Annotated in this window: 48 protein-coding genes, 2 tRNA genes and 2 pseudogenes (1 of these 52 running past the window's edge); 28 read left to right on the forward strand and 24 right to left on the reverse strand. The window is 68.6% G+C overall.

Annotated features, from left to right (window positions below; genetic code table 11):
* From E3N86_RS08110 to E3N86_RS08120, 3 genes and pseudogenes are all read left to right on the forward strand, one after another.
* Positions 1–699: HNH endonuclease signature motif containing protein (locus E3N86_RS08110; protein WP_134511732.1), on the forward strand; the 699-nt coding region annotated here is incomplete at its 5' end.
* A gap of 540 nt (positions 700–1,239) precedes the next feature.
* A pseudogene (locus E3N86_RS08115) lies at positions 1,240–1,655 on the forward strand (hypothetical protein); the annotation flags it as partial.
* A gap of 60 nt (positions 1,656–1,715) precedes the next feature.
* Positions 1,716–3,455 (forward strand): FAD-binding protein, encoded by a 1,740-nt coding sequence (locus tag E3N86_RS08120; RefSeq protein WP_134375147.1) that lies wholly within the window; start codon positions 1,716–1,718, stop codon positions 3,453–3,455.
* 566 nt (positions 3,456–4,021) lie between these two features.
* Here the strand turns inward: E3N86_RS08120 and E3N86_RS08125 are convergent.
* The 5 genes from E3N86_RS08125 to serS all read right to left on the reverse strand — a co-directional run bounded on the left by E3N86_RS08125 (position 4,022) and on the right by serS (position 7,771).
* Positions 4,022–4,112 (reverse strand) — tRNA-Ser (locus tag E3N86_RS08125).
* An 89-nt stretch (positions 4,113–4,201) separates the two neighbouring features.
* Positions 4,202–5,446, reverse strand: a complete 1,245-nt coding sequence (locus tag E3N86_RS08130; RefSeq protein WP_134511733.1) for an LCP family protein — start codon at positions 5,444–5,446, stop codon at positions 4,202–4,204.
* A gap of 41 nt (positions 5,447–5,487) precedes the next feature.
* Positions 5,488–5,572, reverse strand: a tRNA-Ser gene (locus E3N86_RS08135).
* A 121-nt stretch (positions 5,573–5,693) separates the two neighbouring features.
* A complete protein-coding gene (locus E3N86_RS08140; RefSeq protein ID WP_134375151.1) occupies positions 5,694–6,506 on the reverse strand; it encodes an HAD family hydrolase in 813 nt (270 codons plus the stop codon).
* A complete protein-coding gene (gene serS / locus E3N86_RS08145) occupies positions 6,503–7,771 on the reverse strand; it encodes a serine--tRNA ligase (RefSeq protein ID WP_134511734.1) in 1,269 nt (422 codons plus the stop codon). The genes E3N86_RS08140 and serS overlap by 4 nt, the downstream gene beginning before the upstream one ends.
* Positions 7,772–7,819: 48 nt before the next feature.
* On the opposite strand from serS, the gene E3N86_RS08150 reads away from it, so the two are divergent.
* On the forward strand, positions 7,820–8,815 hold the full coding sequence (locus E3N86_RS08150; RefSeq protein ID WP_134511735.1) for a diacylglycerol kinase family protein: 996 nt from the start codon (positions 7,820–7,822) through the stop codon (positions 8,813–8,815).
* A gap of 25 nt (positions 8,816–8,840) precedes the next feature.
* On the opposite strand, the gene pheA is transcribed toward E3N86_RS08150, so the two are convergent.
* Positions 8,841–9,782: a prephenate dehydratase gene (gene pheA / locus E3N86_RS08155; protein WP_104099898.1), complete on the reverse strand. Its 942-nt coding sequence runs from the start codon at positions 9,780–9,782 to the stop codon at positions 8,841–8,843.
* 36 nt (positions 9,783–9,818) lie between these two features.
* On the opposite strand from pheA, the gene pgm reads away from it, so the two are divergent.
* Positions 9,819–11,435 carry a phosphoglucomutase (alpha-D-glucose-1,6-bisphosphate-dependent) gene (pgm, locus tag E3N86_RS08160; RefSeq protein ID WP_134511736.1) on the forward strand — a complete coding sequence of 539 codons (1,617 nt, stop codon included), beginning with the start codon at positions 9,819–9,821 and terminating at the stop codon, positions 11,433–11,435.
* Between the two features lie 83 nt (positions 11,436–11,518).
* Here the strand turns inward: pgm and E3N86_RS08165 are convergent, their stop codons facing one another.
* Together E3N86_RS08165 and E3N86_RS08170 are read right to left on the reverse strand one after the other, a co-directional pair.
* Complete coding sequence (locus E3N86_RS08165) at positions 11,519–12,229, reverse strand: amidase domain-containing protein (protein WP_134511737.1); 711 nt, start codon at positions 12,227–12,229, stop codon at positions 11,519–11,521.
* 154 nt (positions 12,230–12,383) lie between these two features.
* Positions 12,384–13,184, reverse strand: coding sequence for a M15 family metallopeptidase (locus tag E3N86_RS08170; RefSeq protein WP_241985990.1), 801 nt, complete (start codon positions 13,182–13,184; stop codon positions 12,384–12,386).
* Positions 13,185–13,333: 149 nt separating this feature from the next.
* On the opposite strand from E3N86_RS08170, the gene E3N86_RS08175 reads away from it, so the two are divergent.
* From E3N86_RS08175 to E3N86_RS08210, 8 genes are all read left to right on the forward strand, one after another.
* Positions 13,334–15,112 (forward strand): MDR family MFS transporter, encoded by a 1,779-nt coding sequence (locus tag E3N86_RS08175; RefSeq protein WP_241985991.1) that lies wholly within the window; start codon positions 13,334–13,336, stop codon positions 15,110–15,112.
* A gap of 165 nt (positions 15,113–15,277) precedes the next feature.
* Positions 15,278–15,958, forward strand: a complete 681-nt coding sequence (locus tag E3N86_RS08180; protein WP_134375157.1) for an NAD(P)H-binding protein — start codon at positions 15,278–15,280, stop codon at positions 15,956–15,958.
* Between the two features lie 205 nt (positions 15,959–16,163).
* Positions 16,164–19,679, forward strand: a complete 3,516-nt coding sequence (locus E3N86_RS08185) for a hypothetical protein (RefSeq protein WP_134511738.1) — start codon at positions 16,164–16,166, stop codon at positions 19,677–19,679.
* A 140-nt stretch (positions 19,680–19,819) separates the two neighbouring features.
* Complete coding sequence (locus E3N86_RS08190) at positions 19,820–21,097, forward strand: ABC transporter substrate-binding protein (RefSeq protein ID WP_104099954.1); 1,278 nt, start codon at positions 19,820–19,822, stop codon at positions 21,095–21,097.
* 113 nt (positions 21,098–21,210) lie between these two features.
* Positions 21,211–22,197, forward strand: a complete 987-nt coding sequence (locus E3N86_RS08195) for a carbohydrate ABC transporter permease (protein ID WP_104099904.1) — start codon at positions 21,211–21,213, stop codon at positions 22,195–22,197.
* On the forward strand, positions 22,194–23,036 hold the full coding sequence (locus E3N86_RS08200) for a carbohydrate ABC transporter permease (RefSeq protein ID WP_104099905.1): 843 nt from the start codon (positions 22,194–22,196) through the stop codon (positions 23,034–23,036). The genes E3N86_RS08195 and E3N86_RS08200 overlap by 4 nt, the downstream gene beginning before the upstream one ends.
* Positions 23,037–23,077: 41 nt before the next feature.
* The gene (locus tag E3N86_RS08205) at positions 23,078–24,490 is read left to right on the forward strand and encodes a GH1 family beta-glucosidase (protein ID WP_104099955.1); all 1,413 of its coding nucleotides are present in this window, start codon (positions 23,078–23,080) and stop codon (positions 24,488–24,490) included.
* Between the two features lie 40 nt (positions 24,491–24,530).
* On the forward strand, positions 24,531–25,559 hold the full coding sequence (locus E3N86_RS08210; RefSeq protein ID WP_134375161.1) for a LacI family DNA-binding transcriptional regulator: 1,029 nt from the start codon (positions 24,531–24,533) through the stop codon (positions 25,557–25,559).
* A 128-nt stretch (positions 25,560–25,687) separates the two neighbouring features.
* On the opposite strand, the gene E3N86_RS08215 is transcribed toward E3N86_RS08210, so the two are convergent.
* Positions 25,688–26,614: an LLM class F420-dependent oxidoreductase gene (locus tag E3N86_RS08215; RefSeq protein ID WP_134342540.1), complete on the reverse strand. Its 927-nt coding sequence runs from the start codon at positions 26,612–26,614 to the stop codon at positions 25,688–25,690.
* Entirely contained in the window at positions 26,611–27,606 is a 996-nt protein-coding gene (locus tag E3N86_RS08220; protein ID WP_134375165.1) for a site-specific DNA-methyltransferase, read from the reverse strand. Before E3N86_RS08220 ends, E3N86_RS08215 begins: the two co-directional genes overlap by 4 nt.
* Positions 27,607–27,640: 34 nt before the next feature.
* Here E3N86_RS08220 and E3N86_RS08225 point away from each other — a divergent pair, with 34 nt between their 5' ends.
* Positions 27,641–27,973, forward strand: a complete 333-nt coding sequence (locus tag E3N86_RS08225) for a GNAT family N-acetyltransferase (RefSeq protein WP_104099909.1) — start codon at positions 27,641–27,643, stop codon at positions 27,971–27,973.
* A gap of 24 nt (positions 27,974–27,997) precedes the next feature.
* Here E3N86_RS08225 and E3N86_RS08230 read toward each other — a convergent pair whose 3' ends face one another.
* Together E3N86_RS08230 and E3N86_RS08235 are read right to left on the reverse strand one after the other, a co-directional pair.
* The gene (locus E3N86_RS08230; protein ID WP_104099910.1) at positions 27,998–29,047 is read right to left on the reverse strand and encodes a biotin/lipoate A/B protein ligase family protein; all 1,050 of its coding nucleotides are present in this window, start codon (positions 29,045–29,047) and stop codon (positions 27,998–28,000) included.
* Positions 29,048–29,056: 9 nt separating this feature from the next.
* A complete protein-coding gene (locus tag E3N86_RS08235) occupies positions 29,057–29,908 on the reverse strand; it encodes an alpha/beta fold hydrolase (protein ID WP_134511739.1) in 852 nt (283 codons plus the stop codon).
* Between the two features lie 192 nt (positions 29,909–30,100).
* Here E3N86_RS08235 and E3N86_RS08240 point away from each other — a divergent pair, with 192 nt between their 5' ends.
* Both E3N86_RS08240 and E3N86_RS08245 read left to right on the forward strand, forming a co-directional pair.
* Positions 30,101–30,505, forward strand: a complete 405-nt coding sequence (locus tag E3N86_RS08240) for a MarR family winged helix-turn-helix transcriptional regulator (protein WP_233191233.1) — start codon at positions 30,101–30,103, stop codon at positions 30,503–30,505.
* A gap of 5 nt (positions 30,506–30,510) precedes the next feature.
* Complete coding sequence (locus tag E3N86_RS08245) at positions 30,511–31,824, forward strand: MFS transporter (protein ID WP_134342539.1); 1,314 nt, start codon at positions 30,511–30,513, stop codon at positions 31,822–31,824.
* 243 nt (positions 31,825–32,067) lie between these two features.
* Here the strand turns inward: E3N86_RS08245 and E3N86_RS08250 are convergent, their stop codons facing one another.
* Entirely contained in the window at positions 32,068–33,534 is a 1,467-nt protein-coding gene (locus tag E3N86_RS08250; RefSeq protein WP_134375169.1) for a peptide MFS transporter, read from the reverse strand.
* A gap of 116 nt (positions 33,535–33,650) precedes the next feature.
* Between E3N86_RS08250 and E3N86_RS08255 the strand changes: the two genes are divergently transcribed.
* The 4 genes from E3N86_RS08255 (at position 33,651) to E3N86_RS08270 (ending at position 36,956) form a co-directional block, all read left to right on the forward strand.
* Positions 33,651–34,046 carry a sortase gene (locus E3N86_RS08255; RefSeq protein WP_104099914.1) on the forward strand — a complete coding sequence of 132 codons (396 nt, stop codon included), beginning with the start codon at positions 33,651–33,653 and terminating at the stop codon, positions 34,044–34,046.
* Between the two features lie 151 nt (positions 34,047–34,197).
* Complete coding sequence (locus E3N86_RS17355) at positions 34,198–34,557, forward strand: glycerophosphodiester phosphodiesterase family protein (protein WP_233191235.1); 360 nt, start codon at positions 34,198–34,200, stop codon at positions 34,555–34,557.
* Positions 34,558–34,879: 322 nt separating this feature from the next.
* On the forward strand, positions 34,880–35,680 hold the full coding sequence (locus E3N86_RS08265; RefSeq protein ID WP_134511740.1) for a FadR/GntR family transcriptional regulator: 801 nt from the start codon (positions 34,880–34,882) through the stop codon (positions 35,678–35,680).
* A gap of 16 nt (positions 35,681–35,696) precedes the next feature.
* On the forward strand, positions 35,697–36,956 hold the full coding sequence (locus E3N86_RS08270; protein ID WP_134342538.1) for an alpha-hydroxy acid oxidase: 1,260 nt from the start codon (positions 35,697–35,699) through the stop codon (positions 36,954–36,956).
* Positions 36,957–37,064: 108 nt separating this feature from the next.
* On the opposite strand, the gene rocD is transcribed toward E3N86_RS08270, so the two are convergent.
* On the reverse strand, positions 37,065–38,321 hold the full coding sequence (gene rocD / locus E3N86_RS08275; protein WP_134375185.1) for an ornithine--oxo-acid transaminase: 1,257 nt from the start codon (positions 38,319–38,321) through the stop codon (positions 37,065–37,067).
* Positions 38,322–38,329: 8 nt separating this feature from the next.
* Positions 38,330–39,208, reverse strand: coding sequence for a dimethylargininase (gene ddaH / locus E3N86_RS08280; RefSeq protein ID WP_134375171.1), 879 nt, complete (start codon positions 39,206–39,208; stop codon positions 38,330–38,332).
* Positions 39,209–39,555: 347 nt separating this feature from the next.
* Here ddaH and E3N86_RS08285 point away from each other — a divergent pair, with 347 nt between their 5' ends.
* Entirely contained in the window at positions 39,556–39,993 is a 438-nt protein-coding gene (locus E3N86_RS08285; RefSeq protein ID WP_104099917.1) for an Lrp/AsnC family transcriptional regulator, read from the forward strand.
* Positions 39,994–40,055: 62 nt separating this feature from the next.
* Here E3N86_RS08285 and E3N86_RS08290 read toward each other — a convergent pair whose 3' ends face one another.
* The 5 genes from E3N86_RS08290 to E3N86_RS08310 form a co-directional block, all read right to left on the reverse strand.
* On the reverse strand, positions 40,056–40,829 hold the full coding sequence (locus E3N86_RS08290; protein ID WP_174843003.1) for an ABC transporter permease: 774 nt from the start codon (positions 40,827–40,829) through the stop codon (positions 40,056–40,058).
* 146 nt (positions 40,830–40,975) lie between these two features.
* Positions 40,976–41,944 (reverse strand): NAD(P)-dependent oxidoreductase, encoded by a 969-nt coding sequence (locus E3N86_RS08295; RefSeq protein WP_134415332.1) that lies wholly within the window; start codon positions 41,942–41,944, stop codon positions 40,976–40,978.
* 103 nt (positions 41,945–42,047) lie between these two features.
* A complete protein-coding gene (locus tag E3N86_RS08300; protein WP_241985992.1) occupies positions 42,048–44,861 on the reverse strand; it encodes an alpha/beta fold hydrolase in 2,814 nt (937 codons plus the stop codon).
* Positions 44,858–45,880: a 3-oxoacyl-ACP synthase III gene (locus tag E3N86_RS08305; RefSeq protein ID WP_134511741.1), complete on the reverse strand. Its 1,023-nt coding sequence runs from the start codon at positions 45,878–45,880 to the stop codon at positions 44,858–44,860. The genes E3N86_RS08300 and E3N86_RS08305 overlap by 4 nt, the downstream gene beginning before the upstream one ends.
* A gap of 173 nt (positions 45,881–46,053) precedes the next feature.
* A complete protein-coding gene (locus E3N86_RS08310; RefSeq protein WP_134511742.1) occupies positions 46,054–49,674 on the reverse strand; it encodes a bifunctional proline dehydrogenase/L-glutamate gamma-semialdehyde dehydrogenase in 3,621 nt (1,206 codons plus the stop codon).
* A 141-nt stretch (positions 49,675–49,815) separates the two neighbouring features.
* Between E3N86_RS08310 and E3N86_RS08315 the strand changes: the two genes are divergently transcribed.
* From E3N86_RS08315 to E3N86_RS08325, 4 genes are all read left to right on the forward strand, one after another.
* Positions 49,816–50,730 (forward strand): LysR family transcriptional regulator, encoded by a 915-nt coding sequence (locus E3N86_RS08315; protein WP_104099920.1) that lies wholly within the window; start codon positions 49,816–49,818, stop codon positions 50,728–50,730.
* A gap of 72 nt (positions 50,731–50,802) precedes the next feature.
* Positions 50,803–50,976, forward strand: coding sequence for a hypothetical protein (locus E3N86_RS16815; RefSeq protein WP_166785052.1), 174 nt, complete (start codon positions 50,803–50,805; stop codon positions 50,974–50,976).
* A 71-nt stretch (positions 50,977–51,047) separates the two neighbouring features.
* Positions 51,048–52,670, forward strand: a complete 1,623-nt coding sequence (locus E3N86_RS08320; RefSeq protein ID WP_134400984.1) for an NAD(P)/FAD-dependent oxidoreductase — start codon at positions 51,048–51,050, stop codon at positions 52,668–52,670.
* Positions 52,671–52,769: 99 nt separating this feature from the next.
* A complete protein-coding gene (locus E3N86_RS08325) occupies positions 52,770–53,282 on the forward strand; it encodes a hypothetical protein (protein ID WP_104099922.1) in 513 nt (170 codons plus the stop codon).
* A gap of 253 nt (positions 53,283–53,535) precedes the next feature.
* Here the strand turns inward: E3N86_RS08325 and E3N86_RS08330 are convergent, their stop codons facing one another.
* Complete coding sequence (locus E3N86_RS08330; RefSeq protein ID WP_134511743.1) at positions 53,536–54,099, reverse strand: thioesterase family protein; 564 nt, start codon at positions 54,097–54,099, stop codon at positions 53,536–53,538.
* A gap of 202 nt (positions 54,100–54,301) precedes the next feature.
* On the opposite strand from E3N86_RS08330, the gene E3N86_RS08335 reads away from it, so the two are divergent.
* The gene (locus E3N86_RS08335; protein WP_134511744.1) at positions 54,302–54,940 is read left to right on the forward strand and encodes a LysE family translocator; all 639 of its coding nucleotides are present in this window, start codon (positions 54,302–54,304) and stop codon (positions 54,938–54,940) included.
* Positions 54,941–55,117: 177 nt separating this feature from the next.
* On the opposite strand, the gene E3N86_RS08340 is transcribed toward E3N86_RS08335, so the two are convergent.
* The 3 genes and pseudogenes from E3N86_RS08340 to E3N86_RS08345 all read right to left on the reverse strand — a co-directional run bounded on the left by E3N86_RS08340 (position 55,118) and on the right by E3N86_RS08345 (position 56,332).
* Positions 55,118–55,549 carry an alpha/beta hydrolase gene (locus E3N86_RS08340; RefSeq protein ID WP_241985994.1) on the reverse strand — a complete coding sequence of 144 codons (432 nt, stop codon included), beginning with the start codon at positions 55,547–55,549 and terminating at the stop codon, positions 55,118–55,120.
* Between the two features lie 82 nt (positions 55,550–55,631).
* Positions 55,632–55,709: pseudogene (locus E3N86_RS17840) on the reverse strand (hypothetical protein); the annotation flags it as partial.
* Positions 55,710–55,786: 77 nt separating this feature from the next.
* Entirely contained in the window at positions 55,787–56,332 is a 546-nt protein-coding gene (locus E3N86_RS08345; RefSeq protein WP_104099926.1) for a YbhB/YbcL family Raf kinase inhibitor-like protein, read from the reverse strand.
* Positions 56,333–56,451: 119 nt separating this feature from the next.
* Here E3N86_RS08345 and E3N86_RS08350 point away from each other — a divergent pair, with 119 nt between their 5' ends.
* Entirely contained in the window at positions 56,452–57,378 is a 927-nt protein-coding gene (locus tag E3N86_RS08350) for a rhodanese-related sulfurtransferase (protein WP_134342531.1), read from the forward strand.
* 79 nt (positions 57,379–57,457) lie between these two features.
* Positions 57,458–57,671, forward strand: partial view of a cysteine desulfurase-like protein gene (locus tag E3N86_RS08355; protein WP_104099928.1) — the beginning only. The gene runs 1,001 nt beyond the window's last position; only the first 214 of its 1,215 coding nucleotides appear in the window; its start codon is at positions 57,458–57,460; its stop codon lies off the right edge, out of view.

Below are 57,671 nucleotides of genomic sequence, written 5' to 3' on the forward strand. Positions count from 1 at the left end.
CTCTCCGCCCACGCGGCGCCCAAGTTTCCGACCGAAGAAGAACAGGCGCGCATGGCGGCCGGGCAGCTGATCCCGGGGGCGGAGGCCGCGGCCCTCAGCGACGACCGTAACGGGAGTCAGAAACGCGCCGACATCCTCCGCGGTGTGTTCGAAGCCGCCACCCGTGACGCGGGGACCCCGACCATGGGCGGCGCCGCCCCCACCGTCATGATCCACGTCAACCAGGCCGACCTTACCGCGGGCCGCGGGGTGGGTTGGATCGACGGCGTCGAAGCGCCGATCTCGCTGACAAGTGTGAAGCAGGCGCTCTGCGCCGGCGGATTTCAGGAGATCCGGTTCGGGCCGCACAACGAGGTGCTCAGCCTCAGCACCGAGAATCGTTTCTTCAACCGGGCCCAACGCCGCGCCATCGCCGCCCGCGACGGCGGCTGCGTCATCCCCGGCTGCACCGTGCCCGCCGCCTGGTGCGAAGTACACCACGTCATCCCCTGGCACCGCGGCGGAAAAACCGAGATCGACAACGGGGTCCTCCTGTGCTGGTACCACCACCACAGCATTGACACGTCCGGCTGGAACATCCGCATGATCCGGGGCACACCCCAAATCCGGGCACCCTACTGCTACGACCCCACCCGCACCTGGCGGCCTGGGGGAGGGAACCGGTTGGGGGCTCGACAGGCTCCACCAACGTTGGCGTGATTTTTCGGGATCGGGTCACCAAATGGCCCAGACACGGACGTTGGTTAGAGCCTCCGGAATCAAGTCACAGGTGCGTTCCGGGACAGAAAAACCCCCGCACCCAGTGAGAAAAACCGGGATGCGGAGGAACGAGAAGCGCGGGTAGTTTACGTAATTCCCACAGGCCACTCATAGAGCTAAAGGGAGCTGCGACGAATAGTTTCGATTCCATCACATCGCCGAATTAATTCCATCTCAGTGCCCGACCGGTCGCCGTCCTAGCGATGCCGGCCCTCCATGTAGCGAACGGTGGGTTGCGCCGAGGAAGAAGCAGCGGATTGCAAGGCATACGCAGCCGCAGATTCCGCAGGCGTTGCCGGTAATGATCCTGTCTTACGGGCACAGGTAAAGCAGTCTCATTTCAGCTGGCTCGTCTGAGCATCGTCGAAGGATGGAGCGTTTCGTCAGCCGCGAAGATGTTCCGGGTCTCGTAGCCGAACGCGAAACGGTGGGCCGACCGATTCGCCCAGCACTGCGTACTAAGGATGCAGGATCGCTCCGCCCGACGGTGGCGGCCACCGCTACGTCGGACGCCAACAGGGCGGCGCGAACCGGGCGGCGACTTCCCGGCGCGCCGGACTTCGGGCAGCTAACCGCACGGCCCGGCTGGGCACCTCGTTCATGCATACCGTCATCGATGACAACTCCAGCGTCGCCTACGCGGAGATCTGCGCTGACGAGAAAGCCGACACCGCCATCGGGGTGTTGCGACGGGCGGCGGCTGGGCCTACCGACGCTTCTACACCTCAGACACCGAACGCCGCGCAGCCTTGGAGCCCTGGCTGCACTACTACAGTCACCACAGACTCCACTCAGCAACCGGAAACGAACCATCCCACAGCCGCATAACCAACCTCCCTGGGCATTGCACCTATGTCGTCCTCAAATTAGAGCAAAAGTCCAGCAACGCGAGCTAGCTTGACCGTGGGAGCTGCACTCGGTGCGTCTCCGTCTTCGTGCCCGGAAAGGCCGTTCTCATGCCAGACAACACCGTCACTGGTCGCCGCATTTCTACCTCCGTCCTCGTCATCGGGACCGGGGGTTCCGGCCTGCGCGCCGCAATCGAACTCTCCGAACGCGGAGTCGACGTTCTCGCCGTCGGCAAACGCCCCAAGAACGACGCACACACCTCGTTGGCGGCTGGCGGAATCAATGCGGCTTTGGCCACGATGGATGCCGAAGACAGTTGGCAACAGCACGCAGCCGATACCATTCAGGAGAGCTACTTTCTCGCCAACCCACACACGGCCGAGATTGTGACGAAGAACGCTGGCCGAGGCATCCAGGATCTCGAGCGCTGGGGTATGCCGTTCGCGCGCGAGGCTGATGGTCGTATCAGCCAGCGATATTTTGGAGCCCATAAGTACCGTCGGACCGCGTTCGCCGGCGACTACACGGGACTCGAGATTCAGCGCACCCTGGTCGCCCGAGCCGCCCAGCTCGAGGTTCCCATCCTGGATTCGGTGTACATAACCCGCATCTTGGTGCGCGACAACGTGGTGTTCGGTGCGTACGGCTTTGATCTACGCGACGGCAGCCGGGTGACGATCATCGCAGACGCGGTCATCATCGCCGCTGGCGGACATAACCGCATCTGGCGTCGCACCTCCAGCCGGCGGGACGAGAACACGGGCGACTCCTTCAAGCTGGCGGTGGATGCCGGCGGTCGACTGCGCGACGCAGAGCTGGTCCAGTTCCACCCGAGTGGCATCCTCGAGCCGGAAAATGCCGCGGGCACCCTGATCAGCGAGGCCGCCAGGGGCGAGGGCGGGGTGCTGCGAAACGTACTCGGCGAGCGGTTCATGGCCAACTACGACCCTGAGCGAATGGAGCTGTCGACCCGCGACAGGGTCGCGCTGGCCGCATACACCGAGATCAAGGAGGGACGCGGCACTGCGAAGGGCGGCGTGCTGCTCGACATCTCCCACCTGCCCCGCGAGACGATCATGACGCGCCTGCCCCGCGTCTACCAGACCATGCTGGAACTGCAGGTGCTGGATGTCACCACCACTGCCATCGAGATCGCCCCGACCGCGCACTATTCCATGGGCGGCGTGTGGGTGCGACCGGACGACCACTCCACCGATGTCGTGGGGATGTACGCGATCGGCGAGGCCTCCAGCGGGCTGCACGGAGCAAATCGACTGGGCGGAAACTCGCTCATCGAGCTCCTCGTCTTCGGCCGGATCGTCGGTCAGGCTGCAGCGGAATACAGCGCAGGCATCACCTCCCAGAACCGCTCACAAGAAGCAATCGACGCCGCGGAACGCGAGGTGACCGACACTCTTGCCTCGGACGGAGAAGAGAATGTGCGAGCCCTGCAGCGAGACATCCGCAACACCATGACCGACTTCGGTGGGGTCGTACGCGACGAGGCGGGGCTGCTCGAGGGCCTACGCGAGCTGGACGAACTCGACGATCGCCAGAAACGAATCGGCGTGCATCCGGATGTCGCCGGCTTCTCCGGCCTCGCGCATGCCTTCGACCTGCGCGCCTCCCTCATGGCCGCCCGAGCAACCCTGGCCTGCGCTCTGGAGCGCCGGGAGAGCCGCGGTGCTCACAACAGAAGCGATTACCCGGACATGGACCCCGCCTTGCAGGTGAACCTGGTGTGGTCAGCCGATGGCTCGATCGCCCATGAGCAGATCCCGCCGGTTCCCGCCGAGATCGCGGCACTGATGGAAAACGTCAGCCAGACCGGCAAATTGCTCGAATAACGGCAGGGCCAGCGCAACTAGGTGTACTGCCCAGAGAGGTTGGTTGGGGTTGTGTGGTGACACGCCCTGAGCTTCGGGCGTGAGGAAGGCCTCCGGTTGTGAAGTGAAGATCTTCAAGTGCTCGCTTCACAAGACCGGAGGCCTTTGCGTCGCTGGCCGTGACACTCGCACTCGTCTCGGCCAATATCCGAAAGATTTTGACGTTCATCCAGAGCGAGCTCGCCCGAGTGCCCCTCACCACGAAGAACAAATCCTTCGCGAGCACATACTATTCCAGCGCTGAAATCACTGCGGCGACGCCACCCACCGACACAGCGCCGTCACCACCCAGCTAAGCCGTCCGGTCGTCAACAATTCCGTTACCTGCATTAAAAGCCGATTCGCCCTGCCAAAAACAGGGCGAAGCGGTGTTTAACCGCCGACCACGCCCAGATCGCAGCGTGTCTTGGGACGAGCACTCTCAGAATCGGCGCCTTAATGCAGAAAACCGGCGATGCGATCGCCGGTTTTTTGTTGCCGCAGGAATTTCGTAAACTAATCGCCGGAATTACGTAAACTCCTCAGCGCGGAGACGGTGGGATTTGAACCCACGGTACCCCGTGAAGGGTACTCCACCTTAGCAGGGTGGTGCACTAAGCCGTACTATGCGACGTCTCCTTGGGGTCTGCAGCGCAAACCCACGTAGGCAAGCATAACGGTACTGACGGCATCCGCACGAACCGAGGACTGCGGGCGCCGCCCGGAGACTACTGGTCCTCGAGCGACCGGCCTGCAGAGCAGGTGACGTCTCCGGCGGTCTGGCCCTGGACTGAATCGGAAAGCACTGCGGTCGGGGGCGTCGCGGCCGGATCCGGGACCGGTGCGGCCGGATCGGTCGTGGCATCGGGATCCGGGATCGCAGCCGGGTCCTCCGCAGCCGGGTCTCCGGCCAGTTGGAGCGAGTCGTCATCTTCGACGGCGGTGAACAGGTCGTCGAAGTCCGGCTGGATCGGTTCCACGCCGCCGTCAACATTGCCGGTCGGGGCCTGCACGAAGACCACCTTGCTGAGGTCGATGTCCTTCAGGGCCACGGCGATCGACGCCAGGGTGGAGACGTCGTTGAGACTCGTGGACAGGTTCATGTTGGCCGTGACGGCCTTGGCCAGCGAGTACACCTTGACGGGATCGGAGAGTGTGGACGCACTCTTCACGGTTCGTACGAGGGAGGACAGGAACACCTGCTGGTTGCTGATCCGCGTCAGGTCGCTGCCGTCGCCGACGCCGTGGCGGGTGCGCAGGAACTGCAGCGCCTCCAGACCCTCGAGCGTGTGCATTCCGGCCGGAAGGTAGGTGTTCGTGTACTCGTCTTCGATGTCTTCGGCGACACAGACCGGCACGCCGCCGACGGCCGTCGACATGGCCATGACGCCGTCGAACTGTACCTCTGCCGCATAGGGGATGCTCAAACCGGTGAGCTTCTCGACCGTGAGCACGGTGCAAGCCAAGCCACCGTAGGTGAGCGTTGTGTTGATTTTCTGGCTGCTCATCGCGTCGAAGGTGCCGCCGTCAGGGTCCGGGCACTCGGGGATGGGAACATACATGTCCCGGGGGAAGCTGATCACGGAGGCGTTGGTGTGGTCTTCGGAGATGTGCAGCAGCATGGTGACATCGTTGAGGTCGCCGGTGGAATCCTCCGGCCCGAACGAGGCATCCTGACCCTTTCGGCTGTCACTGCCGACCACCAGCAGGTTCACGCCGCCCGGGATCGCATCGATCTTGGGGGCGGGACCCTCGGTCTCGTTGGCCAGGGGCACGCTCTCCTGCACACTCGACGCGACATCGTAGGTCGCGATCGCGGCGACGGATGCGCCACTCACGAGCAGCACGGCCAGTGACGCGGCGAGCACCTTGGCCACGGTCACGAACGGGTTGGAGCGGTGCAGCCGGCCGTGGCGGGCGATGGTACTGAGTTTTTTCGATCGTGTCGAGCGGGGGCGTAATTCGTCGCTCACTCAGGTCCCTTCGTTTGTGCAGGCCGTGGAGAATTGAGGTGCGGAGGGCGTGGGATTCGAACCCACGAGACATCTCTGCCCACCAGTTTTCAAGACTGGCTCCATCGGCCGCTCGGACAGCCCTCCCGGTTCGCTGCCCGCGGCGCTGGTATAACACGCGGTCGCGGACTAACGAATACCGACCGATTCTAGCCGCTTGCAGGCTCACCACAGTGCCAGAGGATGCTGGCAGCGGGCTGGGCACCGCCTACAGGCTGCTCAGAACGAGCGCGAGCCCATCTTCGTGAACGGCGCCGGTGATCTCGCCGGCCGCCGCGAGCACCTCGTGCGGAGCCTGCCCCATGGCCACTCCCCGACCCTGGACCGACGCCCACTGCAGCATCTCGATGTCGTTGCGCCCGTCGCCGACGGCCATCACGCGGCTCCGCGGAATCCCGAACTCGGCGCGCACCCGCTCCATGGCGGTGGCCTTGTTCACGCCGTCGGGGGCGATATCGAGCCAGGCAGTCCAGCCGATCGCGTAGCTCACCCGGTTCAGCCCCATCCGGTCGACGATCTGAAGAAAATCCTCCATGTCGTGGTCAGGCGAGATGACGACCACCCGGGTGGCGTCCTGGCGCAGCAGATCGTCGAACTCGACGTGCTCGCTATCCAGCCCGATCGTGGCATCCGGGAACGGCTCCGTGTAGCGGTAGAAGCCGCGCTCGTCTTCGACGGCGTACCTGGCACCGACCAGGTGCGAGCGGATCTGCATCAACACATCGGTCGGATCGAAGGTCTCGACCCATTCGCGCCGGTACCCGGTGGGGGAAGCCGGGTCGCGGTGCAGGGTGATCGCACCGTTCGAGCAGACCACGAAGCGCGGGGTGATGTCCAGGCGCTCGAGCACGGGGAGCGTGGCGGCGGACGAGCGCCCGGTGGCGAGCATGACCTCATGACCGGCCGCGGCGAGCCGCCGCACCTGGTCGAGGACGCCGTCGCTGATCGTGCCGTTCTCGTGCATGGTGGTGCCGTCGATGTCGAGGGCCACCAGCCAGGGGGCATCCGTCGGCGTCGTCATGCGCCCACCGGCCGAATGACGTCGAGGCCGCCCAGCCATGGGCGCAGCGCCTCGGGTATGAGTACCGAGCCATCCGCCTGTTGGTGCGTTTCGAGCAGGGCCACAATCCAGCGGGTCGTCGCCAGGGTGCCGTTGAGGGTTGCGACCGGCGTGGTCTTGCCCGACTCGGTGCGGTAACGGATATCGAGCCGGCGCGCCTGGTAGGTCGTGCAGTTGCTCGTGCTGGTCAGTTCGCGGTAGGCGTTCTGGGTGGGGACCCACGCCTCGATGTCGAACTTGCGGGCGGCGCTGGAGCCGAGGTCGCCGGCGGCCACGTCGATGACGCGGTAGCTGAGGCCGAGCGCCTGGAGCATGTCCTCCTGCAGGGCGACGAGGCGGTCGTGCTCGGCCTCGGCATTCTCCGGCAGCACGTAGGTGAACATCTCCAGCTTGTTGAACTGGTGCACCCGGATGATGCCGCGGGTGTCCTTGCCGCCCGAACCGGCCTCGCGCCGATAGCAGGTGGACCAGCCGGCGTAGCGGAGCGGTCCGCCGGACAGGTCCAGGATCTCGTCCGAGTGGTAGCCGGCGAGCGCGACCTCGCTGGTGCCGGTGAGGTAGAAGTCGTCGGCGGGGAGGAAGTAGACCTCGTCGGCGTGCTCGCCGAGGAACCCGGTGCCGTCCATGATCTCGGGCCGCACCAGGGTGGGCGTGATCAGGGGGATGAAGCCGGCCGCCAGCGCCCGGTCGAGCGCCATGTTCATCAGCGCGATCTCGAGGCGGGCGCCGATGCCGCGCAGGAAGTAGAACCGGGCGCCGGACACTTTGGCCCCTCGGGCCATGTCGATGGCACCGAGCAGTTCGCCCAGCTCGAGGTGGTCGCGCGGCTCGAAGTCGAAGGCGGGCACGGCGCCATGGGTGCGGAGGGTGACGAAGTTCTCTTCACCGCCGGCCGGTACGCCGTCGATGACGGGGTTCGCGAGGGTGCGCACGACCGCGGTGAACAGCGCCTCGGCCTCGCTCGAGGCGGCCGCGGCGGACTTGACGTCGGCAGCGAGGCTCTGTGCCTGGGCGACGAGGACCTTCTTCTCCGCGGGAGGCGCGGAGGCCACTTGCTTGCCGAACTGGTTCTGGGCGGCACGCAGCGCCTCGAACGCCCGGATAGTGGCGCGACGCTCCGCGTCGGCGGCGAGCGCGTCGTCGACCGCCTCGACCGACGCACCGCGCGCTTTCTGCGAACGCTTGATGAGGTCAGGATTCTCTCGCAGCAGCACAGGATCAATCACCGAATTAGTCTACAAGCGCATGGTCCGGCACCTTGCTAGCCTTACCGCGTGGATACTCCCAATCAACCGACAGTTGTTCGGCGGGCGGCAATCATCTACAACCCCACCAAAGTCGACCTGGACCGCCTGCGGGCGAGCGTGGCCCGCGCGGAGACCGCGTCGGACTGGGCCGGCTCGCTCTGGCTCCCGACCGCCGCGGACGACGCCGGCAGGCAGGCCGCCCGGCTCGCCCTGGCGAAGGGTGCGTCCCTGGTGCTCGTGGCGGGCGGCGACGGCACGATTCGCGCGATCGCCGACGTGCTCCGTGGCTCCGGTGTGCCCCTGGCCATCGTGCCCCTCGGCACCGGCAATCTGCTGGCCCGCAACCTGGGCCTGCCGCTGTCGAACCTTGACGAGGCCACCATGGTTGCCTTCACGGGCGGAAACAAGCCGATCGACGTGGGTGTGGCATCCGTGCGCACCGACGACGGCGCCCTGGCCGACCACGTCTTCCTCGTGATGGCGGGCATCGGCATCGACGCCCAGATGGTCGTGAGCACGCGGCCCGAACTGAAGCGGGCGGTGGGCTGGCTGGCCTACGTCGACGCCGTGGCGCGCGTGCTCCCCCGGGTCAAGCCGTTCCAGATCCGGTACAGCCTGAACGGGCGCCCGCACCGGCCGGCGCACGTGAGCACCATCCTGATCGGCAATTGCGGCCTGCTGCCGGGAAATATCCAGATTCTGCCGGATGCCCGCCTCGACGACGGCATCCTCGACATCGCCATGCTGCAGCCCAAGGGTGTGCTCGGCTGGCTCACAATCTGGCGCCGGGTGACGTGGGAGAACGGCGTTCTGCGCCGCTCGGCGGCCGGGCGTCGCATCATCGAGCGAACCGAATCGACCACTGCACGGGTGCTGACGACGCTGCACGCCGCCGATATCCGGATCGTGCTGGTCGAGGCGCAGGAGTTCGAGGTGGACGGCGACGCGCTCGGCCCGGTGCGCTCGGTGTCCCTGCGCACCGACCCTGCCGCCCTCGTCCTGCGGGTTCCCGTCGCGGCCTGAGGGCCGGGCCGGGCTGGTGGGACCGTCAGACCGCGGGCTCGCCGAGCAGGCCGCGCAGCCAGGCGCGCGCACCGATGAAAACGTTGTCGTTGTAGCGCGAGGTGAACTCGATCGGCTGCTTGTCGGCCCGCGGGTACGAGCCGAGGAAGATCACCTGGGGGCTGAACCGGCGCAGGCCGAGCAGCGCGTCGGCCACGCGTTCGTCGTGGATATGACCGTCGGCATCGATCACGAACCGGTAGCGCCCCAGGGCGTCGCCGATGGGGCGCGACTGGATCAGGCTGAGGTTGACGCCCCGGGTGGCGAACTGCTCGAGCATCTCGAGCAGGGCGCCTGAGCGGTCTTCGGGCAGCTCCACGATCAGGCTGGTCTTGTCGGCGCCAGTGCGGGGCGGCACGGTGGTGGTTCGGCTGACGAGCACGAAGCGGGTGACCGCGTTGGCGTTGTCGCCGATACTGCGGGCGAGCACGACCACATCGTGGTGCTTCTCGATGCCGGGCGGGGCGATGGCAGCATCCGCCTGCCCTGATTCGACCAGCGACGCGGCGGCGGCCACGTTGCTCGACGCCGGAAGGTGGCCGTGGTGCGGCAGATTGGATTCCAGCCAGCGGCGGCACTGCGCATAGGCGACCGGATGCGCGTTGACGATCTTCACATCGGCCAGCGCGGTGCCCGGGCGAGCCACCAGGACGAAGTTCACCGGAACCAGGTACTCGCCGATGATGCGCAGGTCGGGCACGCTCGCGAGGGCATCCTGCGTGGCGGACACGCCACCGTCGACGGAGTTCTCGATCGCGATCATCGCGGCCACACTGCGGCCGGACACGACGTCGTCGAACGCCTCGCCGACATTGTTCACGGCCCGCCACGGCTTGCCCTGGGCTTCGACGACCTGGGTGAGGGCTGCCTCGGTGAAGGTGCCAGTCGGCCCAAGGAAGCTGTAGCTGACATTGCGCGACTCGGACATGCAGATCAGCCTAGTTGCAGTGCAAGACTGGACACCATGAACGAACGTGCGGGCACAGCGGCCCTGGAATCTGACCTTGTCGATGTCGAAGCGCTGGTGAAGGCGTACTACGACCTGAAACCGGATGTCACGGTGCCCGGCCAGCGAGTGGCCTTCGGCACCTCCGGTCACCGAGGGAGCTCCCTCAACACGGCCTTCAATGAAGACCACATCATCGCGACCACGCAGGCGATCGTTGAATTCCGCGCCATGCAGGGCATCACCGGGCCGCTCTTCATCGGCACCGACCCGCACGCCCTGAGCGCGCCAGCCTATACGACCGCCCTCGAAGTGCTCGTCGCGAACGGCGTGCGCGTGCTGGTCGACGAGTTCGACGACTATGTGCCTACTCCGGCCCTCTCGCACGCGATCCTGGCCTACAACCGGGCCGGGAACAGCGACGAGGCCGATGGGATCGTGGTCACCCCGAGCCACAACCCGCCCTCCGACGGCGGCTTCAAATACAACCCACCGCACGGCGGACCGGCCGACAGCGACGCCACCTCGTGGATCGCCGCTCGGGCCAACGAACTCATCGCCGCCGGGCTCAATGATGTCAAAAAGAGCGAGCCCAGCGCGGTCGAGACCTACGACTTCCGCGGTGGGTACGTGAATGACCTTGAGAACATCATCGACATGGCCGCCATCAAGGCCAGCGGCATTCGTATCGGAGCCGACCCGCTCGGCGGCGCGAGCGTGGGCTACTGGGGTGCGATTCGCGACCGCTACGAGCTCAACCTGACCGTGATCAACCCCCACGTCGACCCCACCTGGCGCTTCATGACCCTGGACTGGGACGGCAAGATCCGGATGGATCCGTCGAGCCCGTCCGTGATGGCATCCGTCGCCGCCCACAAGGACGAGTTCGACATCGTCACCGGCAACGACGCCGACGCCGACCGGCACGGTATCGTCACCCCCGACGGCGGGCTGATGAACCCGAACCACTTCCTGGCCGTGGCCATCGACTACTTGTACAGCCACCGCGAAGGCTGGCGGGCGGATGCCGCGATCGGCAAGACGCTCGTCTCCTCCACCATGATCGACCGCGTCGCGGGTTTCCTCGGCCGCGACCTCTGGGAGGTGCCGGTCGGATTCAAGTGGTTCGTTCCGGGCCTGATCGACGGCTCGGTCGCCTTCGGCGGCGAGGAGAGCGCCGGCGCCAGCTTCGTGCGCTTCGACGGAACCGTCTGGACCACCGATAAAGACGGCATCCTGCTGGCCCTGCTCGCCTCGGAGATTCTCGCCGTGACCGGCAAGACGCCCAGCCAACGCTACGCCGAGCTGGCCGAGCACTTCGGCGACCCGGCCTACGCTCGCGTGGACGCGGCCGCGACGCCCGCCCAGAAGGCGCAGCTGTCAGGGCTCGACGGAGCCGCCATCACTGCCACCGAACTCGCCGGCGAGAAGATCATCGCCAAGCTGAGTCACGCTCCCGGCAACGGTGCGGCAATCGGCGGCGTCAAGGTCGTCACCGAGAACGCCTGGTTCGCGGCCCGGCCGAGTGGCACCGAGGACGTTTACAAGATCTACGCCGAGTCCTTCACTGGCCCGGAACACCTGAAGCAGGTGCAGATCGAGGCCAAGGCCATCGTCGACGGCGCCATCGCCTGACGCGTCTGATCCGGACCGGCTTGACCACCGCGGCGGTCGAGCCTGTCGGGACCGGAGATCAGCGGTAGGGAGTGCTTCGGTATCTAGGGAATGCTCCAGTAGTACGCCGTGGCGCCCGGGTGCTTCTCGGTGATCGCGTAGTCAACCGACCGGAAGTCGGTGTCGTCGGTGTGGCCGGCATAGTAGATCTGGATGTCGTCGCCCGACCCCTCGATCCGGGTGACGACCCCGGTGTGGTCGCGGTCCCCGGAGTTGTCCCAGTCGAACTGGGCGACGTCGCCGAGCTTGACCTGGTCGCGCTGGTCATCCGTCAGGGCGGTGGCGCGGCCGGACTGCGCGACGTAGTCCCGGAACGCGGTTGAGCTGATCCACGGTGACGAGGTGTCGAAGTCGGAGCCGATTCCCTCTGCGTACCACTGGTCGTCCATGGTCCAGCCCCGCTCAATCAGGGATTGGCTGGTGAAATTGACGCAGTCGTTGTCGGTGATGACGCCGTAGCCATCCGTGTTGTAGTCGGTCCAGTGGGCGAGCATGTAACTCACCTGCGCCTGCACCTGGACGTCGATGGGAACCGGCTCTGCGGCCTCCGCGGGGGCGACCCGATCTGTGGCCGTCGCGTCAGACGCGGCCGCATCGGCCTTCGGCGCCGTTTGCGTGGAGTCAGCAGCCGGGGTCGGAGTCGCCGAGACGACGGGTTCATCCCCAGTCACCCCGGCCACGGCGGCCGTTCCGGCCACGAGGCCGCCCAGAACGAGCACGGCAGCGACGATGCGGAAGCGTCGGGTCAGAACCACAGATTTCTCTCTTCGTTCGGGGTGCCACCGGGGTGTGTGGCAGACACGCCCTGTTCGGGGGACGGTTCCCAGATAATCACACTTATCCGGGAAATGCCCCGGTGGACGACACACCGGCCCTGCGCCGATCAGGAAACGGGATTGGGGAACGAGATCAGTGGTAGCCGGGAGCCGCCGGGAGCCCGAAGAATTCCTCGAGGGTGGCGGTTCCGGTGGCGTGCATCTCCGTGGCCAGTTCCGTTCCGATGTAGCGGAAGTGCCAGGGCTCGTAGCCGTAGCCGGTGATGGCCACCTTGTCGGCCGGGTAGCGCAGCAGGAACCCGAAACGCCAGGCATTCCCGGCAAGCCACTGCCCCTGTGGGGTGTCGCCGAAGCAGGCATCCAGCGAACAGATCCGGGGCAGTGCGCTGATGTCGATGGCCAGACCGGTCTGGTGCTCGCTGTTTCCCGGCCGGGCCGTGCTGGTGTCGGCGAACGCCTGTCCGTTCGCGGCGACATCCGCGTCGTAGACCATCACCTGGGCCGCGAAGCTCCGGTAGGCGCTGTGGGACTGCAGCTTCAGCCCGGTCTCCGCCTCGAACGCGGAGAACAGGGCCACGGTTGCGTCCGACGCCTCCCGGCGAAGTTGCGGGCTCCAGACGTGAGCCACCGGGACGTCGACGAGGTCGGTCGGAGCGTAGTCGGTGGGGTTCAGCGGGCGGGTCTTGTCAACGACGACCCAGAGGCTGGCCGGGTCGTCGAGTGAGCGCGCGGAACGGTCAAAGGCAGGCATCACGGCCGGCTCCGGGGAACCTGTCGGGGCGGAACGAGGCGGGGTGGGGGTGGCGCTCGGTTCGACACGGGCAATCAGCGTCGGAGCGACGGCGGAACCGACGACGGGCGGCGCGGTTTCCCCGGTCAGGGCTCCGGCCGCCACCGCACCGGCGGCGAGTACAGAGATGGCGATGGACAGCACGACGATACGCCTCCGCCGTAACGGATGCGCGACCCCCACTGCCCGATCTGCCCACACGATGCTGAGCCTAGACCGGAGCGGGTTCCCCCAGCCTCCGACGGCCCGCAGGCGCTTGAAGATTGTTTGCCCATCGTGTAACTTTGCGCACAATGCAAACTTCTCCCGCTCTCGCCGCCCCGCCGCTGATGTCCCACCGGCAGATTCTCTTCGTCATCTTCGGACTGATGGCCGGAATGTTCCTCTCCGCCCTCGATCAGACCATTGTCGGAACATCGATGCGCACCATCGCCGACGACCTCGACGGCATGGCGCTGCAGGCCTGGGTGACGACCGCCTACCTGATCGTGTCGTGCATCAGCACGCCGATCTACGGCAAACTCAGCGACATTTTCGGGCGCCGCCCGCTGTTCCTGATCGCGATCACGATCTTCCTCATCGGCTCGCTCCTGGCCGGCCTGGCGAACTCGATGTACGAGCTCGCGATCTTCCGGGCCATCCAGGGGCTCGGCGCCGGCGGCCTGATGGCTCTCCCCCTGACGATCATGGGCGACATGCTGGCACCCCGGGAGCGGGCGAAATACCAGGGGTACTTCCTGGCCGTCTTCGGGGTCTCCAGCGTGATCGGCCCGCTCATCGGCGGCGTCCTGTCGGGCTCGGACACGATCCTCGGAATCACGGGCTGGCGGTGGGTCTTCCTGATCAACCTCCCGATCGGCATCATCGCCCTCGCAATCGTGCTGAAGTTTCTACACGTTCCCCACTTCGCCCGGCCCGTTCGCATCGACTGGTGGGGAGCGGTGACCGTGATCCTTGCTGCCGTGCCGCTGCTGCTCGTGGCCGAGCAGGGCCGCACCTGGGGCTGGGGTTCGATCCCCTCGATCGCCTGCTACGTGATCGGACTCTTCAGCATCGCGGCCTTCATCCTCGCCGAGCGGCTGATGGGCGACGACGCGCTCATCCCGCTGAAACTGTTCCGTTCGTCCACGTTCAGGATGGCGACCATCCTGGGCGTCTTCGTCGGCTTCGGCATGTTCGGCGCCATGATGACGGTGCCGCTCTACCTGCAGCTCGTGAACGGGGCCACCCCGACGGAGAGCGGGTTCCTGATGCTGCCGATGATCGCGGGCCTGATGATCTCCTCCATTGTGAGCGGCCAGCTGATCGCCCGTACCGGCCGCTACAAGGTTTTCCCCACCATCGGCACTGCCTTCATGTCGGCAGGCTTCCTGCTCTTCACATTCGCCACCGCCGACAAGCCGGTCGGATTCATGATGGCCGGGATGCTCCTGATCGGCCTCGGCCTCGGCCAGCTGATGCAGACGCTCACCATCGCCAGCCAGAATTCGGTCGGCCCTCGGGATATCGGCGTGGCCACATCCGCCGCGACGTTTTTCCGCCAGATCGGCGGCACGCTCGGCACCGCCGTGCTCTTTTCGGTGCTGTTCACCCGCATCCCCGACACGATCGGCGCGGCCTTCGACAACCCGACCATCGTCTCCGGGGTCAGGGACGCTGCAACGGACCCGGCCGTGCAGGCCGACCCGGCGAACACCGGCATCCTGGCCCTGTTGGCCAACCCGGGCAGCGTGGGCGGCGCCCTCGACGGCGACACCTCGTTCCTCAACACGGCCGACCCGCGGCTCGCAGAGCCGTTCCTCGTCGGCTTCAACGACGCATCCGTCACCGTCTTCTGGGTGAGCCTGGCCGTCGTGCTGGTCGCATTCGTACTGAGCTTCTTCCTCACGGCGCCGCCGCTGCGCAACACCTCCGCCCTGCAGGAGGCCGCGGACGAGAACGCGGCCGAGCTGACCGCGCAGGCCGAGCTGACCCGGGACGCGCAGCGGGCCGCCGACAGGATGGGCGCCCTGGTCGAGCCGGGGATCGACGTCGACGAGTTCGAGCGCGAGGCCCGCACCCAGCCCCGCTAGCACCCGAACGAATTCGACGGAGATTTTGCTCCTACCGCCCCATTTAGGCCTCAAATCGTCACTTTGTGGCAAAATCTCCGTCGAATGCGCACAGGGCGCGCAGTCACGGATGGCCCGGTCCGGGCGTTGGGGAATTGTGGGGGCCGTCGGGGCGTTGTATTGGTAATGCGCATTGTTATTGCAGGTGGACATGGAAAAATCGCCCGGCAGCTCACGCGGGAGCTCACGAAGAACGGCCACGAGGTCCTCGGGCTGATCCGCACGGAGGAACAGAGGGCGGACCTCGTCGCTGACGGAGCCGTTCCGGTGGTGTTCGACCTCGAAAAGACCTCATCGGCCGAGGCGGCGCACCTCTTGGCCGGTGCCGACGTCGCGGTGTTCGCCGCGGGTGCCGGAGCCGACGGCAGCGAGGAGCGCCGTCAGGCCGTCGACTTCGGCGGCTCCGTGCGACTGGCCGACGCGGCTGAGTCCGCCGGCGTGGCGCGCTTCATCCAGATCTCGTCGACCGGCACCGAGAAGGTGCGGGACGGTCAGACCCCGGCGGATGTACCGGCGGACTTCCTGGGCTACCTGCAGGCCAAACTGGCGGCCGAGGAAGACCTGATCGCTCGGCCCCTGGCTTGGACGATCGTTCGCCCCGGCGGCCTCGTCGACGACGCAGGAACCGGACTGGTGCGCCTGAACCCGGCCGGCCCCGGCCTGCCGGAAGATCGCGCGACTGTGCCCCGCGCGGACGTCGCGGCCGTGCTGGCCGCACTCATCGAGACCGGCGCCGCCGAGCGCCGGGTGCTGCACTTGGTCTCCGGCGACGAACCCGTCGCTGTCGCCGTAGCCGCGTTCGCCTAAGGCTTCGGCCGCCAGGCGGGCCCCCGCCGGTCGACCCGGTGCACCTTCAGCCGACCCAGCGCCGGCCCTCCGCACAACACCGCGGGGGGCCGGCGCTTGAATGCGCGGTAGATGTCTGGCAGTCTGTGAGAGCGCTCTCATCAGTGAGATGGTGGAGCCTTCGCCGGCCGGAACATCCGCCGGAGTGAATCCAATGGAGGATCGCATGCCCCTCGAGACCATCATTCAGCCCACCGGCCGGGGCGAGATCCCGTTCGACCCCGCAGATGGCACTGACCCTGCGGAGGGCACCGTCCGGGGCGGACCGGTCGATCTGGACGGGCGCCGGTTCTACCGGATCGAGGCCTACGACCAGATGCCGCCGTTCTTCATGACCCTCGTCGGTGCGAGCAACGTCTGGCTCTTCATCTCGAGCACGGGCGGCCTGACGGCAGGACGGGTCGACGCCGATCGGGCCCTGTTCCCGTATTACACCGACGACAAGGTCACCGAGAGCGGCGGCCGAACCGGTGGGCTCAGCGTGCTGCTCGTTCGACGCCCCGACGGGACCGGGATTCACTGGCAGCCGTTCGCGGAGGTGCGTCCCGGCGATCAGGCCGTGCAGCGCACGCTGTACAAGGACGCCCTCGGCACGACCCTGGTCTTCGAGGAGACCCGCCCGGATCTCGGCCTGCGCCTGCGCGTGACCTGGCAGACGAGTGCCCGCTTCGGCGTCGTGCGCAGCTGCGCCCTGACCTCGCTCACCGACCAGAAGCTCACCGGCGAGCAGCTCGGCGAAACGCTCGACGTCGACCTCCTCGACGGCCTGGTGAACATCCTTCCCGCCGGAGCCCTCAAGAAGACGCAGAACGAGCTGAGCGTGCTGCTGGACGCCTACAAGCGGGCCGAACTCGACTCTTCGACGGGCCTCGGGCTGCTGACGCTGAACGCGACGCTCTCCGACCTCGCCGAGCCCAGCGAGTCGCTGCAGGCCAACGTGGCCTGGCAGGTAGGGCTGGGCAACGCCGAGCACCTGCTCTCGATCAGCCAGGTGGCTGCCTTCGCCCGAGGCCGGGGCATCACCGCCGAGACGGATGTCCGCGGCCAGCGCGGCGCTTACCTCGTGCACGCGCGGATCACGCTGGCCCCCGGAAGCACGCAGCGCTGGCAGATCGTCGCCGACGTCAACCAGGACGCGGCCGATGTCGTCGCCCTGCGCGAGAAGCTGCGAGATCCTGCCGGGCTCGCCGAGGAGCTCGCGGCCGACATCGTCGGCACCCGGTCCGACCTGGAGACGATCCTCGCGGCCACCGACGCCGCCCAGCACAGCGGCGACGAGCTCGCGACCATCCACCACACCGCCAACGTGCTTTTCAACACGATGCGCGGCGGCGTTCCGGCCGAGGGCTACACGGTGGAGTTGAGCGACGTGCGGGCGTTCATCATTCAGCGGAGTAAGTCGACCGCCCAGCGCTGCGCCGGCGTGCTGGCGGCGCTGCCCGAGCGGCTGCGCGCCGACGAACTCATCGCCATCGCCCAGGAGCACGGCGACGTAGACCTGTGGCGCCTCGCCACGGAATACCTGCCGCTCACGTTCAGCCGCCGGCACGGCGATCCGAGCCGGCCGTGGAATCAGTTCCGGATCGTTCTGAAAGACGAGAGTGGCATCCGTCGCCTGGAATACCAAGGCAACTGGCGGGACATCTTCCAGAACTGGGAGGCGCTGGCCTGGTCATTCCCCGAATACGTGGAGTCGATGGTCACGATCTTCCTTGACGCCACGACCGCCGACGGCTACAACCCGTACCGGATCTCTCGCGAGGGCATCGACTGGGAGGTCCCCGAGCCCGAAGACCCCTGGGCCAACATCGGTTACTGGAGCGACCACCAGATCATCTACCTGCTCAAGTTGCTCGAGACCTCCCGCCGATTCCACCCGGGGCGCCTCGACGCGCTCATCAACCGGGCGGCCTTCACCCACGCCGACGTGCCGTACCGGATCGCCGCCTATGCGGACATCCTCACGGACCCGTACAACACCATCACCTTCGACGACGAGCGGCAGCGCACGATCATGCGGCGGGTCGCCGAGGAGGGCTCGGACGGTCGGCTCGTGCACGGTGCCGACGGCGACCTCGTGCGAGTAACGCTGGCCGAGAAGGTGCTGCTGCTCCTGCTGGCCAAGCTCGTCAATCTGGTGCCGGACGGCGGCATCTGGATGACGACCCAGCGCCCGGAATGGAACGACGCCAACAACGCGCTCGTCGGCCGTGGCCTGTCGGTGGTCACCCTCGCCTATCTGCGCCGCTACCTCGTCTTCGTGCAGGACCTCCTGACGGTCGACGTCGAGCTCTCGAGCGAGCTCGCCGGACTGCTCACCGCGGTGCGCGACGTGCTCTTCGAGCATGCGGACGGCTTGGCCGTCGGGTTCGATTCCACTCGCCGCCGGGCCGTGATGGACGGCCTGGGCGAGGCAGGGACCGCCTATCGCGAGCGGGTCTACGCCGGGTTCGATGGGGAGCGGTCGGCGGTCGCCGCGGGAGACGTCGCCGAGCTGCTCGATCTGGCTCGGCGCTTCATCGAGTCCGGCCTGCATGCCAGCCGGCGGGACGACGGGCTCGTGCACTCCTACAACGTGCTGGAGTTCGGGGACGATGGGGCCGATGTGCGACGGCTCGCGGAGATGCTCGAGGGCCAGGTCGCCATCCTTTCCTCCGGCCTGCTCGGCCCGGAAGAGACGCTGGACCTGCTCGGTGCCCTGCGCACGAGCCGGCTGTACCGCGCCGACCAGCACAGCTACATCCTCTATCCCGACAAGGACCTTTCGTCCTTTCTCGCCCGCAACACCTTCAGTGCGGCACGGGCCGCCGACTGCCCTCTCGCCCTGCGCCTCATCGCTGCCGGCGACCGCAGCATTGTTGTGCGGGATGTTCACGGCGACCTGCACTTCGCCGCCCACATCCGAAACGCCAGGGGCGTTTCGGAGGCGCTCGACCGGCTCAGCGTCGACCCGACGCTGCAGGGCGCCGTGGAACAGGACCGGGCCGAACTGCTCACCATCTTCGAGGAAGTCTTCCGGCATGCGGAATTCACCGGGCGCTCCGGCTCGTTCTTCGCCTACGAGGGCCTCGGCAGCATCTACTGGCACATGGTCGCGAAGCTGCTGCTCGCGGTGCAGGAGACACTCGACCGGGCCGTCGCCGAGCAGGCGGATGAAACTTCGATCCAGGGGCTGATGGCGGCGTACGAGGACGTGCGTGCCGGCATCGGCTACCGCAAGGATCCGCTCACCTACGGTGCGTTCCCCACCGATCCTTACTCGCACACGCCCGCCGGCCAGGGCGCCCGGCAGCCGGGGATGACCGGGCAGGTCAAAGAGGAGGTGCTCACCCGCCTGGGCGAGCTCGGCCTGCGGGTCGAAGACGGTCGCATCCGTTTGCGGCCCACCCTGCTGCGGGCCGGCGAGTGGACCACGGCTCCCGGCACGTTCGCCTACCGGGATGTTCTCGGCGAGCAGCACAGCGTCGAGCTACCCGCGGACACGCTCGCGTTCACGTTCTGTCAGGTCCCGGTCGTGTTCCACCGCGGCGGCCCGCTCGAGATGGTCGCACACCTCGCCGACGGCGCCCAGGTGCCCGGTCCCGGCGGCACGCTCGACGCCGACGTGAGCGCGAGCGTCTTCCGCCGCGACGGCCGGGTGCGCTCCCTCACGGTGACCGTACCGGACCAAGACGGACTCTGACCGCCGAGCCAGGAGAGAGCGCTCTCTTGACAAACCATCGATGCGCGCACTAACGTAAGCACCACCACGTGAGAGCGCTCTCACGGCACAATGAGAGCGACCTTGCATCCACCCATCAGCACGCACACAAGGGAGTGACCGTGAAGCGTTTCCCGCGCACCACACTTGCAGTAACAGTCGCCGGAGCAGCATCCTTCGCACTGGTTCTATCCGGTTGTTCAGCGAACGCCGGCGGAGAGCAGTCGACCGACGAAAACGTCAAACTGACCGTCGCGACGTTCAACGAATTCGGCTATGACGACCTGTTCGCCGAGTACGAGAAGGCCAACCCGAACGTCACCATCACGCACAAGAAGGCCGCCACCTCCAACGAGGCCCGCGACAACCTCACGACCCGTCTCGCCGCAGGCAGCGGCCTGAGCGACATCGAGGCCATCGAGGTCGACTGGCTGCCGGAACTGCTCCAATACTCCGACCAGTTCATCGACCTCGCCTCTGACGACGTCGACGAGCGCTGGCTCGACTGGAAGACCGAGGCCGCGACGGATGCCGACGGCCGCCTGATCGCCTACGGCACCGACATCGGTCCGGAAGCCGTCTGCTACCGCTCCGACCTGTTCGCCGCCGCCGGTCTTCCGACCGACCGCGCCGAGGTTGCCGCACTCCTCGGCACCAGCTGGGAGAGCTACTACGCAGCCGGTGAGAAGTTCGCTGCTGCCGGCACGAACGTGCCATGGTTCGACTCTGCCGGAGCCACCTGGCAGGGCGTCGTCAACCAGATCCCCAACGCCTATGAAGAAGAAGACGGCACCATCATCGCCACCGGGAACCCGGAGGTGAAGAAGGCCTACACGAGCGTGCTCGAGGCCAGCAGCACGCTGTCCGCGCACCTCGGACAGTGGAGCGACGACTGGACCGCCAGCTTCCAGAACGACGGCTTCGCCACGATGCTCTGCCCGGGCTGGATGCTCGGCGTGATCTCCGGCAACGCTGAAGGCGTCGCCGGCTGGGACATCGCCGACACGTTCCCCGGCGGCGGCGGCAACTGGGGCGGCTCGTACCTGACCGTTCCCGAGCAATCCAAGAACCAGGCCGAGGCCCAGAAGCTCGCTTCCTGGCTGACCGCCCCGGAGCAGCAGCTCAAGGCGTTCGCGTCCAAGGGCACGTTTCCGAGCCAGCTCGAAGCCCTCGAGAGCGACGAACTCCTCGGCGCCACGAACGAGTTCTTCAACAACGCGCCGACCGGTGAGATCCTTGCCAACCGCGCCGCCGCTGTCGACGTGACCCCGTACAAGGGCGAGTTCTACTTCGCGATCAACGACGCCATGCAGCAGGCGCTCACCCGCGTCGAAGACGGCACCATGACGGCTGACGAGTCGTGGGCTCAGTGGGTCACCGACGTCGAGTCGCTCGGCTAACCAGCACCATCCCGCCGGTCGGGCCTGTCGAGACCACCTGGTCCCGGCCGGCCCGACCCCGGTCTCGACCGGCTCACCCGGGCCTCGCCAAGCTCAACCACCGAAGGACTTTCATGACTACCGTTGCCGCTGTCGAGGTGAATGCCCGCAGCATCCGCCGCATCGCCCTCAGCCACACACTGAGCCGCTGGGATGTGCGCTTCTCGCCCTACCTCTACATCTCCCCCTTCTTCCTCGTCTTCGCCGTCATGGGCCTCTTCCCGCTGCTGTACACGGCGTGGGTGTCGGTGCACGACTGGAACCTCATCGGCGGCCAGGGCGACTTCGTCGGCCTGGAGAACTTCGTCACGGTGCTGAGCCAGGGATACTTCTGGAACTCCCTGCGCAACACCTTCAGCATCTTCCTGCTCTCGAGCATCCCCCAGATCATCGTCGCGCTCGGCATCGCCGCCGTGCTCGACTTCAACCTGCGCGGAAAGACCTTCTGGCGCATGGGCGTGCTCCTTCCCTACGTCGTGGCCCCGGTCGCCGTCGCACTCATCTTCAACGACCTCTTCGGCGACAAGTTCGGCTTGATCAACAGCGCGATCATGAGCCTGGGCCTCGAGCCCGTGCGCTGGCACGTCGACGTGATCCCCAGCCACCTCGCCATCGCCACAATGGTGAACTTCCGCTGGACCGGTTACAACGCCCTTATCTTCCTCGCCGCCATGCAGGCCGTCCCGCGCGATTACTACGAGGCCGCCATCATCGACGGCGCCAACCGCTGGCGCACCTTCGGGTCGATCACCCTGCCGCTGCTGCGACCGATCATCATCTTCGTCATCCTGACCTCGACGATCGGCGGGCTGCAGATCTTCGACGAGGCACGCATGTTCGACAACGTCGGCCAGGGCGGAGCCAGTCGCCAGTGGCAGACGCTCACCCTGTACATCTACGAACTCGGCTGGAACCAGCGCAACTTCGGCCGGGCGTCCGCCGTGGCCTGGCTCCTGTTCCTGATCATCATCCTCATCGCTGTCATCAACTTCCTCATCACCCGTCGCATCGCGGGCACCGGCGACCGCAAGCTGCGCGTCCGCGCGAAAGGCATCTCATGAGCAAGACCATCATCGGCGGGCACGACCGTCGGCCGTCCCTCTGGGTCTACGGCATCCTGATCGCGGTTATCCTCGGCTCGGCCTTCCCGATCTGGTGGTCGTTCCTGATCGGCAGCCAGGATGCCTCCGCGCTGAACCAGAACGGGATGATGTGGATCCCGGGCGGTAACTTCATCGCCAACGCGGCCACGGTCATCGACAGCATCCCGTTCTGGACGGCGCTCGGCAACAGCATCATCGTGTCGTCCGTGGTGTCGCTCAGCGTCGTGATGTTCTCGACGCTCGCCGGCTACGCCTTCGCCAAGCTGAAGTTCCGCGGCCGGGAAGGTCTGCTCATCTTCGTGATCGCGACCATGGCCGTGCCGACCCAGCTCGGCGTCGTGCCCCTGTTCATCGTCATGTCGAGGCTCGGCTGGACCGGCAGCCTCTGGGCCGTCATCGCGCCCGCCATGGTGACCGCGTTCGGCGTGTTCTGGATGACCCAGTACCTGCGCGACGCACTGCCCGACGAGCTGATCGAGGCGGTGCGCATGGACGGAGCGTCGATGATCCGCAGCTTCTGGCACATCGGTCTCCCGGCCGCCCGCCCGGCCGCGGCGATGCTCGCCCTGTTCACGTTCATCGGCACCTGGACCAACTTCTTCTGGCCGTTCATCGTGCTCGGCCCCGGCAACCCGACCCTCCCGGTTGCACTGCAGCAGCTGCAGGCCGCCTTCTACGTCGACTACTCGCTCGTGCTGGCCGGCGTGGTGCTCTCGATCATCCCGCTGATCCTGGTCTTCATCTTCCTGGGTAAGCAGCTCGTGGCCGGAATCATGCAGGGCGCGGTCAAGGGATGACCTCGTTCGGAACACTCGAAACAATCACCGAGAATATGGGTATGACCTCACACGTTCGTTCCTTCCCGCCCGAGTTCCTCTTCGGGGCGGCGACGGCCGCCTACCAGATCGAGGGCGCCGCCCATGAGGACGGCCGCACGGATTCCATCTGGGACACGTTCAGCCGCGTGCCGGGTGCTGTCCTCAAGGCCGACAACGGCGACGTCGCCTGCGACCACTACCACCGCTATCAGGGCGACGTCGCCCTGATGAAGGACCTGGGGCTGCAGACCTACCGCTTCTCCACCTCCTGGGCCCGGGTGCGTCCCGACGGCGGGCCGGTCAACCCGAAGGGCGTGGACTTCTACTCCCGCCTGGTCGACGAGCTCCTCGGCGCCGGCATCAAGCCGTGGCTGACCCTCTACCACTGGGACCTGCCGCAGGCCCTCGAGGAGAAGGGTGGCTGGACCAACCGCGACACCGCCGCACGCTTCCGGGACTACGCCCTCACCGTGCACGACACCCTCGGCGACCGCGTGGGCGTGTGGACCACTCTCAACGAGCCGTGGTGCTCCTCCTTCCTCAGCTACACCGCCGGCGCCCACGCGCCCGGGCGCCAGAGCCCCCGGGACGGCCTGGCCGCCGCACACCACCTGCTCCTGGGGCACGGCCTCGCCGTCGAGGCGCTGCGCGAACGCGACTCGAAGCTCGAGCTCGGCATCACGCTCAACCTCACCGTCGCCAAGCCGGTCGATCCGACGCATGCGGGCGACGTGGATGCCGCGCGCCGCATCGACGGGCAGTTCAACCGGATCTTCCTCGACCCGGTCTTCCGCGGCTTCTACCCGGAGGATGTGCTCCAGGACGTGGCCGAGTACGGGCTGACCGATTTCATCCACGAGGGAGACCTGGCCCAGATCAACCAGCCGATCGACACCCTCGGCGTGAACTATTACCACGGCGACCTGGTCAGTGATCGCCCGGCCGAACATCCGTTGCTCGCCCAGGCCCCGACCGACCGCCCCACCCGGTCGCCGTTCCCGGCGGCCGACGGCGTCTACGACCACCCGCAGGGGCTGCCGCTGACCGCCATGGAGTGGGAGGTGCAGCCCGACGGGCTACGCGAACTGCTCGTTCGCGTGAACACCGACTACGCCGCCCCGACCGGCACGAGCCTCTACGTCACCGAGAACGGCGCGGCGTTCGACGACGTCGTCGCCGCGGACGGCAGTGTTCCGGATGCCCGGCGCACCGTATTCCTGACCGACCACCTGGGCGCCATCCTCGACGCGATCGATGAGGGAGTCGACGTCAAGGGCTACTTCTACTGGTCGCTGATGGACAACTACGAGTGGGCCTGGGGCTACGAGAAGCGCTTCGGCATCGTGCGGGTCGATTACGAGACCCAGGAGCGCACCGTCAAGGACAGCGGACGTTCTTACGCCGAGATCATCCGCAACCGCGCCCTCTCCTGAACCGGAACCGCGAGGGATGCGGGCAAAATATAATGGCGTCATGATAACGAGTGTGCGCCAGGTCCGTCCTTCGCAGCCCACCCTGGAAATGGTGGCCGAGGTGGCCGGGGTTTCCCGGGCCACCGTGAGCCGGGTCGTGAACGGGTCTACCAGGGTCAGCCCAGAGATCGTCGCCTCGGTGACGGAGGCCATCAACCAGCTCAACTATGTTCCGAACCGGGCGGCCCGCTCGCTCGCGAGCCGGCAGACCGAGGCCGTGGCCCTGGTCGTGCCTGAGGATATGACCCGGTTCTTCGGTGACCCCTACTTCGCCGCGGTCGTGCAGGGCATCACCCGCCGACTCGACCAAAGTGATTACACGCTCAACCTGCTCGTTGCGTCGAGCGACCCACGGCACAAGACTCTGCGCTACCTGCGCTCGGGCAACGTCGACGGGGCGCTCATCATCTCGCACCACACCGGCGACGACTTCGTGGCCGAACTCGACAAGACCATGCCGGTGGTCTTCGGCGGCCGGCCGTCGAACGCGGACAACCTCGCCGCCTACTTCGTTGACGTCGACAACGCGGCGGGCGCCGAGACGGGCACCCAGCACCTCGTCGACATCGGGCGCCGCCGCATCGGCTCGATCGCCGGCGCGGTGGACATGCCGGCCGGCATCGACCGCCTCACCGGGTTCGAGCGCACGCTGGAGCGGGCCGGGCTGCCCGCGGATGCCGTCGAACTCGCCGACTTCACGGCCGCCGGTGGCGCGGCAGCCACCCGCCGGCTGCTGGAGCGGTGCCCCGACATCGACGGCCTCTTCGTGGCGAGCGACCTGATGGCCACCGGGGCGGTGGATGTGCTGCGTGAGCTCGGCCGCTCTGTGCCCGGCGACGTGGCCATCGTCGGGTTCGACGACAGCCCGGCCGCGACGAGCGGCCCGGTGCCGCTGACCACGGTGAGCCAGCCCTCCGAGGAAATGGGCTACGCGATGGCGGACATTCTGCTGCGCCGGCTCGCCGCCGACGAGAGCATGCCGCACCGCACCCTCATGCCGACCCGTTTGGTGCTACGCGAGTCGGCGTGACACGCGCGGCTTCCCCGGTGCGGGTGCTGCGCCGTTGCGCGCGTGGCGCGCCGGCAGCGTAGCGGCGCAGCACCCGCGCACCGGCAATACCGGCGGGACGGGCAGGACGGGCAGGGCGGTCAGGGCGGTCAGGCCAGCTGAGGCATGACCTCGCGGGCGATGAAGTCCAAGTGGCCGAGGTCGGACAGGTCCATGATCTGCAGGTAGACGCACTCGACCCCGTCGTGGGCGAGGGCGCCGAGGCGGTCCACGACCTCGGACGCCGTGCCGGCCACGCCGTGCGCCCGCAGCTCGGCCGGTTCCCGGCCCACGGCCGCGGCCCGGCGAATGAAGTCTGCCTCGTTCGCGCCCGCGACGGCGATCAGCGCCGCCGAGTACACCAGCTCACGGGGATCGCGACCGATGGCCGCGCATGCAGCGCGCACGCCGGCGAACTTGGCCGGGACATCCGCGAAATCCGGGAACGGCAGGTTGAACTCGGTGGCGAAGCGGGCAGCCAGGGCCGGGGTACGCCTGGCGCCGCCACCGCCCACGATCACCGGGATGCGGGCCTGCACGGGCTTGGGCAGGGCGGGCGAGTCGACGAGCGTGTAGTGCTCGCCGGCGAAGCTGAAGCGGTCGCCGACCGGGGTCTCCCAGAGCCCGGTCACGATCTCCAGCTGCTCCTCGAGCATGCCGAACCGCCTGGCCGGGAACGGGATGCCGTAGGCCAGGTGTTCCTGCTCGAACCAGCCGGTGCCGAGGCCGAGCTCGACCCGCCCGCCCGACATCTGGTCGACCTGCGCCACCTGGATCGCGAGGATCCCCGGCGGACGGTAGGTCACCGACGAGACCAAAGTGCCGAGGCGGATGCGCCGGGTCTCCCGGGCGAGGCCCGCCAGGGTGGTCCACGCATCCGTCGGCCCCGGCAGCACGGGAGCCGTGTCTCCCATCGCGAGGTAGTGGTCGGAGCGGAAGAACGCGTCGAAGCCGAGCGTCTCCGTGGCCTGGGCCACGGCGAGGATGTCGTCGTAGGAGGCACCCTGCTGCGGTTCGGTGAAAATGCGAAGTCTCATGCTCCCAGCCTCGCCCCGGGCCGGTCGGCGCCGAAATCGAACAGCGCCGGCTGGGCCGGCTCCGGCGCGGCCGGCTCGGGCACGGCCGGCTCGAATCCGCCGGGCAGGAACTCCACCGCGGGCAGCAGCGCGAAGCGCGTGCGCATGACCTGGATCGACTCGGGATTCTGGTCCACCAGCACGAAGCGGCGGCCGAGGGCCGCGGCAACCGCACCCGTCGTGCCGCTGCCGGCGAAGAAGTCGAGCACCCAGTCCCCCTCGCGGCTGGACGCCTGGATCATACGGCGCAGGATGCCGACGGGCTTCTGGGTGGGATAACCGGTCTTTTCCTTGCCGGTGGGCGACACAATCGTGTGCCACCAGACATCCGTCGGCAGCTTGCCCTTCGCGACCTTCTCGGGGGTGACCAGACCGGGCGCCATATAGGGCTCGCGGTCGACCGTGGTCGAGTCGAAGTAGTACCGGGCCGGGTTCTTCACGTAGACCAGGATCGTGTCGTGCTTGGTCGGCCAGCGGTTCTTCGACTTCGCGCCGTAATCGTAGGCCCAGATCAGCTCGTTCAGGAAGCAGTCCCGGCCGAAGAGGGCGTCGAGCAACACCTTGGCGTAGTGCGCCTCGCGGTAGTCGAGGTGCAGGTAGAGGGTGCCGTCATCGGACAGGAGGCGCCAGGCCTCGATCAGGCGCGGCTCGAGGAAGGCCCAATAGTCCTCGAACTGGTCGTCGTAGCCGAGCAGGTCACCCTTGATCCGCTCATACCGCTGGCCCTTGAAGCCGGTGATGATGCCCGCGGCGTCCGCACCCAGGGCGACGGATACCGGGCTCGCCGGTGCGCGCACCGACGTCGTGGTCTGCCGGTTCTGCTTGCGCCCCGTGTTGAACGGCGGGTCCAGGTAGATCAGCGTGAAGGCCGCGTCGGGCAGCTGCGGCAGAACCTCGAGGTTGTTCGCGTGGACGACACGGCTGGGGGAGGAGGGAGACCACGCGATCGGCATTCCTTCATTGTGTCAGGCAGCCTACGCTGAGGGGATGACACCAGATGCAGCATCCCCGGAAACGACCGGGGAATCCGACTCGGTCGTATTCCGTCACGAACCGGCCCTGGCCCGGTACACGCTCGAGCTCGCCGGCACCACCGTGGGCTTCGCCGACTACGAGGTCGCCGGCCAGGATGTGCTGTTCACCCACGTCGAGGTGGACCCGGCGCACCGGGGCGAAGGTCTGGCGGGCATCCTCGTCGAGCAGGCGCTCGACGATGTTCGCACCCGCACCACGCTCACGGTCGTGCCGGTGTGCCCCTACGTTGTGCGCTGGATCGACCTGCACGCCGAGTACCAGGACCTGCTCACGCGCGGACGGTAGCCCGCGCATTGACGGCCCCGTGGCCTAGGGAACCCGCCCGATCCACTCTTCGGTGCCGAACTTGGTCTCTACCAGCTCGGTCGCCCTGGCATATTCCGCTTCGGTGATCTCTCCGGCGACGGCGCCATAGAGCCCGGTGAAGGTCGCCTTCATCCGGTCGATGATCGCATCCCGGCTGAGGCCGGTCTGGCTGCGCAGCGGGTCGACGCGCTTCGCGGCGCTCGTGATGCCCTTGTCGCTGAGTTTCTCCCGGCCGATGCGGAGCACCTGCACCATCTTGTCGCCGTCCATGTCGTAGCTCATGGTGACGTGGTGCAGCACGGCGCCGCTGCCGAGACGTTTCTGCGCGGCCCCGCCGATCTTGCCCTTGGGGCTCGTGATGTCGTTCAGCGGCTGGTAGTAAGCGTCGATGCCGAGGGATTTGAGCGCCGTGAGCACCCACTCGTCGAGGAATGCATAGGAGTCAGCGAACGTCATGCCCTGAACGAGGTCGGTCGGTGCGTAGATCGAGTAGGTGATGACCGAGCCGGCTTCCATGAACATGGCGCCGCCGCCGCTGATCCGGCGCACGACGGTGAAGCCGTGCTTGGCGGCCTGGACCGGGTCGACCTCGTTCTTCAGGGACTGGAAGCTGCCGATGACGACGGCCGGCTCCGTCCATTCCCAGATCCGCATCGTGGGGTTGCGGCGCCCCTCGCCAACCTCGATCGCGAGCACCTCGTCAAGCGCCATCTGCATGACGGGAGCGACAGCCTTGGTGTGGATCAGCTGCCACTCGTAGTCGCGCCAGCCGCTGGCCTGGGCGAGGGAGCGACGGATGGCCACCGCCACCGATTCGGGCGAGAACCCGAGCAGCGTGGCATGGGCCGGGAGCGCGGCGCGCACTGCGGCGGCGATGCTGACCGCGTCGCTGTCGGCGGACAGGCCGTTCACGGCCGCGTTGATGTCGCCGAGCGCACTGTCGGGCTCGAGGAAGAAATCACCGGCCAGCCGGAAGTCGACGATCGTGTTGTCAACGACATCGAGATCGACGACGACGAGCTTGCCGCCTGGAACTTTATATTCACCGTGCATGACGCCAGCCTAATCGGCACGCACGGCAAAACGTTTGGCCAGCCACCCGATCAGGTCGTCGAAGACATCCTCACGGTTCGTCTCGTTGAACACCTCGTGGCGGGCACCGGGGTAGGTGATGACCCGGATGTCCCGAAGTCCCGACCGCCCGGAATAGGCCCGAACCAGCCTGCGAGCGCTGCGCTCCCCGCCCACGATGTCGTCACCGCCGACCAGGATGAGCAGCGGCAGGCCCGGCGGCAGGTCGCGGCCCGGCCTGCCGAAGAGGCGCGCCGCCTCTCGCAGCCCGAACAGCTTGGCCAGCGGGGTCGTGGTCGTGAGCGGGTCGGCGATGAAAGCGCGGGCCACCTCTGGATCGCGGCTGAGCCACTCCACCCCGGTGTCGCCGAGGTGCTTGTGTCGGCGGTTGAGGTCGCCGCTGTCCAGGTAGCCGGGCATCCGGTAGGCCGTGCCGCTGAGCACGACCGCGTCGTAGTCGGCGGCGTGCGCGTTGACGATCATCTGCACCATGAAGGACCCCCAGCTGTGGCCGAGCAGCACGAGCGGCAGGTCAGGGTGAGTGGCGCGGATGATCCCACTCAGCTGGCGTACGCCGGCCACTGCCGCGCGCAGTCCGCCGGGGCCGAGGCGGCCGAGGCGGGACAGGTCGCCGTCATACTGGTGCACTCCGGTCTGGCCGTGGCCGCGGTGGTCGTCGGCGTAGACCGTGTAGCCGGCCGTGTTCAGTCGGGTGGCGAGCTCCGCATACCGCTGCGCATGCTCACCGACCCCGTGAGCGATCTGCACGATGGCCCGCGGGCGATCGACCGGCCAGGTGAAATACGTGATCGAGACACCAAAGTCATCCGTGTAGGTAGGCACGAGGCCAGTCTGGCAGGACTCGCCCCACGCGTCTCTGGATTCCGGTTCTTTGCCGTCGATCCTGAACTAGGCTGCGAGCAGGGAATACTTAGCGAGGCTAAGTGGTTAGGGTGGGTAGCTATGGAATCTTCACCGACATCTCACGTGCTTGCGCCGGAGGTCTCCCCTGGTCGACGTGCGACGGTAGCCGAGTTGAGTCACGATTTCCGGCTGGCCAACGGCCGGCTGGCCCGCCGCCTGCGGCAGGAGAAGGCCGACAATGAGCTCAGCTCGAGCCAGTTCTCGGCCCTCGGCACCCTGTTTTTCCATGGCCCGTTCACCCTCCGCGAGCTCAGCGAACGCGAGCGGGTCACGCCGCCGTCGATGAACCGCACGGTCAACGCGCTGGTCGAGGCTGGCCTTGTGAACCGGGCCGGCTCTGCCGACGACGGCCGCAAGGTGGTGCTCACGGTGACCGACCAGGGGCGCACCCTGATGCGGGAGACGCGCAAACGCAGGGATGCCTGGCTCGCACAGCGCATCGTCACGCTCAGCCCCGACCAGCGCCGGATCCTCACCGAGGCCGTCGACATCATGAAGGAACTCGCCAACAGTTGAACAACATGTTCCGCTCCCTGAGCATCCCGAACTATCGAATCTGGTTCGCGGGGGCCCTCGTGTCGAACATCGGAACCTGGATGCAGCGCACGGCCCAGGACTGGATCGTGCTGACCGAACTGACCGATTACAACGCCACCGCGGTGGGCATCGTGATGGCTTTGCAATTCGGGCCCCAGCTCGTGCTGATGCCCTGGTCCGGCCTCATCGCGGACCGGTTCAACCGGCGCAGACTGCTCATCCTGACGCAGACCCTGATGGGCCTGCTCGCCCTCGGCCTCGGTGTGATCACCGTCACCGGAGTCGCGGAGCTGTGGCACGTCTACCTCTTCGCCCTGGGCCTCGGGATCGTCGCGGCGATCGACGCCCCCGCCCGCCAGACCTTCGTGTCGGAGCTGGTCTCCGACAACGACCTCCCGAACGCCGTGGCCCTCAACTCCGCATCGTTCAACGGCGCCCGGCTGATCGGACCGGCCGCCGCGGGGCTGCTCACGGTCGCCGTCGGCGCCGGCTGGGTCTTCATGATCAACTCGGCGACGTTCGCGGCGACGGTGCTCGCGATGACTCTTCTGCGCACCGTTCAGCTGAGGCCGCAGCCGCGGGCCACCCGCGAGCGGGGACAGCTGATGGCTGGCTTCCGGTACGTGTCCCGCCGGCCAGACATCATCGTCGTGTTGATCACCGTCTTCCTGGTGGGCACCTTCGGCTTCAACTTCGCGATCTTCACGGCGACGATGGCCACGGTCGAGTTCGGCATGGGTGCCAGCGAGTTCGGGCTGCTCAGTTCGATCATGGCCATCGGCTCCGTCGCGGGCGCGCTGATGGCCGCCCGTCGCGGCCGGCCGCGGCTGCGTCTGGTCATCGTCGGATCCTTCGCGTTCGGCCTGTCCTGCGCTGTGGCCGCGGTGATGCCCAACTACCTGACCTTCGCGATCTCCCTGACCTTCGTCGGCCTGTCCTCGCTGACCCTGATGACCACCGCGAACGCCTACGTGCAGACCACGACGCGGCCGGCCATGCGCGGCCGGGTGATGGCGCTCTATATGGCGATCTTCGCCGGCGGCACGCCACTCGGGGCGCCCCTGGTGGGCTGGGTAGCCGACCAGTTCGGCCCGCGCTGGGCGCTGGGCGTGGCCGCGCTCTCGGGCCTCCTCGCGGCCGGGGCGGTGCTCTTCTGGATGGTGCGCTACCGCAGCCTGCGGGTGCGGTTCCGCCGGGGCATGACCCCACGAATGCGGGTGCACCACGACGGAGACGGCCGCACCGCCGAGACCGCCACCCGCGAAATCGCGATCGTCGAGGCCACGGCGACGCGCTAGCGGAGTGAGACCCGACGAGCCTGGCGGCAGTTCTCCCCGAACGAATTCGACGGAGATTCTGCCCAAATCGTTGCCATAAGGCCCGAAAAAGCAGGTTTCGCTCAGATTCTCCGTCGAATTGGTTCAACACCGGACACCGCGCCCCCCCCTTGCTGAACAGAGTCCGCGCGGTGCAGCCAGCTCTGAGCCTGTGGGGCGCAACACAACGAATCGCTTGGCACCCACTCGGCTGACGGATGCCGGTCAGCGCACGCCGTTCATCAGCCGCAGGATCGGTCGGGCGATCAGTGCGAGCAACAGCCCGAGCACGATCGCGACCCCGCCGATCACGCTGAAGTAGACCGTCTCCGACACCGATGTGTACCACTCGGCGAGCCAGCCGGACACCGCGGTGCCCAGGGCGATCGAGAGGAAGAACAGCGCGACCATCTGGGTCTTGAAGGGTTCCGGGGCGAGCCGCGTCGTGACGGCCAGGCCGACCGGTCCGATCAGAAGCTCCGCCACCGTGAGCACGAACAGGATCGCGATCATCGCGAGCAGTGGCGTCGAATTCGGGCCGCCGTCGACGAACGGGAGGAACAGCAGGAACGCGGAACCCATCAGCGCGGTGCCGAACGCGAACTTGACCGGGGTGGACGGCTGACGGGAACCCCAGCGCGTCCACAGCGCGGCGAAGGCACCCGAGAGCAGGATGATGAAGACCGGGTTGAACGACTGCACCCACGACACCGGCAGCTCCCAGCCGAACACGTCGCGGTTGAGCCGTTCGTCGGTGTAGATGGTCACCACCGTGAACTGCTGCTGGGAGAGGGACCAGAACGCGGCACTGGCCACGAACAGCGGCATGAACGCGTAGACGCGTTTGCGCTCGAGGGCGGTGATCTGACGGTTGCGCAGGATGACCACGAAGTAGCAGACCGTGGCGATCAGGGTCAGCGCGATAACGATGGTGACCAGGCCGGATGCCGTGATCACGCCGAGCAGGACCAGCACCACGATCACGGCGGTCGTTGCGATCGCGGCCCAGAGGTAGCCGGCGTGGCGCGACGCCGGCAGCGGGTTCGGCACCTCGTGCACGATGGCCGGCAGGCGCTTGCGGCCGAAGGAGTACTGCACCAGGCCGATCGCCATCCCCACGGCGGCGAGCCCGAACCCGTAGTGGAAACCGAGGGTCGTCTGCAGCAGGCCGGTCAGGACCGGCCCGAAGAAGGCACCCAGGTTGATGCCGAGGTAGAAGAGCGAGAAGCCCGCGTCGAGCCGAGGGTCGTCCTTGGCGTAGAGCGCGCCCACGACGCTGGTCGCGTTGGCCTTGAGCCCGCCGCTGCCCAGCGCGATCAGGATGAGCCCGGTCGCCACGCCGCCGAGGCCCGGCAGGAGAGCGAGTGCCACGTGCCCCACCGCGATCACGATGGCGCTGCAGAAGAGCACCCGCTCCGAGCCCACCAGGCGGTCGGCCACCCAGGCTCCCAGAATGGTCGACAGGTAAACGCCGCCGCCGTAGGCCCCCACGATGCCTGCCGCGGTGGCCTGCGGGATCCCGAGGCCGCCGTCGGCCGCGGAGTAGTACAAATAGAGCAGCAGGATGCCCTGCATCCCGTAGAACGAAAACCGCTCCCACATCTCGACGCCGAACACGTTGGCGAGGGCGCGAGGCTGTCCGAGGAAGCTTCGGTCGTCACGGGTGGGGGATTGTTCAACGACCGAGCTCATTGCTTGACCTTACCGTGTGCCCCCAGACCTGGGGGCATCGGCAGGGTCGCGGCATCCGGCCCGGAGGGCACGGTACGATTTTGCCCGTACCGTTACGACGACCGGGAAGGGGCAACGTGGACACCTTCTCGCTCGTTTCCCTCCTCAGCGAGGTGCTGACTCTGATCGGCCTGGCCGTCGGCGGGGCACTCTTCGCGGCCGGTCTCGTCGCGCGCGGCGTGAAGGGTCGCTGGGTACTGACGGATGGCGTCATCGCGTCCTCCCGGGCCGGAACGGTCATCCGCTGGTTCGACCGTGACGGCGAGGTGCACGAGTGCCCGGCGAACACACACGAGACGCACGGGCTCGCGCCCGGCGACGACGTGCCGGTCTGGTTCAGCCTCCGCACCCCCTCCCGGTGCCGCACCCACACCCCGGAGGCCGAGGGCCGGGCACTGCGCCTGACCGGCCTGATCCTGCTCGGCATCGGTGCCGCGTCCGGCGTGCTCGGCATCGTGCTGCTCTTCATCTGAGATCCTCTGCGTTCGCACGGAGCCCGCCGCCGTGACCAGGCCCGGTCAGCGCTCGGAACGACCTCTCCACCCCGGCCACGTCCGGTTCGCAGCGTGGAGAACCGGAGGCGGACTGCCGCCGGTTCACGCAACTCCAGGGGAACCACGCAATGTGCTCAATCCTGATCGCGGCGGCCGCGGCCAGTGGACCGAGGAATCACTGACCGCCTTCGCCGGGTCTCCCGAGTTGGGTGTGAGCACACTCGAGCTGGACACCCATTTGTCCAGTGCCAACCAGGTGGTGGTGTGGCACGACGACGTGATGACGTCCAGCAAATGCGCCGACGCCGCTCCCGCGTTCCCCGGCGACTCGGCCTTTCCCTATGCCGACGACCGGGTGCGCGACCTGAGCCTGGCCGAGATCCGCACCCTGGACTGCGGCTACCAGCAGTCGCCGGGCTTCCCTGAGCAGGCGAACACCCCCGGCAGTCGGATCGGTCAGTCCTGCAGAGCTTCGACTGGGCGTCACTGAACCTCACCCGGCAAATCGCCCCGGATCTGACCCTGGGGGCCCGATCGAGCGGGGATTCCTGACCGGGCGTCGGGCAGCCCGAATCCAGCCCGAACCTGGGCGGCCTCGGCCTCCCAGTCGTCCCGTGGACGGTGAACGAGACCGCGGACTTGACCAGCCTGAGTGCGGCCTGAAGGTGCCGGCGGCGTATACCCGGTGACGGATGCGCCCCGGGCGCTGGTGCGCATCGGGCGCGTCGTGTAGCGTGTGGTCAGACCACACCGCCCGACGCATGATCCCCGCCGGGCACACCGCATGCCACCCCAACGTCGAGGAGGAGCCCATGAGCATCGAACGCCGTGCCTGGGAAGTCGTGTTGCAGAACATCGAGCTGGATCTCCTCAGTGGGCGACTACGCCCGGGTGACCATCTTCCGCCCGAGCGGGCCCTCGCCGCCGAGCTGGGCGTCGGACGGTCCAGCGTGCGCGAGGCCATCCGGGTGCTCGAAGTGCTCGGACTGCTTCGCACGTCCGCCGGGTCGGGGCCCACGGCGGGTGCGACCATCGTGGCCCTGCCCGGCGGCGGCATGTCGGCGCTGATGCGTCTGCAGGTGGCGGCGCAGGGGTTCCCCGTCTCTGACGTGGTCAAGACCCGGCTGGTGCTCGAGGCCTCGGTCGTGACCGAGCTGGCGGAGGCATCCGCCCAGGCCAGTTCCACCATGGACGCCAACGCCTCCCTGCACCCCGACCTGACGACGCCCGAGCTGCTGCTCTGCGCCATGGAGTCTCCCGCGCTGACCGAGGGGGAATTCCTGGCCCTCGACGCCGCGTTCCACCTGGCCCTGGCCACCGCATCGGGCAACCAGGTCGTGACCGCCACGATGGCGGGGCTGCGCAGTGCCATCGAGGGCTATGTGCGGGCGGGCGCGACCAGCCTCACTTCCTGGCCCGACACCTCCGCCCGTCTCCGCACCGAACACCGCGCGATCCTCGGCGCGATCGAGGCCGGCGATCCCCCGGCCGCCCGCAGCCTCGTGCAGTCCCATATCGCGGGTTACTACGCCGAAACCCACCTTGCCAACCACCTGCCCGACCTCTTCGCCAACGACCACACGGATGCCAACGGGCACCCGGTGGCCCGATAGAAAGGACCCTTCGACCATGGTTCAACGACGCATCCCGAAGATCAAAGACCTTGCCCCGCTGATGCACTTCAAGACCCCCGAACTGAACGCGAAGAAGCGCCGCCTCGAGGGCGCGCTCACCATCTACGACCTGCGCGACATCGCCAAGAAGCGCACCCCCAAGGCCGCGTTCGACTACACCGACGGCGCCGCCGAGGCTGAGCTGTCGCTGGGCCGTGCCCGCCAGGCCTTCGAGGACATCGAGTTCAACCCGTCGATCCTGCGGGACGTGTCGGCCGTGTCGACGGGCTGGGACGTGCTCGGCGCCCCCGTGGCCCAGCCCTTCGGAATCGCCCCGACCGGGTTCACCCGGATGATGCAGACCGAGGGTGAGATCGCGGGCGCCCACGTCGCGGCCCGGGCCGGCATTCCCTTCTCCCTGTCGACCATGGGCACCACGTCGATCGAGGACGTCAAGGCCGCGAACCCCCACGGGCGCAACTGGTTCCAGCTCTACATGTGGAAGGACCGCGACCGCTCGATGGCGCTCGTGGACCGGGCCGCGAAGGCCGGCTACGACACCCTGCTGGTGACTGTGGACGTGCCCGTGGCCGGCGCGCGCCTGCGCGACAAGCGCAACGGTTTCTCGATCCCGCCGGCCCTGACCGCCGGAACGGTCATCAACGCACTGCCGCGGCCGGAGTGGTGGATCAACTTCCTCACCACCGAACCGCTCGCCTTCGCCAGCCTCGACCGCTGGAGCGGCACAGTCGCCGACCTGCTCGACACCATGTTCGACCCCACCGTCACCTTCGAGGACCTGGCCTGGATCAAGGCGCAGTGGCCCGGCAAGATCGTCGTCAAGGGCGTACAGAGCCTGGCGGATGCGCGCACGCTCGCCGACCTCGGCGTGGACGGCATCATCCTCTCCAACCACGGCGGGCGCCAGCTCGACCGCGCCCCGATCCCGTTCCACCTGCTGCCGAACGTCGTGCGCGAGGTCGGCAGCGAATACGAGGTGCACCTGGACACGGGCATCATGAGCGGCGCCGACATCGTCGCGTCCGTTGCCCTCGGTGCCCGCTTCACCCTGATCGGCCGCGCCTACCTCTACGGCCTGATGGCCGGCGGCGAGGCCGGCGTCGACCGGGCCGTCCAGATCCTCTCCGAGCAGGTCTCCCGCACCATGCGACTGCTCGGCGTGAACAGCCTGGAGGAGCTCGAGCCGGGCCACGTCACCCAGCTCGCACGCCTCGGCCGCATCGCGCAGCCGGTGGCGGCATCCGTCGGCGTGTAGTGTCGTGGCCGCCCGGCCGGTCGCACCTCGCCGAGTGTCGGCGTTTGTGCCGAGCTGACCCGTTCCAGCGGGTCAACTCGGCACAAGCGGGATAACTCGGCGGCTCGGCTACGCGGCGGCGAGCTCTGCGAGCACGGCGGCCAATTGCTCGACCGCCCAGTCGAGGTCGGCCTCGGAGACCACGATCGGCGGGGCCAACCGGATGGTGAAGCCGTGGGTGTCCTTCGCGAGCACGCCGCGGGCCAAGAGGGCCTCGCAGACCACCCGGCCGGGGGCCAGCGTCGGGTCGATGTCGATGCCGGCCCAGAGGCCGGCGCCACGCACGGCCACGACGCCCTGGCCGATCAACCCGGTCAGCCCGTCGTGCAGGCGGGCGCCGAGAACGCGCGCGCGCTCCTGCTGCTCGCCGGTGGCCAGCAGTTTCACCACGGCGAGGCCGACGGCCGCCGCCAGCGGGTTGCCGCCGAAGGTCGAGCCGTGCTCGCCGGGGCGGAGCACGCCGAGGATGTCCCGATTGCCGACGACCGCCGAGACCGGCACGATGCCGCCGCCGAGTGCCTTGCCGAGCAGGTAGAGGTCAGGAACGACGCCCACCAGGTCGCAAGCGAAGGTCGCTCCCGTGCGGCCGAGGCCGGACTGGATCTCGTCGGCGATGAACAGCACATTGTGGCGGTTCGTGATCTCGCGCACGGCCGGCAGGTAGTCGGCCGGCGGCACGACGATGCCGGCCTCGCCCTGGATGGGCTCGAGCAGCACCGCGACCGTGTTCGCGTCGATCGCAGCCTCGAGGGCCGCGGCGTCTCCGTAGGGAACCGTGCGGAACCCCGGCGTGAACGGCCCGAAATCCTTACGGGCCGACTCGTCGTCGGAGAAGCTGACGATCGTGGTGGTGCGGCCGTGAAAGTTCTCCCCGGCCACGATGATGTTCGCCATCCCGGCGGCGACGCCCTTGACCCGATAGCCCCAGGCGCGGGCCACCTTGATGCCGGACTCCACCGCCTCGGCGCCCGTGTTCATCGGCAGGACCATGTCCTTGCCGGAGAGCTCGGCGAGCGCGGTCACGAACGGGCCGAGCTGGTCGTTGTGGAAGGCGCGGCTGGTGAGCGTGATGCGACCGAGTTGCTCGCGAGCGGCGTCCAACAGGAGCGGGTTGGAGTGGCCGAAGTTGACCGCGGAGTACGCGGCCAGGCAATCCAGGTAGCGGCGGCCGTCGACATCCGTCACCCAGGCGCCGTCGCCGGACGCGACGACCACGGGCAGCGGATGGTAATTGTGGGCCGCGTGCTCGTCTTCCAGCGCGATATACGCGGCCTGTCCGAGCGCGGCGGCCGGGGCGGTGGCCTGGTCGGTGGCCTGGTCGGTCATCGGGTCGGTCATCGGCGCAGCTCCAGGGTGCAGCACTTCACGCCTCCTCCACCGAGCAGCAGCTCGGACAGGTCGACCCCGATCGGGTTGAAGCCGCGGGCGCGCAGTTGGGCCTCGAAGCCCTTCGCCCGCGCGGCGATGACCACGTTGTAGCCGTCGGAATAGGAGTTGAGGCCGAGGATGGCCGCGTCCTCCTCGGCGACGATGATGGCGTCCGGGAATCGCTCGCGCAGGATGGCCAGGCTCGGCTCGTCGAACGCGCTCGGCAGGTAGGCGATCTCGCCGTTGCCCGTGGCCGGCGACGCGTCGAGCACGGCGATGGCCGTGTCGAGGTGGTAGAAGCTCGGATTGATCAGGTTGAGCGTGATCACGGGGCGGCCGTAGATCGCCGACACCTCTTCATGGCTGTTCGAGGCGCTGCGGAACCCGGTGCCCGCGAGGATCACGTCGCCCACGAGCAGGAAGTCGCCCTCGCCCTCGTTGATCTCCGCCGGCACGCGCACGTCGAAGCCGTTGGCACCGAACCAGTCCATGTAGGCCGGACCTTCCGGCTGGCGTTCGGCGTAGGTGAAGGCCGCGCCGTAGGAGATGTTGTCGATGACGAATCCGCCATTGGCCGCGTAGACCATGTCCGGCAGGCCGTCGACGGGTTCGATCAGGTGCACGTCGAAGCCGAGGCCGACATAGGTGTCGTGAAGCGTTTGCCACTGGGCGACGGCGAGCGCGGTGTCCGTCGGGATGGCGGGATCCATCCAGGGGTTGATGCGATAGACGACGGAAAAGAATTCGGGCTTGCACATCAGCACGGTGCGCCTGACGGGCGTGCGCACGGGAAGGGCCGGCGAGACGAGCTCGTCCAGGTTCGGGGCGGTGAGGTTGGTCGACATGGTGACTCCTTCGGCGGCCATCCGCCCCCTTCGGGTGAGGTCGGCTGGCGGGGTGGATGGCGGACCAGGTCACTCACGAGAGCTCTGCCGACACGAAACGCCTGGGCAGAGACGCCATACTTAGTCTCACACAGCACGAATCGGATGTGCACCCCACTCTGCGCCGAAAACGTGCGCGCGTCCGGCCCCTCACGCAGTTTTCCGCCACAACGGGCGATGACGGATGCCGCACGTCCGCCCGCTGGTCCGCTCGCCACGGCGCAGCTATCCAGTGAATTGCGCTATCGGGCGCGGGTTTTCTGCGTTAATGCGTGCGCCAGCGCAACGATGCCCCCTAGACTCTCGGCATGGACAACCTCGACCGTGGCATTCTCGACCTGCTCCGCCAGAACGCCCGGGCGGGATACGGCGATATCGGCTCGGTCGTCGGACTCTCGGCGTCGGCCGTGAAACGCCGGGTCGACCGGCTCGTGGCCGACCGCGTCATCCGCGGTTTCACCATCCAGGTGGATCCGGCCATCGACGGCATGAGCACCGAGGCCTACGTCGAGCTGTTCTGCCGCGGCACCGTGGCGCCCGAGGAATTACTGCGCATCCTGTCCGGGGTGCCAGAGGTCGTGGACGCCGGAACCGTCACGGGCAGCGCCGACGCCATCGTGCACATCCGGGCCCGGGACATCCCCGGTCTGGAGGCGGCGCTGGAAAAGGTGCGTTTGGCACCCAACGTGGACCACACCCGCAGCGCGATCGTGCTCTCCCGGCTGATTCACCGCTCCGCCGAGTAGCCGCCCGGCTCCCAGCAGGATCGGACCGGCCGGCGCCGAGGACATCAGCGCGGCGCGTGTCGCTAGCCCGGCACCGGGACGGGGCGCCGGGTCACGGGGGCCAGCAGGTGGATCAGGGCGACCGCCGCGATCGATCCGGCGCAGAGGATGCCGGCAAGCACCACGATCTGGAACCGCCCTGCCTCGAGCGGCGAGGCTCCACCGAAAATCGCTCCCACGAAGGCTCCGGGCAGCGTGACCAGCCCGGTGGTCTTCGTCTGGTCGGTCGAGGGGATCAGGGCGAAGTACACCGCGCGGCAGGCCAGTTCTCGGGTGGACTGGCGCGGGGTGGCGCCGAGGGCCAGCCAGCCCTCGACCTCCTCCCAGTGCTCGGTCACGCCCTCGGTGAAGCGCCGGCCGGAGAGCGTGGCGATCGACATGGCGTTGCCGATGATGATGCCGCCGAACGACAACACGTAGCGCGGCGTGAACTCGAGCGCGCCGGTGCCGAAGACCACGAGGAGGGTGACCATCACGCCCAGGCCCATCGAGGCGGCCACCCAGGCCGCGTGCCGCCGGGTGGCGCCGATCCGGCGGGTGACCGTGCCGACCGCAGCGGTGAACATGACCGCCAGACCCACGCCGACCCAGAACGGGTTGGAGATGATGCCGCTGAGGATCAGGCTGATCGCGGCGAGCTGCAGGGCGCCGCGCAGCACGGCGAGGGCCGGTGCGAACGGATGCGGCACCCGGTAGCCGCGCAGCACCAGCGTGACGATCGCGATGAGCAGCGCGATCCCGAGCAGGGTCGGCGCCAGTCCGGCCAGCTGGGCGGGGAGGTCGCGGGGCCAGGTCACGTGACGAGCCTAGCGAGCCGCCGCGCCCGGCAGGCCCCGGTGATCGGAATCCGTCAACGACTGGGCTCCGTCAGCGCGCGGAAGGGGCGCTGGCGATCGCATGGACGGCCCTGGGCATCCGTTGAGGCCGCCAGTGCCCGAGAAAGCTAGCCGTCGTACGAGGCGGCGAGGCGGCGGAAGCCCTCATCGAGGCTCACCGCGGGCGTCCACCGCAGCTCGGACCGGGTGCGGCGCTGGTCGAACCAGTGCGCGGTCGAGAGCTGCTCGGCCAGGAACCGGGTCATCGGCGGCTCGTCGGCGCCCGGACGGATGCGCCAGGCCGCCTCGATCAGCGCCCCCGCACCGCGGGCAACCCCGGCCGGGACCCGCCAGGCCGGCGCCGGCACGCCGGCGGCCCGGCACATGCCCGCGAGCAGTTCGGCGACCGGCCGCGGCTCCCCGTTCGTGATCACGTAGGAGCGGCCGTGCACGGCGTCGGCCTGATCGAGGGCTGCCGCGATGGCCGTGGCGGCGTTGTCGATGTAGGTGGTGTCGATCAGGGCGGCGCCGTGGCCGAGCAGCGGCAGGCGTCCGGCGCGGGCACGCTCGACGATCCGGGCCACGAGCTGGGTGTCTCCCGGGCCCCAGACCAGGTGCGGCCGCACGGCGACCACGCGCAGGGCGGCCGAATCCGCGGCGAGGGCGACCAGTTCGGCCTCGGCCTTGGTGCGGGCGTAGGGACCGCGGGCTTCGGCCGGGTCGGCCGGCTCGGCGTCGCTGCCGACAATGGATGCCCCGGTGTGGGCGACCGAGGGCGACGACACGAAGACGAAGCGGGAGGCTCCGGCATCCGCGGCCGCGGCCAGCAGGGTGCGCGTGCCGCCCACGTTCACGGCGGCGAACTCGGCCGGGCTGCCGGCCAGGGACACCTTGGCGGCCAGGTGCACGACCGCGTCCATTCCGGTGACGGCGCGCCGGGCCTCGGCGGGCGCGGTGACCGAGCCGAGCAGGTCGGTCACGCCGGGCACGCCCGACGGGCGCCGCTGGAAGGCTCGCACCTCGTGTCCGGCGGCCGCGATCTCGGCCGCGACGGCCCGGCCGAGGAAGCCGCTGGCCCCGGTGACAAGCACCCTCACGGCAGCACCGTCGGCGAAAATGTGCTGCGCGGGTGCTGCGTCGCTGCGCGCGTGGCGTGCCGGCAGCGGAGGGGCGCAGCCTGCGCGTGACGCGAGAGGCGCCTCACGGGCGGGTCATCCGCGCGCCGGATAGGATGCCGCCGGCCCAGCGCCCCAGCCGGGTGCGGTCGATCTTCGAGTTGTGACGGATGTCCGTGGGCAGGTGCGGCACGACCAGCACCGCGGCCAGCGGCAGCCCCGCGACGGCACGCACGGCGGCGGCCAGCCCGGGGTCGGCCAGCGCGACCCGGCGGGTCGGCGTGCGGGTCTCGACCACGGCGACCACCTGCTGGGTGCCGGTCGGCCCAACCCCGACGACGGCGGCCCGGGCCACCGCTGCGACGGACTCGATGCGCTGCTCGGGACCGACCGGGGTCACGACGCCGGTCGCCGTCGTGATCACATGCGGCAGGCGCCCTTCCACCCAGAGGCGTCCGGCGTCGTCGAAGTGCCCGACGTCGCCCGTGCGGTGCCAGCGTTCACCGGGCACGGCGCCGCTGCGGGCGGCCCGGTCGGTCAGCCACAGGCGGTCGTAGTGGTCCTCGACGTGCGGCGCGGAGACCACGATCTCGCCGGTGACCCCGGCGGCCTCCGACAGCTCGCCGGTGGCGTGCCCCTGGGCGTCGAGGGCGCTCGTGCGGATGCGCGTGGTCGCCGTCGCGCGGCCGACGCAGACCCCGCCGGGACCGGCCGGGGCATCCGTCGCCGTCGCGGCAGAGGACAAGGCAGACGGCGAGACCCCCGGCGTGGTCGCCGTGGCCATCGCCTCGCGGATGCCGTCGAGCGAGATGTCGGCCATCAGCAGCCCCTCGGTCATGCCGTAGGGCGTGTGCGCGGAGGCCGACGGCATCAGCCGGGCCGCGGCCGCGAGCAGTGGCTCGGAGACGGGGGCACCAGCGGAGAGAAAGCTCGACACGCCGGCGAGGCTGACATGGTCGGCGGCGGTCAGGCTGCCGGCGGTGGCCACGACGTTGGCCAGCGCGGCCGGCGACAGGAATACCACGGTCGCGTCGATGGCGGCGACCGCGGCGGCGACGGATGCGGCGGTCAGGGTCTTCGGCTTCGTCACGTCCATGTCCGGGGTCACCGAGCGGGCGCCGAGGGCCGGGCCGAGCAGCGCGAACGGGGCGAAGCCGGCCACCAGGCCGGTGCCGCGGCCCACGCCGTACTGCGCGAACAGCGCGTGGCTGACCGCGGCGAGCTGGCCGTGCGTGTAGACGACGCCCTTGGCCGGCCCGGTCGAGCCGGAGGTGAACAGCACGGCGGCAGTGTCTCCGGGTTCCGGCGGCGGCGGAAGCTGCTCGTCCCCGCCGAGCGCGATCAGCTCGGCGAGGGTGGCGGAGATGTCGAGGGCGCGCATGGCGGCGCGGGGAAACCGCGCCACGGAGATCTTCTGGCCGGGCCAGTCGAGGGCCCGGGCGGCGAGCAGCCCGGGGACGGCGCCGATCACGTGGTCGGGGCGCGCGCCGCGCACGGCGCGGGTCAGCCCGCGTAGGCCGAGGCCGGCATCCGCGACCACCACGATCGCGCCGATCCGCACGCAGGCGTAGAGCACCGCGGTCAGGTCGGCGCCGGGTGGAACGAGCAGCGAGACCCGGTCGCCTTTCCGCACGCCGATACGATCGAGGCCGCAGGCGACCTGCCGCACCCGCCGGGAGAGCAGGCGCCAGCTGACGACGCGGGGTGCGCCGCCCCCGGGCGGGGCCATGTCGATCAGCGCGGTCTCGTCGCTGTTCTGCAGTTCGTCCAGATAGTGCCAGAGCGGATGCCGCTCGCCGGCCGCCCAGCCGCCCACACCCTGTTCGACCGAATCGGCAACCTGAGGGGCAGCGGAGGAAGCGGCGGAGGCGGCATCGGCGATTGCAGCGGCAGGCACCGCGCGGTCGCCGAGCCAGGTCAGGGCGGCAGCGGCGTAGTCGACGTCTTCCATGACGAGATGCCCGGCACCCTCGAAGCGGTGCACGTCCGCGTGCGGCAGGCGGTCCACGAGGTCGTCGAGGTAGCGATCGCTGAAGATCGGGTCGGTCGGGCCCCAGAGCATCAGGGCCGGTACGGTCAGGTCGCGGATGCCGCCGGAGATGCGGGCGATTTCGGCCGCGCTTTCGTGTGCGCCATGCACCGGGATGTCGGCGACGAACGCGCCGATCCCGCCGCGGCGGGCCGCGCCGCGGTAGGGCGCGCGATACGCCTGCTTCACCGCGGCCGGAAGCGGCGGGTGCGCCAGTGCCAGTGTCGTCTCCAGAAACGCCGGCGTGGCCACAGTGCCGGAGCCGAGCACGCTGCTCCGCAGGGCCAGCCGCAGCGGGGCCGGCACCGGCGCATCGCCCGGCTGGTGCACGGCCGTGTTCAGCAGCATGACCCCGGCGAGCACGTCCGGGTGGTCGACGGCCCAGCCGAGCGAGATCGACCCGCCCCAGTCGTGACCGAAGGTGACCACCGGGCCGGCCAGGCCGAGGGTGTCGGTGAGCTCGCCCAGGTCCCGCACGCGCGTGGCGAGCGGGCGCACCGCGCCGCTTCGCTCGGAGAAGCCCATCTCGAGCTGGTCGACGGCGATGACGCGCCAGGCCTCGCCGCCGTGACAGGCCGCATCCGTCGCCGCCGTGACGAACTCGCGCCACAGGTAGGACCAGGTGGGGTTACCGTGCACGCAGAGCACCGTGCCCACGGGGGTGACGCCCAGCTCGGCGAGACGCTCCGCGTTGTCGAGCAGGTGCCAGGTGCGGGTGACCGGATGCCCGGAGGCGGTCGACACGACCGGCACCAGGCGCGAGAACGCGGCATCGAGCCCCGACAAGCCGGCCGGCGGCAGGGACGCGGGCGCCGGCGTCGCCGCGGCGCGCGGCAGACGGTAGGACACGGGGGCAGAGCCGCGCTTCACCAGGCGAGTTCCATCATGGCCGTGTTCAGGCCACTGCCGACGCCCATCAGCAGCACCCGGTCGCCGGTCCTGAGCCGCGCGGCTTCCTCGGCCAGGGTGATCGGGATCGACGCGGGCCCCACATTGCCGTACAGCGGGTAGGTGAGCGGCACCCGGCTGCGGTCCAGCCCGGTCGCCTTCACGATCGCGTCGGTGTGCACATCCGACACCTGGTGCAGGATGTACCGGTCCATGCCCGACCAGTTCCAGTCGCGTTTGGCCTCGGTCCAGGCCGAAACGACGAGCTCCATGCCGCCCTTGAGCAGCGCCTTGGCGTCGGTGAACATGCCGTCGACGCTACCGACGCAGAGGCCGTTGAACTCGGTGGCGGCGCGGGTCACGCCGCCGAGGATGCGGTGCCCCTCCGGATGCGCGTCCGCCCGACCGAGCACGGCCGCGGCCGCGCCGGAGCCGAGCGTCAGGCTCGCGAACTCGCTCATGAAGTCCTTGCGGTTGATGTCCGGGTGGCCGAGGCGCTCGATCGTGTTGGTCTGGATCTCGTCGGCGTCCTCCCCGTCGATAATCACGGCGTACTGCACCTGGCCGGAGTCGATCAGCTGTGCGGCCAGGGTCATGCCGTTGACGAAACCGAGGCAGGCGTTCGCGATGTCGAAGTTCGTGGCCGAGGAGGGCAGGCCGAGGCCGTGGTGGATGCGCACGGCCACCGAGGGCTCGAGGTGCTTGCGGGTCACCGAGGTGTTGATCATCAGGCCGACCTGGCCCGGCTGGATGCCGGCGGCGGCCAGGGCGCGCGTGCCGGCCGCGACGGCCGCGTCGTCGAAGGCCTGGCCGGGCGCCCAGTTGCGGCGCTCGTGCACGCCCGCCACCCGCTGGAGCAGGCCGCTCGGCAGCTTCAGCCGTTTGAGGGCCGGCTGCAGGCGACGATCGATGTCCACCGAGGTCGTGACCTGCGGGGCGAGCTCGGTCGCCACCGACAGCAGGGCGACATTGCGGTGCGTCGTCGTTGCGTTACCGTCCAACTGTGGATCCCCTGTCGAATTGCAGCAGTGGTCAGCCGCGCCTCGATCATTGTGCACCAGAAGCCTGATCGTTGTCCGCACTCCTGCTGGTGCAGTCGACCGCAGACTGCGGCCACCAAAGCCCTATTTTAGCCTTGTGGTCGACCGCCGTCGCACGGGCCGCAGCCCGGCCCCTAGATGATCCCCTCGGAGAGTGTGCTCGGGTTGCCGAAGCGGTGCGCCGTGATCGAGATCGCCTGCTCGCGCAGGAACGGGAGCAGCTCGACCCGGCCGGCCTGGGTGACGGGGTGTGCGTACACCGCGATGTCCGGGCTGCCGCCGAGCGCGTGGGCCAGGCGGGAGGCCTCCGCCTGCGCCCCTGTCAGGCGGTCCCCGCCGATCAGGCGCACCCGGCTGGTGCGGATGCCACCGGCCTCGGCCCGCTGCAGCCATTCGTCGTCGCTCTCGACCGAGACCGCGATCTCGCGCTCGGCGAGCACGTTGCGCACCATCGGCGGCACCGGGATGGCGCTGGAGACCTCGAACGACGCCGTCGACAGGGTCGCGGCAATGATCACGCGCAGCAGGTCGGCGAGGGTGCCGGCCTCGGTCAGGCGCACGGTGACGGGCAGCGGGCGGTAGCGGAACAGGTTGCGTTCGAGACCGAGGTCTGAGACGTCCCTGACCGCGCCGAACTCGTCGCGCCAGGCCAGCGCGTCACTCAGCGCCGACCGGCGCAGCACGTCGAAGTCCGCGTAGTCGAGCACGGTCTGCGCCGCCTCTATCAGGGCGGTGACGGTTTGGTCGAGGCCGCGCAGGTGGAGCGTCGAGCTGTTGCGGCCGGCTTCGCTCACCCAGCTGCCGAACCCGTACAGGTAGTTCGGGCCGCCGGCCTTGGTGCCCGGTCCCACGGCCGAGCGCTTCCAGCCGCCGAAGGGCTGGCGCTGCACGATCGCGCCGGTGATGCCACGATTCACGTAGAGGTTGCCGGCCTCGATCGTGTCCAGCCATTCGGTCAGCTCGGCCGGGTCGAGCGAGTGCAGCCCCGAGGTGAGGCCGTAGTCGACCGCGTTCTGGAAACGGATGGCTTCCGCCAGGTCGCGGGCGTGCATCACTCCGAGCACTGGCCCGAAGAACTCGGTCAGGTGCACGTAGGAGCCGGGCAGCACCCCGGTGCGGATGCCCGGCGACCAGAGGGTGCCGGACTCGTCGAGCTGCTGGGGCTCGACCAGCCACTTTTCGCCGACGCCGAGCGTGGTGAGGGCGTGGCGCAGCTTGCCCTCGGCCGGCTCGATGATGGGGCCCATCTGGGTGACCGGGTCGGAGGGGCGGCCGACGCGCAGGGAGGTCGCGGCATCCGTCAACTGACTGATGAAGCGCTCCGATTTGGCGACCGATCCGACCAGGATGACCAGGCTCGCGGCCGAGCACTTCTGCCCGGCGTGCCCGAAGGCGCTCTTGATGACATCGGCGGCGGCGAGGTCGAGGTCGGCGGAGGGAGTGACGATGATGGCGTTCTTGCCGCTTGTCTCGGCCAGGAGGGGCAGGTCCTCGCGGAAGCTGCGGAACAGCTGCGCGGTCTCGTAGCCCCCGGTCAGGATGACGCGGTCGACGGCCGGGTGCGAGATCAGGCGGGTACCCAGTTCCCGGTCGGCGAGGTCCACGAGCACGAGCAGGTCGCGCGGCACGCCGGCTTCCCAGAGCGCCTCGACCATGACCGCGCCGGAACGCTGGGCGAGCTTGGCGGGCTTGACGATGACGCCGGAGCCGGCCGCGAGGGCGGCGAGCACGCCGCCGGCGGAGATGGCTACCGGGAAATTCCACGGCGGGGTGACCACGGTCAGCTTCGAGGGCACGAAGATCGCGCCCTGCACGGCGTCGAGGTCGCGGGCCCGTTCGGCGTAGTAGTGGGCGAAGTCGATCGCCTCGCTGACCTCGGGGTCACCCTCGGCGATGGTCTTACCGGTTTCGGCGGCCATCACCTCGATCAGGCGGTCGCGGTTCGCGGCGAGCGCGAGCCCGGCCCGGTGAAGCACTGCGGCGCGCTCCGCTCCGGTGCGCTGCCCCCAGGCGGCGCCGCAGGCCGCCGCGGCCTCAATCAGGCGGTCCAGCTCGGCCGGGTCGCTGACCCGGGCGTCACGGATGGCGTCCAGCCCGAGCGTGGAGGTCTCGACCCGGCTCAGGATGTGACGACCCCAGGCCCGGTTCGCGGGCAGGGACGGGTCTGTGTCGGGTTCGTTGTGGAAACCGGGGTGCGGCAGGCTCTCGACCGAGCCGCGGGTGAGCCCGAGCACGGCTGCGGTGAGCCCGAGGCCGGACTCGTCGCCGAATTCATCCTCGTCATCGCCGGATTCGCTTGCGGGTACCTCGCCGCGGCCGGCTGCATCGAGCTGGGTGACCTGGGTACGGTCCTGGCGGCGGTTCGGCTGTGGGACGATCGCGTCGAGGCCCGCGAGAGAGGCCAGGAACCGCTTTTTCTCGCGGTCGAAGAGCTGCGGGGAACTCGTCAGCTCGAACACCGCCGACATGAAGTTGTCCTGGCTGGCGTTCTCCTCGAGGCGGCGGATCAGGTAGCTGATGGCCACGTCGAATTCGGCCGGGTTCACGACGGGCGTGTAGAGCAGGAGGCGGCCGACGTCGCGGCTCACGGCCTCAGCCTGGCTGGTAGCCATGCCCAGCAGCATCTCGAACTCGACCCGGTCGTCCACGCCGCGCTTCGTGGCCAGGAGGTGGGCCCAGGCCACGTCGAAGAGGTTGTGGCCGGCGACGCCGATCTTGACGGCATCCGTGTTCTGCGGGGTGAAGGCCCAGTCGAGCACGCGCTTGTAGTTCGTGTCGCTGTCCTGCTTGGTGGAGTAGGTCGCCAGCGGCCAGTCGTGCACGGCCGAGTCGACGTGTTCCATCGCCAGGTTGGCGCCCTTGACGACGCGCACCTTGATCGGGGCTCCGCCCGCGGCCCGGCGGCCCTGTGCCCAGTGGGTAAGACCCTGCAGGGCCCCGAGGGCGTCGGGCAGGTAGGCCTGCAGCACGATGCCGGCCTCCAAGTGCAGCAGCTGAGGCTGGTCGAGGATGCGCTCGAACACCGCGATGGTGAGGTCGAGGTCGCGGTACTCCTCCATGTCGAGGTTGATGAACTTGGCCCCGGTGGTGGAGCCGCCCCCGGTGGTCGAACCGCCCCCCGCCGCCAGCTCGTAGAGCGGGGTCAGGCGTTCGACGACGCGGTCGACGGCCTCGTCGAAGGACCACATCGACAACTGGCTGGCGATGGAGGAGACCTTGATCGAGACGTAGTCCACGTCGTCGCGGGCCAGCAGGGCGCGGGTTCCCTCGAGGCGGCGCAGCGCCTCCTTCTCCCCGAGCACGGCCTCGCCGAGCAGGTTGATGTTGAGCCGGTTGCCGGACTCGCGCAGGTGGGCGATCGCCGGACCGAGCTTCTCGGGCGTGGCGTCCACGACCAGGTGCCCGACCATCTGGCGCAGCACCTTTCGCGCAGCGGGGATGACCACCCAGGGCACCACCGGGCCGAGCACGCCGCCGAGGCCGATGGCCCCGCGCAGGTAGGAGGGCAGGAAGCCGGGCGCCTGTTTCGCAACCTTCTGCAGGTTGTAGCCGGCGACCATGAGGTCTTCCGGGCGCATGACGCCGTCGACGAAGCCCACGGTGAAGTCGAGCCCGTTCGGGTCTTTCAGCACGCCGGCGAGGCGCTGGGCCGACAGGTCGGCGGGGATCGTGGCGCTCTCGGCGAGCCACTTCTGCACGAGGGCGACCACATCGGCGCTGAGATCGTGCTGCACGGATGGAGTGGAGTTGGTCATGGTCACGAGGCTAGTTCTTTCGTTCACGGCGGACGGCTGATCTCAGTGTGAGGTTTCCATTCCTTTAGCAAAAGCGAATCTTTATGATCGATATTGATTAGCATTTATGATCAGTATTGAGACGATCGAGGAGGGTGACGGATGCTGGATGTGCGCCGACTGCGTCTGCTGCACGAGCTCAAGATCCGCGGCACACTGGCGGGAGTCGCCGAGGCCCTCGCTTACAGCCCGTCCGCCGTGTCGCAGCAGCTCGCGCTACTGGAGAAAGAGGCCGGGGTTTCCCTGTTGCAGAAGGTCGGGCGCCGGGTGCGGCTCACCCCGCAGGCCGAGGTTCTGGTGCTGCACACGACCTACCTGCTCGAACGGCTGGAACTGGCCGAGGCGGAGATGACCGCGTCGCTGACGACCGTGTCCGGCACGGTGCGCGTGGCCCTGTTCCAGTCCGCGGCGCACGCCCTCATCCCTCAGGCCCTCACGTTGCTCGCCGAGGAGTTCCCCGAGCTGCGGGTCGAGGTCACCGAGCGCGAGCCGGAGCGCGGCCTGTTCGAGGTGTCTGCGCGCGATTTCGACCTCGTGCTCGCCGAACAGTATCCCGGGCACACCCGGGTGCACTGGCCTGACCTGGACCGTGTGAACCTGGCGACGGATGCGCTCCGGCTGGCCGTTCCGCCCTCGCGCGGCGGCCGCGCGGCGGCAGCGTCGCTCGCCGACGCCGCCGATCTGCCCTGGGTGATGGAGCCGGAGGGAACCGCCTCACGGCACTGGGCGACCCAGCTCTGCCGGTCGGCGGGATTCGAGCCCGACGTGAGGTTCGAGACGGCCGACCTGATCGCGCACATCCGCCTGATCGAATCCGGCAATGCCGTCGGCATCCTGCCGGACTTGATCTGGGCCGGGAAGATGCCGACCGTTCGCGGTGTCGAGCTGCCTGGCGGGCCGCTCCGCACCGTCTTCTCCTCGGCCCGGCGCTCGAGTGCCAGCCGACCGGGCGTGCTCGCCGTGCGCGACGCCCTGGCCCGCGCCGTGGAACTGGTAGCCGCCCCGGTGACAGGCTGACCTTCCCCGGCTTTGATCGTTGAACGGGCGCGTCCGGCGGCTCGCGTCGACACCCGTGAACGGAGCCCCACCATGACGAAGCCAAGCGCCGTGCTCGCCTTCGCCGCCGTCGCCTTCGCCGCCGTCGCCCTCGCGCTGGGCCTGACCGGATGCTCCACCGGCACCGACGGCTGCAACCGGCTCGTCGGCACCTGGTCGATGAGTGGCGACGCCGACGAGCTCGGCGCGCTCGAACGTGCCGACTGACCCGGCCGGGCGGGCAAGCTGCGCGGGCCCGACGCCCCGGGCTGGTCTCGGTTCCTGAGTAGTCTCGGTGCATGAGCGAACCCACACACGATGTCGTGATCATCGGCGGCGGACACAACGGCCTGACGGCCGCCACCTATCTGGCCCTGGCCGGCAAAAGCGTTCTCCTACTCGAGCAAGGCGAACACGTCGGAGGCGCGGCCATCTCCGCCCCGGCCTTCCCCGGCGTCGACGCGCGGCTCTCGCGCTACTCCTACCTGGTCAGCCTGCTGCCGCAGCGAATCATCGACGAACTCGGTCTCGAGATCGGGCTGGCCCGGCGCCGGTACTCCTCGTACACCCCCGATCCGGCCGACACCCGAACCGGACTCCTGGTCGACCGCGGCGACGAGCCGGCCACCCGCGCCAGCTTCGACCGGGTCGGCGCGGCCGCCGATTTTTCTGCCTGGAATGCCTTCTACCGTGACACGGAGAGCGTTGCCCGGGCGCTCTTCCCCACCGTCTGCGAGCCGCTGCCCACGCGCTCGGAGGCCAGGACCCTGCTCGGAGACGACATGCTTTGGGAGCAGTTCTTCGAGCGGCCGCTCGGCGGCGCGCTCCGTGATCGCTTCCAGAACGACCTCGTGCGCGGGGTGGTCGCCACCGACGGCCTGATCGGCACCTTCACGTCGCTGGACAGCGCGGAGCTCGACGCGAACCGCTGCTTCCTGTACCACGTCATCGGCAACGGGACCGGGGACTGGGACGTGCCGGTCGGCGGCATGGGCGCCGTCTCCGGCGAGCTGGAGAAGGCCGCCCGGCAGGCCGGCGCCCGGATCGTGACGGAGGCCGAGGTCACCGGCGTCACGCCGGAGGGCGAGGTGAGCTACCGGCACGGCGGCGCCCTGCGGGTCGTTCAGGGCCGGCACGTGCTCGCCAACGTCGCCCCGTGGGTGCTGCGGGGTCTCCTCGGCGAGGCCGCGCCGGCATCCGTGCGCCCCGACGTCGAGCCGGGTGCCGGCCCGAGTGCCGGGCCGAGCGCGGGGCCCGACGCCAAACCGGAGGGCGCGCAGGTCAAGGTGAACCTGCTGCTCCGCCGACTGCCGCTGCTGCGCGACGAGGACGTGTCCCCCGAGGCCGCGTTCGGCGGCACCTTCCACATCAACGAGACCCTGACGCAGCTGGAGAGCGCCTACGACCAGGCCGACCACGACGGCTTCCCCGAGCTGCTGCCCTGCGAGATCTACTGCCACTCGCTCAGCGACCCGAGCATCCTCTCCCCCGAGCTCGTCGCCGCCGGCGCGCAGACCCTCACGGTGTTCGCGCTGCACGCCCCGCACCGCTGGCTCACCGAGGAGAACAACGACGTCAGCCGCGACCGGCTGCAAGCCGCCGTTTTGGCGTCGCTGAATTCCGTTCTGGCCGAACCCATCGAGGACCTCTTGCTGAGCGATGCCGCCGGCCGGCCCTGCATCGAGACGAAGACCACGCTCGACCTGGAGCACGCCCTCAACCTCCCCGGCGGCAACATCTTCCACGGTCCTCTGGAATGGCCGTTCCTCGAGGACGACGCGCCGCGATCCACCGCGGCCGAGCGTTGGGGGGTGGCGACGGAGCATCCGCGGATTCTGATCTGTGGGGCGGGCGCCAGACGAGGCGGCGGCGTCAGCGGCATCGGCGGTCACAATGCTGCGATGGCGGTGCTCGAGGGGTAGGCGCCGGGTCCCGGCCGGAGGGCGTGGCTGTTGATCCCCGCCCGGAGAAGGGCATAGTTTTGTACTGAGGCCCGTGCCTCACTCACCGTGGAGGTTCGCATGTCATTCAAGCCAACCGGACGCCTTGCCTATCGCGAAGACGGTCTGTACCTCATGCTCGACCGGCTCTTCAGCGCGTCGAAGGACGACGTGTGGGCGAGCGTGAGCCGGTCCGCCGGTCTCCACGGCTGGATCGGAACCTACACGGGCGCTCCCGAGACCGGCGCCGTGCGATTCAAGTTGGACGAAGCGGATGCCGAGTGGGAGTACGTGAGCATTATCAAGTGCATCCCGCCGAAGCGGTTCACCGCCGACATCGGCGAGGGTGCCGCCGCCCGGCACGTGATTCTGCACCTCGTCGAGGGGGCGGGGATGACCACCCTCACCTTCGGCCAGCGCCTGCACTCCGCCGCGGAGGCCGCCACCGTCGGCCCGTTCTGGGACTACTACTTCGACCGTCTCGTTGCGGCGCGCACCGGCCAGCCGATACCCGCCCGGACCCACTACAAGCCCCACGTCGAGTACTACAGTGAGCTCATCCCGCCCAAGAAGGCCACCGAACCCACCGTCTAGTCCTGATCGATTGGTTGTGTCGCTCGCGGAGGATCAGAGCTGATCGCCCCGCGTGGACGCTGGTCAGCACAGGCGCCACGCCAGGCCCGGCGTCGAACCAATTCGGCGGAGATTCTCGGGCAAAACTGCATTTCCGTACTGTTTCGGGTTGATTCGGGCAGAATCTCCGTCGAATTCGTTCGGGCTACGGGCGAGGGTGCCGCAGGACCCCGGGCTCGGCTGACACGGCAGACACGGCGCGTGGCGCTCCCACTCAGGTCCAGTGGCTGGGGGCGGCGGCGCGGGTGGCGGGCATCGCGACATCCGCGCTCCACTCGAGCAGCCAGGCCGGCACCGTCACGTCCTCGGGCACCGCGCCCACGGCGTCGACGAGCTCGTCAATGCCCACGACCCCTCCGCTGCGCTTCAGGAACCGTCCGCGGATGAAGCCCTGCGCGTAGATCTCCGGGGTTCCGTCAGCGTCCGGCCGCACGAACCGCTGCTCCACGTAGACGGCCTTCTCGTCGAAGCCCAGGATGCGCGACTCCACCGTGAACTTCTGGCCGAGGGTCAGCGACTTGCGGAAACTAATCGTCTCCGACACCACCACCGGGTACCAGCCGCGCTTCAGGAAGATCGCCCAGATGCCGGTACGGTGCAGCATGTCGAAGCGGGCGATGTCCATGATCGACAGGTATACGCCGTTGTTCATATGCCGAAGGATGTCCTGGTCGGTCAGCAAAGTGATGAACCGGGTGCTGGCCACGTCGTAGTGGCCCAGGCGCGGGCCGAAGCGGGAGAGGACGGAGTGCAGGAGGGTGCGCCAGAGCATGTGCATCTTGAGAGGCTAGCCACCGGCGGTGCCGGGGCGCATTCTGCTGCCGCGAGCCACAAGCATCCGGGCCCGCACGACCGGAACCTGCACGATTACCACAGTGCCTCCGGTTGAGCGTGCCCGTTCCGCGGGTCACTCTCGACCGGACCAGGCACACTCGCGACAGCGGATGCCCCGGACTCCCGGCCGGGTTAACCTTTCGTATATGGTCCCATTGCCCAACCTGCTGACGTTCGCGCTGGCATCCGTCGCCCTGATCGTGCTGCCCGGACCCACCGTGCTGTTCGTGATCGGGCGGTCCCTGGCGCTCGGACGCCTCGGCGGCCTGCTGAGCGTGCTCGGCAACGCCCTCGGGCTGATCCCGGTGGTCGCGGCCGTCGCGCTGGGCCTCGGCGCAATCGTGACCGGGTCGATCGTGGTGTTCACGACGATCAAGTTCGCCGGCGCCGCGTACATCGTCTACCTCGGCGTGCAGGCCATCCGGCACCGGCACGCGGCCGCCCGGAGCATCGGTCTGAGCAGCGTGCCGAAGACGAAGTGGCGCCTGCTGGCCGAGGGATCGGTCGTGGGGATCAGCAACCCCAAGTCGATCGTGTTCTTCGTGGCCGTGCTGCCCCAGTTCGTGGACTACTCGGCCGGGGCCGTCCCGCTTCAGCTGCTGACCCTGGGCCTTGTGTTCGTGCTGCTTGCCCTGCTCGGCGACAGCGTGTGGGCCCTCGCGGCAGGCTCGGCCCGCGATTGGTTCGCCTCGTCCCCCCGCCGCATGGAGCACCTCTCCGCGGGCGGCGGCGTCATGATGATCGGCCTCGGCGGCGTGCTCACCGCCACGGGCGCCCAAGCCTGACCTTGCCCCCGGTGGTCGACCGCGGTTCCGATATCGGCCCCGAAAGTCGGGCCTGTCGGACCCGGTGAGCCGATGTCCGAAGGTTTCTCTGCGGCCCGCATTGGTCGCGGCGCACCCGGTGGAAGCTGGCGGACCGTAGAACATGCGCCGGCTTCCACAGGGTGCGCCATGAACGTTCTAAGCGACGGTTGCGACGGTTGCGACGGTTGCGACGGTTGCGACGGTTGCGACGGTTGCGACGGTTGCGACGGCCGCGAGCGGCACCCCGGCGACGCGGCGCACGAAGGCACCCAGGCGTCGGTAGACCTCTTGCGATTCCGGATGTGCGGCGTCATGCTGCCAGGTGTGGCGCGTGTTGGTCTGCTTCCGGTCGTAGATCAGCGCGTCGACCGCGATGGAGCGCCGGCGCAGCGCAGCGATGAAATTGAGGTTTGCCCGGTAGAAGTGGTCACGCTCCGAGGTGGTCACGAACACCGGCGGGAACCCACGCTCGAGCCACTCGATCGGGGACATGAACCGGGCCGCGGTACGCAGCACGACCCCGCGGCCGCGCTCCGGCAGCAGCATCCGCAGAAGATTCAGGCTCAGCACGAATCCGCGCTCGAACATCACCTAGATGTCGGCGATGTTCGAGCACGATCCGGTGGGGATCCCCGCCGAACTCCTCGATGTGGCGGGCCACCCAGCGCAACACCTCGTTGCCGTCGTCCAACATGTGCTTCAGCTGGAAGCGCGTCGCCATCCGGTAGTTCGCGTTGACGACGATCATGCCGTCGACCGCCTGGCTGGCCGCGTACTCCGTCAGCGCCGCCTTGTCGCCCGTGGACAACCTCGGAAGACCTCAGCTCAGGGGTTGTGGGCGGCTCCTCCGTGCACACCCGTGGCCTCGAGCACCGCGCGCGCCAGGGTGTGGAAGTGCAGGTTGAACCCCAGCACGGCCGGCGTGGAGTCCGGGTCGATGTCGAGCCGGGCCACGTCGACCGCGTGCACGATGAACTGGTACCGGTGCGTGCCGGTGCCGGCCGGAGGGCTCGCGCCGACGAAAGCCGACTGACGGCCTTCATTGGGCAGGGTCACGGCACCCCTCGGCAGCAGCCGGCCGCCCGGAGCGCCGGCGTCTGCGGGCAGGGCCACGCAGTCGGCCGGCAGGTTGACGACCGCCCAATGCCAGAATCCGGACCCGGTCGGAGCGTCCGGGTCGTACAGGGTCACCGCGAAACTCTTCGTGTCGGCCGGGAATCCCGACCACTCCAGGTGCGGGGACAGGTTCCGGCCGCCGGAGCCGGTGCCGTACTGCGCCGCGGTGAGGGGCACTCCGTCGGTCATGTCCGTGCTCGTCAGCGTGAATAGCGGTACAGCGCCGAACCGGGCGAGAGGATCGTTCTGGGCCATTGGGCCTCCAATTGGTTGCCAGAAGCTTAGCCAGCCGGCCACCCGGCCCGCGCCCCCCACCCAGGCACCCACCCGGATATCAGCCGATTACCAGCTGGCGAACTCGGTAAAATGGCGCGGTGGCTATTCCGAAGATCCTGCTCTATTACGTCTTCACCCCGCTGGCCGACCCCGAGGCCGTGCGTCTCTGGCAGCGAGACCTGTGCGAATCGCTGGGCCTGCGCGGGCGAATCCTGATCTCCACCGACGGCCTCAACGGCACCGTCGGCGGCGATCTTCCCGCGATCAAGCGCTATCTGCGCAAGACTCGGGACTACGCCCCGTTCAAGAATCTCGACGTCAAGTGGAGCGAGGGCACCGGGCTCGATGAGCAGGGTTTGAGCCTCGACTTCCCCCGGCTGGTCGTGAAGGTGCGGGATGAGATCGTGAGCTTCGGCGCACCCGGCGAGTTGCGCGTCGACGCCGGCGGCGTGGTCGGCGGCGGCGCCAAGCTCTCCCCGGCCGAGCTGCACGCCCTCGTCGGTGAGCGAGGCGACGAGGTCGTTTTCTTTGACGGCCGCAACGCGTTCGAGGCCGAGATCGGCCGCTTCCAGAACGCGATCGTGCCGGATGTCGCCAACACCCGCGAGTTCGTGGCTGAGCTGGAGAGCGGCACGTACGACCACCTCAAGGACAAGCCCGTCGTCACCTACTGCACCGGCGGCATCCGCTGCGAGGTGCTCAGTTCCCTGATGAAGGAGCGCGGCTTCGGCGAGGTCTACCAGCTTGACGGCGGCGTCGTGCGCTACGGCGAGGCCTTCGGCGACGACGGCCTCTGGAACGGTTCGCTCTACGTCTTCGACCAGCGGATGTCGCTGGACTTCAGCGACCACACCGCCGTGATCGGGCGCTGCTTGGTGTGCGGTGAACCGACGAAGAACCTGCTCAACTGCCGAGATCCCTCCTGCCGGGAACAGCTCGTCGTCTGCCCGGGCTGCGTCGCTGCCAAGGCCCCGGCGTGCGCGGCCCACGCCACCGCCCACGCTGACGCGCACACCCGGGCCTGACCGGCCGCGGTGCGCCCTCTCGCAGATGCCGACATGCTACTTCCCCGGGGCAGGAGGCGGGGCTGTGATTGGATGCACTGTGACCTTTGATGCGCAGACGATCCGACCCAGCTTTCCCGCCCTCGCCACCGGCACGGCCTTCTTCGACGGCCCGGGCGGCACCCAGACCCCCCTGGCGGTCGGTTCCGCGATCGCGTCGACCCTGACCGGTCCGCTCTCGATCCGGGGAACCGGAAGTACCTCCCAGCAGAACGCGGAGGACGCCGTCACCGGGTTCCGGAGCGCCATGGCGG

Source organism: Cryobacterium sp. Hz7, assembly GCF_004402815.1.
GTDB lineage: Bacteria > Actinomycetota > Actinomycetes > Actinomycetales > Microbacteriaceae > Cryobacterium > Cryobacterium sandaracinum.

Coding starts and splice junctions, on each gene's coding strand:
- E3N86_RS08175 (WP_241985991.1), top strand. CDS start 13,334: ATGCAAACTTCTCCCGCTCTCGCCGCCCCGCCGCTGATGTCCCACCGG.
- E3N86_RS08245 (WP_134342539.1), top strand. CDS start 30,511: ATGTTCCGCTCCCTGAGCATCCCGAACTATCGAATCTGGTTCGCGGGG.
- pheA (WP_104099898.1), bottom strand. CDS start 9,782: ATGTCCGAGTCGCGCAATGTCAGCTACAGCTTCCTTGGGCCGACTGGC.
- E3N86_RS08220 (WP_134375165.1), bottom strand. CDS start 27,606: ATGCCGATCGCGTGGTCTCCCTCCTCCCCCAGCCGTGTCGTCCACGCG.
- ddaH (WP_134375171.1), bottom strand. CDS start 39,208: ATGTCGACCAACCTCACCGCCCCGAACCTGGACGAGCTCGTCTCGCCG.
- E3N86_RS08345 (WP_104099926.1), bottom strand. CDS start 56,332: ATGGCCCAGAACGATCCTCTCGCCCGGTTCGGCGCTGTACCGCTATTC.
- E3N86_RS08230 (WP_104099910.1), bottom strand. CDS start 29,047: ATGCACGGTGAATATAAAGTTCCAGGCGGCAAGCTCGTCGTCGTCGAT.
- E3N86_RS08250 (WP_134375169.1), bottom strand. CDS start 33,534: ATGAGCTCGGTCGTTGAACAATCCCCCACCCGTGACGACCGAAGCTTC.
- E3N86_RS08205 (WP_104099955.1), top strand. CDS start 23,078: ATGACCTCACACGTTCGTTCCTTCCCGCCCGAGTTCCTCTTCGGGGCG.
- E3N86_RS08310 (WP_134511742.1), bottom strand. CDS start 49,674: ATGACCAACTCCACTCCATCCGTGCAGCACGATCTCAGCGCCGATGTG.
- E3N86_RS08140 (WP_134375151.1), bottom strand. CDS start 6,506: ATGACGACGCCGACGGATGCCCCCTGGCTGGTGGCCCTCGACATCGAC.
- E3N86_RS08210 (WP_134375161.1), top strand. CDS start 24,531: ATGATAACGAGTGTGCGCCAGGTCCGTCCTTCGCAGCCCACCCTGGAA.
- E3N86_RS08265 (WP_134511740.1), top strand. CDS start 34,880: ATGAGCATCGAACGCCGTGCCTGGGAAGTCGTGTTGCAGAACATCGAG.
- E3N86_RS08195 (WP_104099904.1), top strand. CDS start 21,211: ATGACTACCGTTGCCGCTGTCGAGGTGAATGCCCGCAGCATCCGCCGC.
- rocD (WP_134375185.1), bottom strand. CDS start 38,321: ATGACCGACCAGGCCACCGACCAGGCCACCGCCCCGGCCGCCGCGCTC.
- E3N86_RS16815 (WP_166785052.1), top strand. CDS start 50,803: ATGACGAAGCCAAGCGCCGTGCTCGCCTTCGCCGCCGTCGCCTTCGCC.
- E3N86_RS08325 (WP_104099922.1), top strand. CDS start 52,770: ATGTCATTCAAGCCAACCGGACGCCTTGCCTATCGCGAAGACGGTCTG.
- E3N86_RS08330 (WP_134511743.1), bottom strand. CDS start 54,099: ATGCACATGCTCTGGCGCACCCTCCTGCACTCCGTCCTCTCCCGCTTC.
- pgm (WP_134511736.1), top strand. CDS start 9,819: ATGAACGAACGTGCGGGCACAGCGGCCCTGGAATCTGACCTTGTCGAT.
- E3N86_RS08320 (WP_134400984.1), top strand. CDS start 51,048: ATGAGCGAACCCACACACGATGTCGTGATCATCGGCGGCGGACACAAC.
- E3N86_RS08225 (WP_104099909.1), top strand. CDS start 27,641: ATGACACCAGATGCAGCATCCCCGGAAACGACCGGGGAATCCGACTCG.
- E3N86_RS08340 (WP_241985994.1), bottom strand. CDS start 55,549: ATGTTCGAGCGCGGATTCGTGCTGAGCCTGAATCTTCTGCGGATGCTG.
- E3N86_RS08315 (WP_104099920.1), top strand. CDS start 49,816: ATGCTGGATGTGCGCCGACTGCGTCTGCTGCACGAGCTCAAGATCCGC.
- E3N86_RS08335 (WP_134511744.1), top strand. CDS start 54,302: ATGGTCCCATTGCCCAACCTGCTGACGTTCGCGCTGGCATCCGTCGCC.
- E3N86_RS08185 (WP_134511738.1), top strand. CDS start 16,164: ATGCCCCTCGAGACCATCATTCAGCCCACCGGCCGGGGCGAGATCCCG.
- E3N86_RS08285 (WP_104099917.1), top strand. CDS start 39,556: ATGGACAACCTCGACCGTGGCATTCTCGACCTGCTCCGCCAGAACGCC.
- E3N86_RS08200 (WP_104099905.1), top strand. CDS start 22,194: ATGAGCAAGACCATCATCGGCGGGCACGACCGTCGGCCGTCCCTCTGG.
- E3N86_RS08120 (WP_134375147.1), top strand. CDS start 1,716: ATGCCAGACAACACCGTCACTGGTCGCCGCATTTCTACCTCCGTCCTC.
- E3N86_RS08215 (WP_134342540.1), bottom strand. CDS start 26,614: ATGAGACTTCGCATTTTCACCGAACCGCAGCAGGGTGCCTCCTACGAC.
- E3N86_RS08270 (WP_134342538.1), top strand. CDS start 35,697: ATGGTTCAACGACGCATCCCGAAGATCAAAGACCTTGCCCCGCTGATG.
- E3N86_RS08180 (WP_134375157.1), top strand. CDS start 15,278: ATGCGCATTGTTATTGCAGGTGGACATGGAAAAATCGCCCGGCAGCTC.